We start from the raw sequence: 57,671 nt of genomic DNA, 5'->3' as shown, positions 1-57,671 counted from the left end.
AGGTCTTAAATGGCTAGAAAATCAGCTTCAGTACAAAATGTAGGAGGAGATTATGTCAGAAGAATTTTACTTGGCGGAAACCAAACCTATTGATCATGACAATGGGATTGATAAAGGGATCCAAGAGTGTCTTCGTATAGGTTCAGGGAAAAGTTTTATCACCTTTGCGGGAGCAGGATCGGGTAAAACTTATTCTCTAAAAGAAGCTCTAGATTTTCTGAAAAAAGAGCATTCTGGTAACTTTATTCGCCAAGGTAAGCAAATTGCTGTTGTAACCTTCACGAATAACGCAGCCGATGAAATCGTGGATCGGATTGAGCAAAATCCCATCTTTGCGGTTTCAACGATTCACAGCTTTTGTTGGTCTGCTATTGCTGGTTTTAATGAAGACATTCGCAAGTGGTATCTGGAGAAAATTCCTGCGAAGCTTGACGAAATAGAAAATTTGGAAAGTCGTGGTCGCGAAGGTAAAGCATCAGAAGATCGAAAGAGAGAAATCACCCGGCTAAAGGAAAAAATGGATTGGTTAGCTGAACCTCGCTCATTCATTTACGACCCAAATGGCGTCAACTCTGCAAAGAATGCGTTGTCGCATGCGGATGTTTTAAAGCTTTTCTCAAGTTTTTTGACTACTAAGCCGATGATGGCAGAAGTCATTGTAAATAAGTTCCCTTTCATATTTATCGACGAAAGTCAGGATACCAACAAAGATGTAATCCGAGCATTCTTTGAGCTGCAACATGCCAAATCAAATAAAGTTGTCATCGGCTTGTTTGGAGATACGATGCAACGTATCTTCGGTGGGGGAGAATCTGAGCTGGGTAACACCAAGCCAAGTGATTGGACTACCTTCAACAAAGAAATGAACCATCGCTCAGCGCGACGCATTGTTGCTTTGGGTAATCAAATCCGTAGTGAAGATGATAAACGAAAACAATTTGCTCGAGATGGAGCTGCAGACGGTTATATTCGATACTTCTTATTATCGAACAGTGTTTCAAACAAAGATGAAATTGAAGCCAAAATTCGTGAGATTATGGCAAAAGTTACAAGTGACACGAATTGGACAGATACTAAATCCAAAGATACAGCTATCTTGCTTCTGGAACATAAAATGGCTGGACGTCGTCTTGGCTTTAATGATCTTTGGAACAAGCTTGAAACATCAGACAAAATTAAAGATCAAATTTCTAGAGGTGAAAATTCCGAACTAAATTTTTTTTCCGAAATTGTTTTTCCTATGGCTGAAGCGAGTCTTAATGAAAGACGAGCTGAATTGATGTCTATCCTGAGAGAAAGAAATTCGCCGCTTTTGGAAGCCAGTGTACTGGATGCTAACAAAAAAGATCCGCTTGTACTTGCTCGAAATGCTGAACATGCTTTCAGGGATGTGATCTCAGATGAAAAGGTCAGTTTTCGTACAGCTTTGGAAGTTTTAGCTAAATATAATCTGGTGATAATTCCAGCGAAATTACAGGCGATTGTAGTTACCTCTAAAGAGAGTAAAGCTGAATCAGAACCAAAACAAATAGGAGCTATACTGAGGATTGAATCAGAAACTGGAGAGCAGGATGATAGCGAGATAACTGCTTGGACTGAAGCTTTAAAAACTAATTTCTTTCAAATTCGAAATTATAATGACTACATCAATGAGAATTCAATTTTTCGAACCCATCAAGGCGTGAAAGGTAACGAATTCGAGCGTGTGATGGTTGTTATGGATGATGATGAAGCAGGTGGGTTTCTATTTTCTTACGAGCAGTATTTTGGAGTAAAGGAACTTTCGAGTGCAAGCAAAAAAAAACAGGATGCAGGTGAAGAGACTGGGTTTGAACGAACTAGGCGATTGTTCTATGTCACATCCACACGGGCTAAAAATAGCCTTGCCCATGTGATTTATACATCCAATGTAGCTAGGGTAAAGGAAAATCTTATTGAAAAGAAATTTGCGCGAGAAAATGAAATTATTGAGTTGTACAATTAATGGAATTAAAGGCATTAGCTGCGACTTAACCTGACGTTATCCTACGGTGCCCGAATGCAGCTTAATGCGACAGAACCTCTTTATCATGGTATAACTGATTATATAATCCAAGAAGAAAAAATTAAAAGTTATGCGATATTAATATGAATCTTTTAAAGAGAGAAAAAATACAAGGTGTGAATTTTAACTATGTTAGAATGTCACATAAAGAATTAGTTGTAATTATGGGATGTTTACATGATATATTAATAAAATCTGCGGAGAAAGAAGATATTGAAAATCCAGATACGCTACGTTGGTATAGCGATACTTTATTTAAAATACTAAATCATGTAAATCGCGAAGATTATTTTAGTATTGAAACCACTTTCAAATCTTTTTTAAGGAGTTTCAGATGGAAATCTTGAAAAAAGAAAAAATAAATGATGAGATGTTTTATGATATTAAATTAACAAGTGGAGAGCTTATGGCAATAATAGATTGCACATTTCGATTATACTATGACATTGAAGATGTATATGCTAGTAAAAAATTATTTAAACGGTTATTGTGTAAAGATGCAGAGTTATTATTTAATCACGCTAGAGCCTTATGTGAATTATTCCATCCTAATGAGCATAAAGCTGAATAGGCTTCCCCTAATATGAACAAAATAGAGCTAATAAATTATCTTCATTCAGCTTATCCTGAATTAACTATTGATATTAATTATATTAGAGGTTACTCCGAAGATGACTTAATTAAATTAAAACGTGTTTACGATATTGAAATTCAAGGAGAGTTACTTGATTTTTTAATTCATATGGGGCGTTGTAATGGTGGGTTATTTGGGATCCAACCCCTACGTTTTTACCAAGAAGACAAGGTAGTTAGTCATGAAATATTGTTCCAATTTGGATTTAGAGAAGAGCTACAAGAAATTCAATGCGTTGATTTATTAGAACAAAAGCCTTTTTTTATTTCAATAGAAAATGAAGCTATATATTTTTATTTTCTATTAACCAATTCAAAAAATCCTGATTTAGTTTATTATCTTGATACTAATTATGATACAATTATCGATACTGGATTAACTTTTAATGAATATTTAAGGTATATTGTTGATACTAGTACTAGAAATTATAGCTTTAAAGTTCCTTTTGAACAATGGGGGGATTTGTTAGCTCTTTAACATGTTTTTATCCATTGGTTACGTTTAATAAATTAGAACAGGCCTTTCCTAATATGACTAAAGTGGAATTAATAAATTATTTTCATTCAGCTTATCCTGAATTATCCATTGACTTCAATTATATTAGAGGTTACTCCGAAGATGATTTAATTAAACTAAAACGTGTTTACGACATTGAAATACAAGGGGAATTCCTTGAATTTTTAACATATATGGGCTGTTGTAGTGGTGGGTTGTTTGGAGATCAACCTCTACGTTTTTACCAAGAACGAGAAACTATCACTAGTGAAGTGCTATTTCAAAGTAGATTTTGGAATGAGCTTCAACGAATTCAACGATTTGATTTATTAACTAAAAAACCTTTTTTTATTTCAAAAGAAAATGATAATTTTTATTTTTTGTTAACCAAGTCAAATAATCCAGATTTAGTTTATTTTTTTGATAAAAAACATGATGAAATCATCAATACTGGATTAACTTTTAATGAATATTTAAGGGGTCTTATTAATTATAATGGAATTGAAATCCCTCTTGATCAATCAGGAAATTTACTTATTATTTAAGAAGATATGTAAAACAATATATTCTTTTAAATTAGAGCTAATATAATTTTAAGAAAACGGAATCGCCAATTTATAGGACTTAGATCCTGATGTGCGTATGATTTATGAAAAAATAATTTCAAAAATCATATGCACTAAAACGCGATTAAACAAAATAGTAAGCAAGGTGTAACGTCCGCTATTGGCACAATAGCCGACAGTTTGATTAGGTTTCTCCCAGATCATCAATAGTGTCAGAGTGGGTCTTAGTTGATACAACTCATTGGTAATTACAGAAAAAGGCTGTTCTCAACTATCTGTTTAATCCTCCAATTTTATTTTTATAAGCACTGAGTGAGATACCATTTATTCATTTCTCTCAAACTATTACTTCAAAAACATCATGCAGTTTTTACAAAAAACACACCATCCATTCCATTTTCTTTATTGCGAATAAACAAGTAACCAATAGCGTCAGATAAACCTAATGCATCTTGAAACGGTTCAGGAAAATCTGCCAGAATATATCTGGCACACAAAGTGATAATCATTCCCAATGTCACCTATATCATCTAATCCATGTGGAATTTTTTTTGAAAAAAGCGAGACCATTGGGTAATCATCATCCTCTATTTCCATATCTAAAAAATTAACACTTCTTTCTGGTATAAATTTATCATTATTTTCCAAGTTATGATTAGTCAGAGAATATGAAACAAACGTAAATCCTGATTTAATGAGATTGAGTTATTGCTCATCACCAAAGTAAGTAACGCTATCAAAAAAATATTCATCATCAGAATAAGTTGAAAATACAGATAGGTATCCTGATGTTGGTAATATCCCCTCGGGTATTCTAGGTGATAATTTTTCGCAATCTATAGAAAAAAGATGAAGTAGTTTTTCTCCATCAGGGTTCACTGGCCACTGTGATACCTACCCTTTATTTCCCCCAAAATAAAACCAGAATTATCATTCAGAGTTTCTTCTATAACAATTAGTGTAAGACCATACATGCCATCTTTCTCCTATTTACAAGTACCAGCACTTTTGGCCATGCTTCTTGTAGGTCAGCAAATCGATGAAGTAAATGCTGAATAATTACAGGCAATCATTAAAAATAAGCGAATAAAATATAATTAACCAACATTGTTAATATAATAAGTTATTTATTTTATATTAGTAAAACATAAATTTCACTATCAGAATAATGAACTTAATTAAGAACACACTAACTCTCATTTCTACTCTTCCTATATCAGATAGTTTATCATCCAATTAACGCCATAAAAAAATAATTTTAATTTTATAATATAGATAGGTTTCAATTACTCATTCAGGATATTATTTTTATGTCAGATAAATTAATAGATACATGGATTGAATTGCATAATTCAACATCAGAAGAGCAAAAGGGAAAACTTTTTATTGAGTTTTTAAATTTATTTCATTCCTCAGATTTTTGGCTTATCAGCCCCATTTCTGAGGAGAAAGGCACCTACTCGTTTTCGATAAAGGAAGATCCTGAGTTTCATTTCAGACCTTATATTGTTGCTTACCTTTCGGAAGAAAATCCGGCTTCATGGCATAATGCAGAATCTATCGATAATAATCCTGAAAACCTTCATCAATTCGGTGCTGAACATTTGTACTATCTTATTGATGAGTTTCAATGTGATCTCGTTATCTACAATGGTGATAATTACATTATCTTTGATCAAAATACCCTGACACATATAAAAAATTCGGCTCAAACTACAGATGATCTACCAGAGGAAAGAAACGAGATATATCTCCCTCATAACCCACAGCCTTTTTTAACCTCTGATTGGGGCATGATACTGGGTGCTCCCTATGCCTACTTTAATGGATGGAGTTGTAATGATTATTCTCCAGAAGAGGATGACGCTGGTTTGTCATCTGCCTGGGGAATTGAAAATCGGCAAGATCTAGTTTTTCAGTTATTTAAACTAATGGTTAACGGGCATGCTGCTGATTATTACAAGATGCGAGATGAACTCAGTGAATTATCAAAACCGGAATTTAATGAAATTTTAGCGGACATTCAGCAAAGTGATATGAATGCATACGATAAGCAAGAAATCATCTGGCGTTATACCATGATGTATGACAATGAAAACGATATTCAAAATATCCAATATTTGGCATGGGACTATGTTCGTTTCAGTATGTTGTGCCTGAACGGATGCAAACTGCAATATATCACGGAACAGGAAGCTAAAAACTGGACGCTCATGCTCGCCCCACTGTTACGAATGGTTTATAGCGGATGGGACGACCTGTGGTACCACTTTGCGCTCACACGCTGGTTTTGGGCATCCACTGATGAAGGCTGGGCTGAATGCCAGTCCGAGTATATTGGTATTATTCGTGCACTGCTGAATGATCCGAATAGCCCAACAGTTGAGATCAATTGGAATAGCGAGTTACCACCAATCGAAACCCACTCATTTGCTCAGGCACTAACTGAAGTTTTAGCCGAACAAAATCCAGATGCTGAGGTTAATTTTAATGAAGTGCATGATGCCATTAGAGAACAAGTCAGGGCTGATGAGCCATAAGCCGTCAAAAACCAGTTGCTATCTGTGTTCACTGATTATGCAATCCACTTCGGCAACCATATAAGTATAAACGCCAGCACTATCTAGCTGGCGTAATTTCGCTCTAAATTATCGCATCTTATTACTATCCTGAATAAATATTTAATCCTGGTGAACGTATTATCTCTCAAATGTCACTATTGATATTTCATACAGATATTCTGAATTAGATGGGGTGAAAACAAGTTAAGTGGCGATAAATCAAGCAGTATATGCCGTTAGATGAGAAAATTATCGGTTATTAAATAAGGTTTATTTTTCAGCTTATATAATAGGCTGAATTAGATAATCTTCACCATCTCTTCATACAAAAATCCTAATTATATTAATATGCGCATTGTCAGATGACGAGATAGAAATCAGTGTCTTTTACTTACTTTCAGCCAATTTTATGAGGAAAGCTCTAAATAAACAGCTTTTCTAACAATTGAGTTTATAAAGTAAACACATGTAATTAAATAAAAAATATCCCACTTGCACTAATAAATTTAATTCATTGATTTTATTTGAAAAATTAAAAAATGGAATCGAATTATTGATAAAAAAACGAACTGTATCTGAAATGTTCAAAAGTGCGAGTAAACGGAAATTTTATGCGAAATAAAAGTCAATTTAGTGGAAAAGGTTTTTATAAGTAATATTTTCTAATTAAAATTTTTAATTTGGCAATAATCATCCAATGAAAGATTCAAATATATTTATTTAACCAAAATCTGTAAAATTTTATTAAAAAACAAAACATTTTATACCAAACTGTTTGGTTTGGATTTATAATCTACATTATCTATATGGTATAGAATTAAGTTCTGTATATGAAAGGATGATGTAATATTAATTCTGGTTAATTTGGGTGCTATTGAGTTATGATAATTAACAATTTATTATCATTAATACTATTTGAAAGAGATTAAATATGTGAATAACAAAAAAAATTCATATATTATAATAAATTAAGTGGAATGTTATTTGATATGTAATGAAATTTGACTTAAGTAATGTTATATAGGATTATGTTTACAGTTTGGTATATTTTGTTTAGTTTCTAACCTTAGAAAGCTTCTTTAAAATTCAAAAATATGCCAAATAATGGCGATTTGTTTATAAAAAATTATATTATTGGATTTTTATATATTAATTTAATTTAAATTCAATATGTTATGAATATAAAAATAACAAACTTAACGTTTTAAGGCCTGTTCATTATTCCTCATATGAGAAGAACGGAGTGCTGTTTTGCTCAATGACGAGGAAAAGCAGTTGCAAGAAGCAAGGTAATAACAAAATAGAGAAACGTGGTTTGCATCATGGAAGAGTATACCTTGCCTCAGTAAAGGTTCTGTTTTTTACAAGACGTTAATAAAAAAGGTTATTTCATCAAAAAAACAAGGCGCATGTCGGAAAACAAAACGGCGAATCAGGTGTAACAATAGGCATACCATGAACGATGGTAAATCCGTCAGGGTATTTCCTATGTCGTGCACAATGACGAAGGAAAACTGAGTCATTTTTAAGCTCCAGGGCAATTATCCTTGATAACGCCATAACTTACTGATTTAAAGATGAAAGGATAAGATATGGAAGAAGATGCAAACCTATTAGTCGGGCAAAGAATTCAACAGAAAAGGAAAGAGTTAGGGATCACGGCAACTGCCTTAGCGAAACAAATTGGTATCAGCCAGCAACAGCTTTCGCGTTATGAAAGAGGAACCAATCGAATCAATATTACTCATCTGGTTGCCATCTGTCTGGAATTGGAAACCCATATTTCCTGGTTCTTTGAAGACTGTTTTGAAGAAGAAAGCAAGGAAGGCATTGTTAATAAACTTGATACTCAATATATTCCCATTGCTGAAACAATTATAGGAAAAAATGGTTGTTAGATGGGGAATAACCCGCCGTCAGAAGCCTGCCAGCCCGCTCTAAACTGAAAAATATGTGGGCTTCTGACCCTACTGGGTACTTATTCCCTTTCTTAATCTTCACCTTCTTTTTTATGTGCACAAGCTATGTGCCAAACCGATGCAATGTTACGAGCCAATACATGCAGATTATCGGTACTGTCAGCTAAAGCATCAGCGAGAGTGCAAACTTCGGGGATAATAGAAAATACAGCGGTCAGCCCATGTTGATGGACAACATCATAATCTTTACTCATTCCTCCCACTAATGCGATAACAGGTATACCGAATTTGTTGGCTGTGCGTGCAACACCAATAGGTGTTTTTCCATATATAGTCTGGCTGTCCATATGCCCTTCGCCAGTAATAACCAAGTCTGCGCCCTGAATTGCGTTTTCCAACTTCAGAGTATCAAGCACAATTTCAACACCCGACTGTAATTTTGCGTTCAAACAGCCAAGTAAAGAGGCTCCCATGCCTCCGGCAGCACCAGCTCCGGCCGCATCAAGCACATCAATTCCTGTTACTGTTTTAATTTTCATCCCGTAATGGAGCAAAGCTGAATCCAGTATATTAATCATTTCTGGTGTTGCTCCTTTTTGTGGGCCAAATACCGCAGATGCGCCTGATTCACCACATAGAGGGTTAGTGACATCACAGGCAATTGTAATTTCTAACTGACTGAGACGAGGATCAAGGTTTGTGAGATTAATACTCTCCAAGCGTGTCAGCGCAACTCCGCCAAAGGGTAAAGGACGGTTATCGCCATCCGTTAAATTTGCCCCAAGTGCCTGCATCATTCCTGCACCACCGTCATTGGTTGCGCTACCACCAATACCTAAAATCAGCTTTTCGATACCATGCTCAAGGGCCGCCAGAATTAGCTCCCCCGTACCATAACTTGTTGTTATCAGAGGATTACGCTGTGCCAATGGCACCAGATGCAGGCCTGAAGCGGCAGCCATTTCAATCACTGCGGTTTTTCCATCACCCAGTAATCCCCAAAAAGCCTCAACAGGTTGCCCGAGAGGATCAGTGACTGTACATGTGAATCTTTTTCCTCCTGTCGCAGCCACCATTGATTCTACCGTGCCTTCTCCACCATCAGCCATTGGCAACTTGATGTAATCGGCCTGCGGAATGATTTCCCTAAACCCCTGTTCTATCGCTTCCGCTACCTGCATTGCACTTAAACTTTCCTTAAATGAATCAGGAGCAATGACAATTTTCATAATAATTTATCTCTCCTTCAATTTATCTAACCCGCAAAACCAAAGACGCCGAAGATTAAGGTTGAGATAAAGGCGATAGTTAAGCCCACCAGCGTTTCATATGGCAATAACTTTAGGCGTTCGTGTAATTGCATATATACACTGCCTCCTGTCGCATGGAAAAAACTGCCGTGTGGCAGCTGATCCAGTACGATAGCACCTGCATGTAACATCGCAGCTCCCGCTAATGCACTGATGCCTAAATCGAGTAGCGTAGGTGCAAAGACCGCCGAAGCAACGGCTGTACCCGCTGTCGTGGATGCCGTTGTCATTGACATTAAAGCCCCTGAAACCGGAGCCAGTAAATAGGCTGGCAGACCTGATGCTGTTATCCCGTGGATCAATATTTCTTTCAGTTCAGAATTAGCGATGATGCCTGCCAGTGTCCCCGTCCCTAATAGCATGATAGCTATAGGCGACATGCGGCTCAGCCCTGAGAGAATAAAGCGATTTGATTGACGCCAGTGCCCCATAATAATAGCACCAGCCAATCCTCCTACGGGTAATGCTATTAAAGGGTCTATAGTGATATCAGCAACTGGACGCAAAGCCAGCAAAAAGATGGCAATGGCAGGAGCCGAAATTGCAGCCATAAAAGAGGGAAGAGACTCTTGTGCGGTCATTGTCAGCTCTTCGCCTCTGACCTTATGCCCCCGAGTTATCACTCTTCCTGAAAGATAGTAAGCCATTACTAACCCGAATAGCCCGGGGAGAATACCTGCGACCATCAACGATGTTAAAGGTACATGAAAAGCTTCTGATGCAGCAATCGTATTTGGATTGGGAGACATGACGTTTCCGGCTTTACCTCCGCCAATCATGGCAAGTAAGATAGACATCTTTGATAAATCAGCCCGATGGGCGATTGCCAAAGCAATCGGTGCAACGGTAATGATCGCAACATCAATAAATATACCAACAGCTGTCAACAACATTGTTGCGATTGCTAAAGCCAATAAGACCCGTTTGCCGCCAGCCTTACGTACAATAGTTTCAGCTATGGTACTGGCTGCACCGGATTCAATCAGCACACCAGCCAGAACACCCGCTGCCAATATACGTAAGACAGCATTGGTCATCCCTTGTGCCCCTGTGACCATCAAATTGACGGTCTGTATCAGATCTGCACCCCCGATCAAACCGCCAACCAGCGCACCGGCCATCATGCCATAAACAGGAGAAACTTTTCTTAATATCAGAACGATAGAAACGAACAATGCAGCAATAGCACCAATAGCAGAAACAGTCGTCATCTTGTCATTATCCTCAATGACTTCATTATTAGCTGAAGCCGAAAGATTACTATACACTTCGTCTTTCAAGTTGCCTCTTTGTTGGCTGTACTCGCTCACCCCGGTTACATAGTTATCTATGCTCCCGGTGACTTTCTCCCTTGCCGCCGTGATGCATCTTGAAATCCATTGTGTATATACGCATAACTCATTTATATAAATAACGCGCATAAAAAAAGCGATAACTAAATTATCGCCTTTTAATCTGCTATTGCATGCGTTCAGCATAAATATATATCGTTCATGCTCAGCTAGCTGTGTGTAAATTACGCTTCAATCGCCATTCGTAACTTTTTCATGGCGTTTTTTTCCAGCTGACGAACCCGTTCAGCGGATACACCGTATTTATCTGCCAGTTCCTGCAAAGTCGATTTGTTGTCATCATCCAGCCAACGGGAACGGATAATATCCTGACTACGCTCATCCAGCTTTTCCATTGCTACAGTAAGTTTATCCGCAGCATGGTTTTCCCAATTGTCTTCTTCAATGCCATCTGCAAAATCAGACGCTTTATCCTGCAAATACAGTACCGGAGCTGGCGGGCTGTCACTGTCGTCATCAGATGGCATATCAAATGCCATATCCTGCGCCGACATACGAGACTCCATCTCCAGAACATCTTTGCTGGTTACCCCTAATTCTTTGGCAACCAAATCAACTTCATCCTGACTGAACCAGCCCAGACGCTGTTTAGCCTTGCGCAAATTGAAGAATAACTTACGCTGCGCTTTTGTCGTTGCAACTTTCACAATACGCCAGTTACGCAGTACGTATTCATGGATTTCTGCCTTAATCCAGTGAACAGCAAAAGACACCAGGCGTACGCCCACTTCCGGATTAAATCGACGAACCGCTTTCATCAGGCCAATATTGCCTTCCTGAATTAGATCCGCCTGCGGCAAACCATAACCAGCATAACTGCGAGCAACATGAACAACGAAGCGCAGGTGAGACAGAATCAGCTGTTTTGCTGCATCCAGATCTCCCTGGTAATGCAGCCTTTCTGCCAGTTCCTTCTCTTCTTCTGCAGAGAGCATAGGATAAGCATTGGAAGCACGGATGTACCCTTCCAAACTACCTTGCGGAACTAATGCCAAAGTTTGCATTTCTTTTGTCATTCAAATTCTCTCAAACTAAATTAGTGGTCTTTTAAACTTTCCTGAATCAACCTATTAGATTTTTTCAGGCCAAAGATGAGTCTATTTTACCATCGTGAGGATCACATTCAAATTATCTGCATTGTATGACCGCACAGACAAAGTATACAAAACAATAACAGTTTCTTCGACTATGATTAAGCCCAAAAGTTCACCATAAGTCCAACAAAAGTGTTCTATTCAGACCTGAAACGACGCAAATGCTGGACAGTCGCAAACCATGCTGCAATCCAACCAATCATACCTGAAATCAGTACCAGTAATAGTGATTCATCCCAACCCAGGCCGTATAACTTAAAAGTAGTGCCGAAAACGCTGGCAACTTCAGTGACAACGCTGGAAAGTTTCCAGACTAGCAGGTACGAAAGAAGCAGCGAAAGGATCGCTCCCAGAATTCCCAGTAATGCCCCTCCATTGAGAAAAGGCCGAAGGATAAACCCATCCGTTGCCCCTATCAGTTTCATGACATTAATCGTTTCACGACGGCTGAAAATACTTAAACGCACACTGTTACCAATCACCAGAAGCAGCGCAACGACCATCAGCCCCCCTATTACCGCAGCAATCCGGCCAATAAGGTCAGCCAGTGCCGTCAGCCGGGCAAACCAGCCATCATCCATTCTGACTTCTTCGATACCTTTTAGCTGTGCAACACGGTCACGTAATGTCGTCAGTGCCTGTGAATTCTGAAAATCCAGTTTAGGGGAGACAATCGCTACCGCAGGCAACGGATTTTCCTCCAGCATATCTAAGGCACTGGCAAACCCTGACCAGGCGCGAAATTCATTCACGGCCTCCTCACGGGACAGATAGTTCACTGACTTCACGCCATCCATTGCTTTTAGCTCTTCAATCAGCTGGTTAGAGCTGATGTCATTCAGTGATTTATCCAGATACACCGTGAGTTGTGGTACGGGATACCATTGTTCCACCGCCTGATTAACGTTTTTCCAGACGATGTAAAATACACTCGGTAATGTCAGAGAGATAGCTATCACCATGATGGTGAGCAAAGTTGCCAGTGGCTGGAATAACATATCAGACAGAGTGCTTTTCCATGCATAACGTGACTGTACGCGCCATCCCCCTTTCAGCGATTTGGAGCGGGATTTGGGAGAAATCGTTTTCTTCGTTGAATGACGGGCAGGCTTAGCCATGATGCTCTCCTTGCATACGTCCCTGATTCAGGGTCAGGATACGATAATTCCTGCGCTCAATAAGAGCGGTGTCATGCGTCGCCATAAGAACCGTCGTACCGACCCGGTTGAATTGTTCAAACAAGCGCATAATACCCTCAGATAGTTCACCATCCAGATTTCCCGTCGGCTCATCCGCCAGCAGGACGGTGGGTTTATTCACAACAGCGCGGGCAATACCAACACGCTGTTGTTCCCCCCCGGAGAGCTGAATCGGGAAATTTTTCGCTTTGTCCAGCAAGCCTACCTTATCCAGCGCCGCCGATACCCGTCGACGAATATCTTCAGTACTGGCACCTGAGATAATCAATGGCATTGCGACATTATCGTACACAGTGCGATCCAACAGCAGGTGGTGATCCTGAAAAATCATACCGATCTGACGGCGTAAGAATGGGATCTCACGGGTTTTCAATCGGCTGACATCATGCCCGCCAAACCAGATATAACCGGCACTCGGGCGCTCTATGCCACAAATAAGTTTCAGAAGCGTACTTTTCCCCGCTCCTGAATGACCGGTTAAAAATGCCATTTCTCCCGGACGAAGGTGGAAATCCACCCCTTGTAGTGCCTGCCGTCCTCCCAGATAGGCTTTACTGACCTGTTCAAAGCGAATCATTGATAGTTAATCCTCCCGGGTAAAAAGAGCCTCTATAAAATCGTCAGCCTTAAATGGACGGAGATCCTCAATACCTTCCCCCACACCAATATAGCGGATCGGAATTTCGAATTGGTCCGCAATAGCGAAGATCACGCCACCTTTTGCAGTTCCATCCAACTTGGTCAGTGAAATACCGGTCAAACCAACTGCTTCATGGAATAGTTTAGCCTGACTGACTGCATTTTGACCTGTGCTGGCATCCAAAGTCAGCATAATTTCATGCGGAGCTTCTTCATCCAGCTTTTTCATTACCCGCACGATTTTTTTCAGCTCTTCCATCAAATGCGCTTTATTCTGTAAACGTCCTGCGGTATCTGCAATCAGGACATCAACACCTTTTGCTTTAGCTGACTGAATAGCATCAAAAATGACGGAAGCAGGATCGGCACCGGTATGCTGTGCAACTACCGGGATTTTGTTACGCTCACCCCAAACCTGCAATTGTTCCACCGCTGCTGCGCGGAAAGTGTCACCCGCAGCCAGCATGACGGTTTTACCCTGTGACTGGTATTGGCGAGCCAATTTACCAATTGTCGTCGTTTTACCAACACCATTCACACCAACCATCAAAATGACATAAGGTGATTTACCCTCAACCTCCAGTGGCTTATCGACCTTAGCCAGAATACCTGACATTTCTTCTTTTAGTTTTATGTATAACGCTTCCGCATCTTTCAATTCTTTACGGCTGGCGTGAGTTGTCAAATTGTTAATGATCTTGCGAGTTGTTTCGACACCAACATCAGCAATCAGTAACTGTTCTTCCAGTTCTTCAAATAGATCATCATCAATTTTCTTACCACGGAATAATCCTAAAAATCCGGCACCCAAATTCTGGCGGGTTTTTACCAGACTTTTTTTCAGACGAGCAAAAAAACCTTCTTTAGTCGGACGTTCCTGCTCTTTAGGTAAGGAGGCCTGTTCTTCAGCCTGACGCGCCGCTTCTTCAGCCAAACGTTGCTGTTCTGCTTCTGCCGCCGCCTGACGCGCGGCTTCTTCCGCTAAACGCTGCTGTTCCGCTTCTGCTGCCGCCTGACGCGCGGCTTCTTCAGCCAAACGCTGCTGTTCCGCTTCTGCTGCTGTCTGACGCGCTGCTTCTTCGGCTAAACGCTGCTGTTCTGCTTCTGCCGCCGCCTGACGCGCCGCTTCTTCCGCTAAACGTTGTTGTTCCGCTTCTGCTGCTACCTGACGTGCCGCTTCTTCGGCTAAACGTTGTTGTTCCGCTTCTGCCGCCGCCTGACGCGCCGCTTCTTCCGCTAAACGCTGTTGTTCCGCTTCTGCTGCTACCTGACGTGCCGCTTCTTCCGCTAAACGCTGTTGTTCTGCTTCTGCTGCTGCCTGACGCGCCGCTTCTTCCACTAAACGCTGCTGTTCTGCTTCTACCGCCGCCTGACGCGCCGCTTCTTCCGCTAAACGCTGTTGCTCCGCTTCTGCCGCCGCCTGACGCGCTGCTTCTTCGGCCAAACGCTGCTGTTCCGCTTCTGCTGCCGCCTGACGCGTGGCTTCTTCGGCTAAACGCTGCTGTTCTGCTTCTGCCGCCGCCTGACGCGCCGCTTCTTCAGCCAAACGCTGTTGTTCCGCTTCTGCTGCCGCCTGACGCGCGGCTTCTTCCGCTAAACGCTGCTGTTCCGCTTCTGCCGCCGCCTGACGCGCCGCTTCTTCAGCCAAACGCTGTTGTTCCGCTTCTGCCGCCGCCTGACGCGCCGCTTCTTCCGCTAAACGTTGTTGCTCCGCTTCTGCTGCTGCCTGACGCGCCGCTTCTTCCGCTAAACGCTGCTGTTCTGCTTCTGCCGCCGCCTGACGCGCGACTTCTTCGGCTAAACGCTGTTGTTCCGCTTCTGCCGCCGCCAGCTTTTCTTGTTCAATTTGTTCTTCTTGTTGCTTCTTTTCCTGACGACCAAGTCCGAACCAAGAGAAGAAACCTCTTTTTTTTTCTTTTGCCATCGGCCACTACACTCCTCGCGGTTAATTATGGCGTTATAACAACCTACACCAGAAACTGACTGGAATTACCTTTATTTCAGGCCATCAGTTCTTATCGGGATAAGTCAAGAACTCAGACCAATAGACGCTATACTCTTCATATTTCAAGTTGCCTCTTTGTTGTCTGTGACATAAATTGAAATCTGTTAGGTCTCTATTTTAACAATTACGCCTACAGAGATAGGTTCTAATGGTGATAAAATCCAGTCTAACATTTTCATCTCACCACAACACATATTCTATTGAGGATTTCGTGGTAAATTAATCAATGGGTTTCCTGATCCTCGTCTTTTTATTCACCATCAAGGCCTGATAAGCAGTAGATAATATTACGGCGATGACAAATAATTAATTTATGTAACTATGACTAAAAAACCACAGCGCTCGTCTTTAGGGCAAATTCGTATTATTGGCGGAAAATGGCGCGGAAGAAAATTACCGGTTCCTGATAGTGAGGGGCTGCGTCCGACAACCGATCGTGTCCGAGAAACTCTGTTCAACTGGTTAATGCCCGTCATTCAGGGGGCTGATTGTCTGGATTGTTTTTCCGGCAGCGGAGCACTCGGATTTGAAGCGTTATCACGTTATGCAAACAGTGCCACTTTACTTGAGTACGATCGTAATGTAGCAAAACAGCTATCGAATAATTTAGCGCTACTGAAGGCAGACAACGGCAAGGTGATACAAAACAATACGCTACAACATCTCAATCAGGCCGGAACGCCCTTTGATATCATTTTCCTTGACCCACCATTTCGAAAAGGAATGCTGGAAGAGACCATCAACTTGCTGGAAACTAACGGATGGCTGGCTAAGGAAAGCTGGGTTTATGTCGAAGCAGAATCTGAATCTGCCGCGACAGCAGTCCCTGCAAACTGGCACTTACACCGGGAAAAAATTGCCGGTCAGGTTGCATACAGGTTATATATTCGCCGCCAGTAAATGGCGGTCTGGCTATTTAAATACAATTCTGGAGTCAATGATGTTTATCCAATTGGGAAGAGCAATTATGGTTTGTGTCTGGGGGATTATGATCCTAAATCTGGTTCAACCCTTCCCTAAGCCATTAAAGTATTTTATGGATATCGCTATGGTTTTTACCGTAGTCATGCATGCTTTCCAACTTTTGTTGTTAAAACACTCTCAGCCGAAAGACCAAAAACTTTCTGGCTGGTTGCAAACTAAGATCTTCTTTTTCGGGGTATTTGAATTATTGTCATGGCAGAAGAAAACCCGGCTGGAAAAAAAATAATACCTTCATATTCCCGATAAATAGCAAGTAGTACTGAACAGCAACTCCCCAGCCATATAAGCAACAATGTGACTGGGGCAGAAACCGCAAAAAATGTCCTTCCCGTTTATACGCCAAACTTACGCCACACGATTACTCATTGACGTACATTCCTTTTGATAATAAAACGTTACCTTCTCGTTAATATAAAATTAAAGTTGGTACTCTCGCTTTATCCCCATCATAAACAGCAATTCCTGATAAAACAGGCGCTGAACATTTAAGGAAAGGAAAAATATGAGTTGGCCATTTCTTGCTGTGTTCTTCTCTGGGTGGTTATATATTGATGCTGCCTATCGTGGTATCAAATGGCAGCAATGGGTGTTCTATCCGGTCACGATGCTGCTTCTGCTATTATGGGCATTTCAGGCTCCAAACCTTGAAGCTTCAGGTTACCTGATTATTGCAGGCCTTATCACCGCCCTGCTTTCTGACTCACTCCGAATGCTCCCCAGTAAGTATTTACTATTCTCATTCGTCGCGCTATTTCTGAGTTATTTGCTCTATACCATCAGCTTCGCCCTGCATATGAGTTTCCATTTATTCTTTCCACTGCCATTAATTCTATTGGTAGTAGGTATTGTGGTGATGCTGGTTATCTGGAGCCGTCTGGATCAATTACGCTGGCGGGTGCTGGATACCTGGGTTATGGTTCTCATCATGGTTTGGGTTGCCGGAGAACAATATTTTGCACTCGGTAATGAAAGCCGTCTCTCAGCTATGGTCGGAGCAATTCTGTTACTTCTTGCGCACAGCATCAGCATGATTAGCCAATACCGTTTTCCTTTTAAACTATCAAAAGCAATCGTAGCCTCCTGCCGTTTTATCGGGCATTTTTTGATTATCCGTTCACTGATTATTTAAATCATTGCTTTATTCTCATCCTAAGTGAGGCGTTGATATCAACCCCTCACTTCAATGCCCAGATATTCTTGCCATTTCTTACAATTACAACGCTGTCAGCTACTTTGTAAACCCCGTCGGTAATAGCACAATTCATCAAAATAATTGCTTTTTTCATTTGACTCTGGAGTGAACTCCAAAGTGTAGAGTTAATGGTAATCAACCTGAATAAACATCATTGAGAGGCCATTATGTTCTCTATTTCCAAAAAACATAAACAATCGCAGCGTGGCTCTATCTCGTCCCGAAAAAGGGCCTTGCAGGGTTCTTCCAGCATAAGAAATGAAAGTAAGCAATCACGTACACGTGATACAAAACATCAACATTCCCATGATCATGCCCACTCCCATAATAAAAGCCATTCGCATGATCATCATGGCGGAAATTGCTCGCATACTCACGCACGCCCTGTACAGGATACAGTCCCCGCTGAACTGACCGCCAGACAGCGTTTTAACTGGATGATTCAGGGTATGGATTGCCCAAGTTGTGCAGGCAAAATCGAAAATGCAGTGAAAAGACTGGATAAAGTTAAACAGGTCAAGGTGTTATTCGCAACCGAAAAGCTGGTTGTAGATGCAGATTCAGATATTCGGGCTGATGTCGTCAAGGCGGTAAAGCAAGCGGGTTTTGAAATCAAAGAAACCGATTCAACATCTAAACTGCCACCAGCAACCAGCCTCTGGAAAACATTCTCTCCGATCCTCCTTCTTGCGGTATTGATGGCCGCTAGTGGGGTCATCGCTAAAATGAGTGCTCCTGCCGGAAAAATTGCCTTCATCATAACGGTCCTAATTGGGTTATATCCTATCGCAGTCAAAGCCATCAGGTTGTTCCGTTCCGGCTCTTTCTTTGCCATTGAAACATTGATGACTGTAGCGGCTATCGGTGCATTGTTCATCAACGCTACTTCAGAAGCCGCAATGGTGATTTTACTGTTCAAGTTAGGCGAAATCTTAGAAGGTTATGCCGCAGGTCGTGCTCGAAGAGGTGTCAGCGCTCTGATGGCTCTGGTTCCGGAACAGGCACTACTTGTAAAAGATGGCATCAAGAAAAAAGTTCCTGCCGCTGATCTGCGTCCGGGAGACATTATTGAAATCGCTCCGGGTGCTCGTTTGCCTACAGATGCCGAACTTCTTAATCCGTTTGCCAGTTTCGATGAAAGTGCTCTGACGGGAGAATCTGTCCCTGTTGAACGCCAGCAAGGGGAAAAAGTCGCAGCCGGTTGCCTTTCGATTGATAGATCAGTTCAAATGCAGGTTGTTTCTGAACCGGGACACAACGCCATTGACCGTATCCTACAGTTAATTGAAGAAGCTGAAGAACGCCGTGCTCCGATTGAGCGCTTTATCGATAAATTCAGCCGTATCTATATGCCGCTGATTATCCTGCTCTCAGCACTTGTTATCGTGATACCTCCCCTGTTTTTCGCCGAACCGTGGGATATGTGGATTTATCGCGGCCTGACCCTGCTATTGATTGGCTGCCCTTGTGCTCTGGTTATTTCAACGCCTGCTGCGATTACTTCCGCACTCGCCGCTGCCACTCGCCGTGGTGCACTCATCAAAGGTGGAGCAGCCTTAGAGCAACTCGGCAGCATCACCACGATTGCGCTGGATAAAACCGGTACACTGACTGAAGGAAAGCCTCAGGTTACGAATGTTGAACCCGTGGAAAATATCAGTGTGGAAATGTTGCTGGCATTAGCAGGTTCGGTAGAAAGTGGATCTCATCATCCACTGGCAAAAGCCATTCTTAATGAAGCAGAAAATAAAGGAATAACGGTTGTCGAAGCTGAGAACCGTAAAGCTCTTGCCGGTATTGGGATTGAAGGTCAGTTATCTGGGCAGAAGATACTGGTTTCTGCTCCCGGGCGGCTTTCTGAAAATGTTTTATCACCACAATGGAAACAACGGGTTATTGAACTGGAAGACAGCGGTAAAACAACCGTTGCCATTGTTCAGGATGGGCAGTTTATTGGCCTGATTGCCATGCAGGATACTTTGCGTCAGGATGCTATTGAAGCTATCCAGTCCCTGAAGCGTCAAGGCGTCAATGCGGTGATGCTAACGGGCGATAATCCCCGGGCAGCGGCAGCTATTGCAGGCCAGCTGGATATTGATTATCGGGCAGGATTGCTACCGGAAGACAAAGTCACTGCGGTTATGCAACTTAATGAAAAACACAAAACGATGATGGTCGGTGATGGTATTAACGATGCACCGGCGATGAAAGCATCAAGTATTGGGGTCGCGATGGGAAGTGGTACGGATGTTGCGCTGGAAACAGCTGATGCCGCACTGACTCATAACCGGCTGACTGGTCTGGCGGAAATTATTACGCTGTCACGGGCAACACACTACAATATTCGTCAGAATATCACTATCGCATTAGGCTTGAAGGCTATCTTCCTTATCACCAGCTTACTGGGGATTACAGGATTGTGGATGGCAGTGTTAGCGGATTCAGGTGCTACAGCACTGGTGACAGCGAATGCTATCCGTCTGCTGCGCATCAAAAACAAGGGACAATAAATAACTTCTCTGCATGAATACGCCCTCACTCAAATATGAGTGGGGGATATATAATTAACTCAGAAATACTTTGAAAGTTCATGAAATAGTTTATAAGAAACTTTCTAATTATTTTTATTCTCCCCTCTTATTATTTCATTTTTAATCTACCTGGATTCACAACTTGTTTATTAAAAAGCACACTTCTTTTTTCGTCACGAAAATAAAGACAGCGAACCAATCAGGTATATTTCACGCCCTTTCATCCATACCCGCCCGGTGGTTGTGGCCAAACCACCGGACTATTAATGATTGAACAATACTCTCCAGATTACTGGCAAATATTTTGTGTATGTATCAAGATTTATTATAAAAAAAACGCCGGAATACAGATTATTCCTTTAATACTCTCATTTGATTGCAACTTAATGTAATCAAAAAATTATCAGCATCCTTTTCTAAAAGACATCCTTTACCCAAAGAGTATTATAATAGCCATGTAGGCTTTCAGACTGTTATTGATAAAATGTTTAACAGACCAATAATAGATAAAACAAATTGAAAAGGTGCTAAGGCGCACCTTTTCAAAATAAGACTACAGTTACTCAAGATTGCTATTAAGACAAAAGGAAATATGGCACTTAGTGAGGTGATAAGATTTCCAAGTCCCACATTGATAAGCTTAGCACGGGTTTATATTTCTACCAGTTTATTAAGCAATCTTTTAATTTTTTTTGATTAGATACCGATAAGGCGTTTCCGCTGTCTCATGAGCAAGCAGAGTATGTTCCATAAAACGACAAAAGCCGGGAATATCACGAGTCGTCGCCGGATCATCCGCAACGATCAATAAAGTCTGCCCGACATCCATGTGACGGACCGTTTTACGCACCATCATTACCGGCTCCGGGCAGCGTAATCCCTGTGTATCAAGTGTTTTATCAGGGTTGGCAAAAACATCAGACATAACAATCTCTGTAGGTTCAAACAATCTATAGCGGTGGATTATATTACATATTCACCTCAATCACCGCATTTTGAAACCCATTGAGTATATTACTCAACCCGCGTATGATGCTTTTCTCCTGATAATTCAGGGAAATTTGTTTCTGGGTTCCCTCACCCCATCCAGCAAAAAGGTACAATATGTTTCAACTTACTCAGCAGCAGAAAGCTTCGGCTTTAATCTGGCTTTCGCTGTTTCATATTCTGATCATTACTTCCAGTAACTATCTGGTGCAACTGCCCATTTCTATTTTTGGTTTTCACACCACCTGGGGAGCATTCACCTTTCCCTTTATCTTTCTGGCAACAGATTTGACCGTACGTATTTACGGTGCGCCATTAGCACGCCGGATAATTATGACAGTCATGCTTCCGGCTCTGATTATCTCTTACTTCATCTCTGCGCTATTTTTTCAGGGATCGTGGCAGGGTTTTTCGGCCTTAGGAACGTTTAATCTGTTTGTTGCCCGCATTGCAGCAGCAAGTTTTATGGCTTATGTTCTCGGTCAGATATTAGATGTCGGCGTGTTCAACCGTCTGCGTCAGAACCAGCATTGGTGGATGGCACCGGCAGCGGCCATGTTTTTCGGTAATATGCTTGATACACTTGCCTTTTTCTTTATCGCTTTTTATCGCAGCAGTGATGCCTTTATGGCAACCCACTGGGTAGAAATCGCGTTAGTGGATTATGCATTTAAGCTGTTTATTTGTATGCTTTTCTTCCTGCCAGCTTATGGCATTTTACTGAACCTTATCCTGAAATTCTTTTTCTCTCACTCATCAGATAAGGCACTGGCACAAACCCGCTAAAACGACATTGCGCCCTGAGCTAATCAGGGTGCAGATCGCCTTTCAGCTTTTCCTCACAAATCGCGCATTTCCTGCTTTTACAGATAACCTACGGGTATGTTTTGTCGTATAGTGTTGACGGACAGGCAAACACACACTTTTATTCGAAACGACTGATAACCTGTCACATACCGATGCTATTAACAGGTTATGTTGAGTTTCCAGTGAAGAAGGAATATTTCTTATGCTGAAAGTTATCCAGTCTCCATCCAAATATATCCAAGGGCCAGATGCGATATCCTGCATTGGCTACTATACGAAAATACTTGCTGACCATGTTTTTGTTATTGCTGATAATTTTGTATTCAATCTTATCGGGGATACAGTCAGTAAGAGCCTGAAACAAAATGAAGTCACCAGCCATTTTGAAGTCTTCAACGGCGAGTGCAGCCGTAAAGAAATAGAACGCCTGTCAGCCATCCTACTCACTAATCAATGTCAGGCCGTAATTGGAATTGGTGGAGGAAAAACGCTTGATACCGCAAAAGCTGTAGCACACGAATCAAAATTACCCATTCTTGTCTCTCCGACTCTGGCCTCGACTGATGCACCAACCAGTGCGCTTTCCGTTCTGTATACAGAATTGGGGGAATTTGATAGCTATCTGTTCTACCCTAAAAATCCCGATATTGTGTTAGTGGACACGAAAATTATTGCAAAATCACCTGTCCGGCTGTTTGTTGCTGGTATGGGAGATGCACTGGCTACCTACTTTGAGGCGAGGGCCAGCAGTACAGCTCATAATCCGACTATGGCAGGAGGAACAACTTCTCTGGCCGGGCTGGCACTGGCTAAATTGTGTTACGACACATTATTGTCAGAAGGCTATAAAGCAAAACTGGCGGTAGAAGCCGGAGTGACAACGCCTGCGGTTGAAAATATTGTTGAAGCAAATACCTATCTCAGCGGAATTGGTTTTGAAAGCGCGGGGCTTGCCGCTGCACATGCCATCCATAATGGGTTTACCATACTGGAAGAGTGTCACCACCTGTATCATGGTGAAAAAGTCGCATTTGGTACGCTGACACAACTCATGTTAGAAAATAGCCCCAGTGAAGAACTAGAAGCCGTACTCGACTTTTGTGTACAAGTTGGCCTTCCAATTACGCTGGAACAGCTTGGCCTGCGCGATAGTGAAAATTTGCATCAGAAAATTATGCAGGTCGCTAAAGTAAGTTGTGCGGAAGGGGAAACTATTCACAATATGCCATTTACCGTCACTCCAGAGCAGGTCTATGCCGCAATTCTGGCAGCAGATCAGATGGGAAAAGACTGGTTATACTAATTTAATATCAGCGTGATTTTTGCGGTTTCAGGGCGGGAACCCTCGCCCTAATTAGCCACGCCATTAACATGATGGATAACATAACGAGTGCTTCGCCCTCCCCACGCTCTATCATCAGTTGTTTATGCTATTCACAATGAGGCAAATAACAACACTATTCGCCTCATAAAATGAGGCAAATAATCGATCTAATTGCCTCATTAGCTGGAAAACAGGTTAATTCAGTCCAGTGAGCGCGCCAGTAAACTAATCGGATGTTCGCATTTTTTGCTGGTAGACATCTCTATCTGCCATTTACAGGTTTCGCAATCGGTGATCACCAAATCAACGCCACTTTCTTCGATTTGCCGGAAAAGGCCAGCTCCAATCCCCTGAGATACTTCATAATTTTCCTTTTTGAAACCATAAGTTCCGGCAATACCACAACACTGAGAGTCCAGAATAATTAATTCAATACCCGGAATACGCTTAATTAACTCAATCGAATAGGCTGCCCAGCCCATTTTTTCCATATGACATGGCGTATGGTAAGCCACTTTCAGGGGCATCGGTTTCAAAGGCAGATCACGCCCCTGATCCAGCAATCGATAAATATAGCGGGTTGCCAGCTCAATATGATCACGTACCGGACGGGTATCTACGCCCAAAATATGCGGATATTCATCACGTAAGGTAAAAGTACAGCTGGATGAAGTTGTTACAACGGGAATTTGTCGCTCAATTACACTTTCTGTTAGTGAATGCAGATTAGCTTTCGCCTGACGTTTCGCCCGATCCATAAAGCCATTGGCGATCAACGGCACGCCACAACATTTTTCCCGCGTCAGTAATTGGACACCAATCCCCATTCCATTAAAGACTTTCAATAAACCCTTACCCAGTTGCGGATGGTTATAATTGACGAAACAACCATGAAAATAGGCAACTTGCTCTGTAAATTGCTGTTGGGTGGATGCCTGTTTGTGATACCAGCGCCGAAACGTACCAAAAGAGTATTTTGGTAATTCACGCCGGTGATCAATCCCAAGCGTTTTATCCAGCAGATGGCGCACTGGTTTCAGGCTGGTCACTGAATTGACGATGGGAGCAAGCGGAGTGGAAAGAGTGCCCATCATATCGGTATGGCTGAGAATGACATCCCGCAATTTAGGGCGCTGTGAGTGATAATCTGCTTTTGCTCGCAGGATAATATCACCGATTTTTACATCAGACGGACATGCAACTTCACAGCGCTTGCAGTTAGTACAGTATTTCAGCGCTTCATCATATAAAGCAGGATCTTTTAAACGCAGGCGCTCTCCATCCGGGCCGGCCTGTTTTGGCCCGGGATAGCCCGGATTAGCTTTAACCACCGGACATTGGGTAGTACAGACAGTGCATTTAATACAGCTTTCAAAACTGTTATCCGCTATGTTCATTGTGCAATCTCCGGTATCCGCTGTTTTGTGACTCGTTGCCCGGTAATGATTTGTTCAGCAACAAATAAGGCACTCAATAAAGAAACCCCGGAACCACAGCCTTCAAACAATGGATCATATCCCCCCAGCACAGAACCGGCAGCATACAGGTTTTTCACTACCTGACCTGATTTTAATGGCCGCAAATATTCATCCGTGGTGACACCAAATTTAAGATAAGGCTGAGGAGCAAAAACATTTTGCCGCGTCCATTGTTCACGTGAGGAGTACGCCAGCAGATCTAAATCAAGTAAGGGTTCATAAACCCGGTTAAACTTGGCTTTCAGCCCATTACTGAAAAAACTACCGGTTGCCAGAATCACGTGAGAAGCCCTCAGCGGGATATCACCATGATTACGGGTATACAAACCAGTAATATGGCTCTCTGCCATTTCCACACCATTGACCCTATCGCCCGTCATTATCACGCCACCAAAATGGCGGAACCGAGCACGCAACATCTGATCCACTCGGATCCCCAACAAGGAAGGAGGTAATGTCGGTAACAAATAGACAGGCTTTTTCACCTGCATCTGCAATGCCTGCACAACTTGGTCAGTTTCCAGACCAATACAGGCAGGCAGGAACACAGCTTCATACCCCTGCGCCAGACGGCTGATTTCCTCCGCTATCAGAGTCAGATTTTCAGGCAGATCCAGTAAATGGGCGATATTAACGGAGCGAAATTCACTGGGGTTATCACGCAGTCTGTCGAGAAAAGGTAAGTGAATCTCCTGCACACTGGCTTTCACTCCCTGCCTCTGTAGTGCACTGGTGACGATGCCGGGCTGAAAATCCAGAAATCCCGCAATGCCGATCACAACAACACTTTCCCATTTAAATGGCCGTTCCAGCTCACGAACCGGTACTCGCGCCGGACTTAGCCAAGTCATGCGCTGACGACCAACGGGCGTAACACGATAATGGTTTTGTGAAGCAGAGCCTGTCATAACCAGTCCGCTGTCCCTGATTAATTTTTCAGCCTGATAAGCCAGCGATGCTACGTTTTTTTCTCCTATCCGACTGTAAGGGTGATGCGGAGCCTGTCTGGTCAGTTCAGATAAGGCATGTAAGGGATGGGTGACTTCATCTCCGTCAGGTAAACGGGAAAGAAAATCCATCGAACCAGAAGAGAAATAAAGAGAACTTTGGCCTGAACTGACTATCGCACAGGATTTACCTGCTTCTGCCAGCCGAATACCACTGGTCAGTCCCGCCAGCCCGCTTCCAATAATGACAGTATCAAATTTCATTGTCAGCCTCCGTGACTGGCTGGTTATCGGTGTCAGTATCATGGTCATCTAAACCGCACAGCCCCTGATAAACCCAGCTGGTGAACTCGCTTTCCCGTAACGCATCCCCCCAGACGACAGGGCGGATCCCTTTCCAGCGTTCATTCAGGAACTGTTTCAGTTGCTGCTCTGATTCCTGTTCTGTTATTACACCGAGACGATTAAGTAGCCCTGCCGCACGACAGGCACACAATTCTCCCTGACAGGTTCCCATGCCAACACGAGTGCGGCGGCGCAAGTCCAGTAGGTTAGTCACCGCCAAAGATTCCGTTGCATAACGTACTTCTCCCGCAGTTACCGCTTCACATTCACATACCAAACTTTTATCTGCTCGTTCGGTACTCAGTAACTGGCTGGCGCGATCTCCATGACGATAAATGGCCGACTCACGAATGGGAGCGGAGAGAGTTACGGTGCTACAATGCGGTTTTTTACTATGTGGGCTTTTACTGTGTGACGTGTGCTGGTGTGTTTGTTCGGCGGAATTCTCTGAGCCGGGCAATGGCTCCTGTGCAGTCGTACAATGCGCGGTAATATTAAGTTTCTCGCAAATCTTATCGGTTGCCCATTCAGCCATCAGGCGATATGTCATCAGTTTACCGCCAGTAATGGTTATGAATCCGTCCAGACCATCACGTTGGGCATGATCAAGCAGCACAATACCACGGCTGACGTTTCTGCCCGATGGATCATCATCACTCGCGACTAAAGGGCGGACCCCCGCATAAGCCCGTAAGATACGGGTTTGTGCAAGTCGGGGGGATAATTTTGCTCCCTCCCGGATTAAGATATCGACCTCTTCCTTAGTCACAGACATGTTATCAATCTGATCGTATTCAATGCGGGAAGAAGTCGTGCCTATCAGCGAGATAGTGTCACCGGGTACGAGAATATCGGCATCTGCGGGTTTACGACAGCGGTTGATCACCATATTGTTAATGCGATGTCCTAAGATCAGCAACGATCCTTTGGCCGGCAGCATATGGACTCTGAGATCCGCATACTCGGCAATTTTCTGCCCCCAAATTCCACCAGCATTCACCACTATCGGCGCATAAATGTCATACAGGCACTTAGTGCGATGATCATAAACATGAACGCCGGTAATTTTATCCCCTTGCCTGATTAACCCCATGACTTCATGATACGTCAGTATTTGGGCGCCATGCTCTCTGGCATCCAGCATATTGGCCGCTGTCAGACGGAAAGGATCAACTGTTCCATCAGGCACAATCACAGCGCCGATCAAATCCGGGTTAACTGCCGGTTCAAAACGTTTCGCTTCTTCAGGATCAATCGCCTGCGCATCAATTCCTGCCTTTTCACACGCAGCAATAAAAGTTTGCTGATATTCCAGTGAATCTTCCGGCAAGGTAATAAACAAACCGTGTGTTTTTTCAATGCAATGTCGGGCAATAGATTTGAGGATCCTGTTTTCTTTTATACACTCTTTTGCCGATTCGCTGTCTGTGACGGCATAGCGTGCACCGCTATGCAACAGACCATGATTGCGTCCGGTTGCACCGGTCGCAATATCATGCCGCTCTAATAAGATGCAGCGTAAGCGCCTGCGGGCGCAATCTCTTGCGATACCAGCACCTGTTGCGCCTCCACCAATAATAATGACATCAGTTTCTGTTACAGGAGAGCCATTCATCAAAGATGCTCCTTTCTTTCGCTTCTATGCCAGTCACATATCCGGTCAGTAAATCCGGTTGATGATAAAAATATATCCAAAATGGGTAGGAATTGTTTGATAAGGAACAAAAACGAACCTAAAACGCGTATTTTGGACGACAAAAAATTCAATATCGTGAGAAATATCACTATTTTTTGAGGGGTTTTAATGAGAAGTGGTTGATGTTTTGTGAAGAGAAACTGAGTGGCATGATGATTTGGTATTCTTGTTTTCGCTAAAAAACCGTTACTTTGAGAACACGATGCCGGGAACGATGTTACCTATCCCTTTGTGGAATAAATTATTTTTCTTTTTGTAATAAAATTATCGGCCCTGAACCTGTTTCGCCTAAAATATCATTGGGATTGCGTAATGGGCATTCTGTCAGTGAAAGGCAGCCACAACCAATACAACCATCCAAATTATCACGCAACCGGGTTAATTTTGTTATGCGCTGCTCCAGCGAATCCCGCCAGTGCAAGGAAATTATTCGCCATTGTTCAGCTGTAAGTTTACTATTGGGGGGAAACTGACTGAGTATTTCCTGTATTTCTTTCAAAGGAATGCCTGTACTCTGTGCTACTTTAATAATTGCGATATAACGCAGCACAACCGCAGGAAAACGGCGCTGATTTCCCTGATTGCGTGAGCTTTTGATTAATCCTTTAGATTCATAAAAATGTACTGTCGCTACCGTTACTCCACTACGTTTTGCTACTTCTCCCACCGTTAATGCTCTATTTAAATTAATAGATCTGTTTTTTTTCATTACTATGTAACCCGGGTTAACTTTCAGTTTTATGGAAAAAATCTAACGTTTCTGCCAATTGGCCAAATACCTCACCGTTTTTTCGTAAATTGGGCCAGAATTCCAATTTATTCATCGTGTCTCTAGTCATCGGTTAAGGCCATAATCTGTTAATGACCAATCGGCAGAAACTTAATTAAACACATCAACTCTTCTTTCTTATTGATGTCACTATTCCGCCTTATAAACCAAGGAGAAAACATTATTAGAGTTCAGATTTTTTCTCCATTCACTTGGTGTTATACCAAAATGTTTTTTAAATGATCGGGAAAAAGATTGTTGAGAATCAAACTGATACTGTAATGCCACATTGTAAAGTGTATTTTTTGATGAACAAATAGAAATAGCTGCATTAGACAAACGTCGTTTGATTATATAGCTACCTAGAGTAGTTCCTGTTATATTTTTAAAAATTCGCTGCAAATGCCATTTACTATAACCAGACTTTTTAGCTACAATTTCAATGTTTAATTCATTCTCAATGTTTTTTTCAATCCAATAAACAAGATCTTCAATAACCTTCTCATTAATAATATTTTTCATGCTCTCAACCCATCATCAATAAGTTGTTTATTTTAAAACATATTATTATTCAGAAAATCTGAATTACCCAGTTAACAGTTTATTACTCAAGTCTGAAAAAACCGGTTACTCACTACAACCAACACATTAAAATCTAAGTAACCGGGCTTGAATTTATATAGTGCTGAAAACAGCCATCTTTAAACAAAATTAAATCTAATAATTCAACACTCGAATATTTACCTATATGTAGGTTGTAATATCTATAGGTTATCATCAATATGTGATGAATAACTATTAGCTATCTATATATCTCAGCAGTTCCACTTAAATGATTCTGACCAGATGCAGAGATAATACGGAAATATTTTGCTCCCGCTTCGTCAGCCTTTTTGGATAATTGATCAGTGAGTGACTCTAAAGTTTCCGCCCCTGTTACTGAAACAATACCTATTTTCTCTCCTGTAGCGGACTTGACCTCAACTGCGGCCATTGAACCAAATGAAATCGTGCTTAGTGCCAATAACGCGATAATATACTTTGAGGTTTTCATCGTGTGATCCTATTTTATTTTTCAATTTACGAAAGTTCTGTGAAATATTTTATCAATTGGTAGCAGCATTGGATTCTTACTCTAGAACCTCAAGTTAACATGAGGTCAATAGGTATAGTAAAAAATAAATATATATTTTTATAATAGCCTGACTAATACGCATGATTTATCTGATATTATTCAATACCTTAACGATACCAACAGGAAGGAAAAAATAATCAATCTATTGATGTGATAAAGCTGAACTAAGAACAAAAAATAGGTGAATTACATCAATCAAAAGTGCTGACAGCATTGCCAATTACTGCATAAAAGTTACTTCGTGTTTTGTATCCAAGCTTAGATAACCATATCAAAATTAATAATTCCAATTTTTTGATATCTAATGTCAGATTCAAGTAACCACCAGTAAAATTAAAATTATTTTGTTTATCTTCATTATACCTATTGACATCATGTTAACTTGAGGTTCTAGAGTAAATATTTAATGAATAAACTACCAGGCCACATATAGGGGTTACTATGGTTGATCAAACACCGAATTCTAAACTACCACTATTCCTTTCCAAACTATCCAGTCATATTTATTTCACTGGAGATCACTAAATTTATAAATTCCATTAAAAAAATGAATAACCATTCGAAAAACCAAATTAAAAATTAAATTTCCTAAGGGATTTATATAAATCATGAAAAAGAAAATATCTGTTTGTCTGGGCGTTACTTTCTTGCTGGTGACCAGTATTGTAGTTTATCCCCTAAATACTTCTTCTAAGAATGAATCATTAAATACGGCTTATCCAGCTATAAAAGTGGCATTGGCAGAAGTAAAAGAGATTCATCTTCCGAGAACATTACATGGTGTCGGAGAACTTGAAGCTGATAAGCAAGTTTATTTGGCGGTGGAAACCAGTGGAAAAGTCACTGATATTACATTTGAGTCTGGTCAGCATGTCGAACAAGGCCAGTTGTTGGTGAAAATTAACGATAGCGTTGAGCGAGCGGAACTGACCCGCTTACAAGCCCAATGGAAAAATGCTGACAACCTCTATCAGCGCACCAATAAATTATTTACCAGCAAAGCAGTTGCCACATCCGAATTGGATAAAGCATTAGCAGAACGGGATATGGCATCTGCGGCCATTAAACAAATCGAAGCGCAGATAGCTCAGAAAACTATCCGGGCATCTTTTTCAGGCGTCCTCGGGATCCGACAAGTCCAGTTAGGGCAATACCTTCATGCAGGAGATGTGATTGCCAATCTAGTGGATGCCAAAAAACTCAAATTGAATTTTTCTCTGGATGAACAGACGGTTCCTGATCTGAGGGTTGGGCAATCAGTCAATATCGTGGTTGATGCCTATCCGGATCAGAATTTTACCGCCCAAATAAATGCGATTGACCCTCTGATAGGAAGATCGCGCACTGTTCAGCTACAGGCAACTCTGGATAATCCGGAAGGAAAACTAAAAGCAGGCATGTATGCCAGTATTCAGGTCATGCGTCAGGAAAATACCCCCGCGTTGGTGATACCCGAAACGGCTGTGACTTATACCGCTTACGGAGATACTGTATTTATAGCACAAGGCGCAGCGCAAGACCCCAGCCAGCCTATGACTGTAAAACGTATTTCTATTGATGTGGGACAGCGTTGGAATGGTTTAGTAGAAATCAAAAAAGGGTTAGTTAAGGGCGATAGGGTTGTGACATCCGGCCAATTGAAATTACATGATGACATACCTGTGGTCATGGTCGATGAAGATACCTTGAATATAGCAAAATTATCTATCACAGGTGCTTGATGGAGAAGGAAAATGATATTTACTGATATTTTTGTTCGCCGTCCGGTACTTGCTTTGGTAGTCAGTACATTGATCTTCTTACTGGGACTATTTTCCCTCAATAAACTTCCTATCCGGCAATATCCACAATTAGAAAGTTCAACAATCACTGTAGTGACAGAATATCCGGGGGCTTCATCTGATTTGATACAGGGATTTGTCACCCAGCCCATTTCACAGGCTATTTCTTCTATTGAGGGTATCGATTATCTATCATCTTCCTCAGTACAGGGCAGAAGTACCATTACGATTCGCATGGAGCTTAACCAAAATTCAACTCAGGCTCTGGCGCAAGTGATGGCAAAGATAAATCAGGTCAGATATAAGCTACCAAAACAAGCTTATGACCCAGTTATTGAACTTTCTTCAGGAGAATCAACTGCGGTTGCTTATGTTGCATTTTCCAGTGATTCGTTACCTGTATCGGCAGTAACAGATTACCTTTCAAGAGTCGTTGAACCCATGTACTCATCCATTGAAGGTGTTTCTACGGTTCAGGTTTTTGGAGGACAACAACTCTCTATACGTTTATGGCTGGATGCGGATCGTCTGGCGGGACGCGGATTAACTGCGGCAGATGTAGCAGCGGCAGTCAGGCAAAATAACTATCAGGCGACCCCCGGAAAAGTGAAAGGCGAATATGTGGTTTCAAATGTCCACGTCAACACAGATCTCACTAGTGTTGATGAGTTTCGTGATTTGGTCATTCGTAATGATGGTAATGGATTAATTCGTCTGAAAGATGTAGGCACGGTAGAACTGGGTTCCGCCTCCACTGAAACCAGTGCAATGTTAAATGGTAAGGCAGCGGTACATCTGGGATTATTTTCAACTCCAACGGGGAACCCGCTTATTATTGTCGAAGGTATCAAAAAATTGTTACCAGACATTGAAAAGACACTGCCACCGGGCGTTAAGGTTGAACTGGCATTCGAAACCTCCCGCTTTATTAAGGCTTCTATTGATGAAGTGACCAAAACCTTGTTAGAAGCTTTGGTTATCGTGATGATCGTAATTTATCTCTGTTTGGGTTCACTGCGTAGTGTATTAATCCCGATAGTTGCCATTCCACTGTCGATGTTAGGTGCCGCAGGGCTGATGCTGCTATTTGGTTTCAGTATCAATTTATTGACATTGTTGGCAATGGTGCTGTCAATCGGTTTAGTCGTCGATGATGCAATTGTGGTGGTTGAAAACGTACATCGCCATATTGAAGAAGGAAAATCGCCAATCACGGCAGCCTTTATTGGCGCAAGAGAAGTAGCAGGCCCTGTGATTGCTATGACAATTACACTTGCCGCAGTTTATGCCCCAATAGGGTTGATGTCTGGTCTGACTGGCGCACTATTTAAGGAATTTGCTCTGACGTTGGCGGGCGCAGTTATCGTATCCGGTATTGTTGCGCTTACGTTATCTCCGGTAATGAGTTCTTTTTTATTACAACCTAAACAGCAAGAAGGAAGAATGGCACGCTGGGCTGAGATCATTTTTGAGAAATTATCCCATCATTATTCTCTTCTGCTGAATGCCTCTTTACGTCATCGGTGGATAATGGGCGGATTTGCTGTGCTGGTTGTCATCAGCCTACCCTTACTTTATCAACAAGCCCAGCAAGAATTAGCTCCGGTTGAAGATCAGGCTGGGTTGTTAGCTGCAGTTAAGTCACCCCAACATGCTAGCCTCGATTATGTGGAAAAATTTTCCCATAAACTGGAGCGTGTATTTCGCGAAATTCCCGAGATGTCAGGTACATGGATTATTAATGGCGTTGACGGGGTTTCTTCGAGTTTTGGTGGTGTGGAATTATCAAAATGGAGTGAACGTCAGCGCTCCGCTTCAGAGATTCAGGCACAATTACAGGTTGCCGTAGGTGAAGTGGAAGGCAGCAATATTTTTATCTTCCAGCTTCCGCCACTACCCGGTTCAACCGGAGGGTTACCCATTCAGATGGTACTGCGTAGCTTACAGCCCTATCCTGTCCTGTACCAAACGATGGAGGAAATTAAGCAGCAAGCACGCTTAAGCGGGTTATTTGTTGTCGTAGATAGTGATCTGGACTATAACAATCCGGTAGTACAGATTCAGATTGACCGGGCTAAAGCTAATAGTCTGGGAATTAAAATGCAGGATATTGGTGAGTCATTAGCATTGCTGGTAGGAGAGAACTACATCAACAGATTTGGGATGCAAGGCCGTTCATATGATGTTATTCCACAAAGTATACGCGACCAGCGATTAACACCGGAAGCCTTATCCCGCCATTTTGTCAGGACTGAAAACCAAAATATGATCCCGCTTTCTACGATTGTCTCTGTTTCAACAAAAGTTGAGCCTAATAAACTAACCCAGTTCAATCAACAAAATGCAGCCATTTTTCAGACTATTCCTGCACCGGGAGTCACTATGGGGCAGGCGGTGACTTTCCTTGAGAGTGTGCTGAATAATTTACCTGTAGGATTCAGCTACGACTGGCAGTCTGACTCCCGCCAATATAAGCAGGAAGGGCATGCCTTGCTTTTCGCATTCGTAGCCGCATTAATCATCATTTATCTGGTACTAGCTGCTCAGTACGAAAGCCTCATTGATCCTTTGATAATACTGATCACCGTTCCCCTTTCGATTTGTGGGGCTCTGATCCCGTTAGCCATGGGATATATTACACTGAACATTTACACTCAAATTGGCTTGGTAACCTTGATAGGGCTTATCAGTAAGCATGGTATTTTAATGGTGGAATTTGCCAATAAACTACAGGAGCGCGAAGGACTGGATAAGCGTTTAGCTATCTTGCAGGCCGCAAAAATTCGTCTTCGGCCGGTGTTGATGACAACAGCTGCAATGGTTATTGGCCTGATCCCACTCTTGCTGGCCAGTGGTGCGGGGGCTAATAGTCGTTTTGGCCTCGGATTGGTGATTGTATCGGGTATGCTGGTAGGCACATTTTTCACCTTATTTGTCTTACCCACTATATATACCCTACTGGCAAGAAATCACTCTGCCTTTGCGGTAACACCAAGAAAACAGCAGGTTATAGAAGCTGATAAAATGGTATAACGGACTGTTTAAAAAAATGGGTATCGCCTTTGAAGCGATACCCATCATCAATAATCTGGTCTACTCATACACCTATTTAGTGCATATCAGTCTGCTTTTTAGTAGGCTCCGGCCATATACCCGCAATATACTCAAGACACTCGGCTTTGGGACCTTCTTTTCCTATCGCCATCCAGCCAATCGGGATCCGATATTCGTCAGGCCAGACTGAATACTGCTTTTTACTGTTAATGACAACTATCCACAGCGCTGCTTCATTTCCGGTTAACTGTTCCATGAAAACACCCCCTGTCTGTAGCTTGTCGGCAATACCTGAGGCAGGAACCCGGTACTGATCAGATAATTCAGTACCTGACAAACATATTCAGATGTAATAACCGGACACTGAATATCTGATCCTTCCAGTGCTGCCAACGTCTGTTTCAGCTCCAGTTCTGGCTGGATTTCATGGATATAGTCAGGATCCAGCGCACGGTAAGGTTTCTCGGTCATATCCCGAATCAGCGGAATCAATGGATACAGCGAATGAGAATCATCCAGAGCAAGAATTCTCTCTTTCCCTTCATTGAAAGGAACTGGATTAAGGATATAACCAAACTCCTGCACCCAATCGAAAAACTGACGGATAGAAACTTGCACCGGATTAAACAGATTAAAGAATTTCCCGTCCGATTCACGCTGCTTAGAAATATGCACCAGTGAAGCCGCTACATAATCAACCGGTACGATATCCAGCAGTAATCCATGAGCAGGATAGGATCCCATTTCCAGATAACCTTTCAGGGAAGCCACAAGATAATCATTCCCCTGAGCAGCTCCGGTACGGGTATGTCCGAGGATCAGGCCGGGGCGGTAAATACTCACTGGCATACCCCGTTTACGGGCAATATTGATAATCCCTTCTGATACCCACTTGCTGCCCGAATAACCGGAAGGATCACGTATTGTTTCGCTCATAGCGCGATCATCTTCCATAAATGGCCGTGGCGATTCAGTAGCAAACAAGGCATTCACAGAAGAAACATAATGGAAATGTTTCAGGCGTGAAGTAGAGGCAAACTCCAGTGCGGTTCTGGTGCCATCAACATTAATGCTTTTTAGTGAACTATAAGGATAGATAAAATTAACCAGCGCACCGTTGTGATAAATCACATCCACATCCTGCGCAAGTTTATCCCAGATTTCAGGCAATAAGCCGAAACGGGGTTGCCCCAGATCGCCTATCACAAAATCCACGCGATCAAGGCTATTACCTACATCAATCTGATAATGAGTAAAGCCATCCCGGATCCTCTCAAGCGCATGTGCTTTGTCGTCAGCACGGCACAGACAGATAACCTGAGCTGAAGTCTGTTTCAACAGTTGTTCCAGCAGATGCAGGCCAAGATATCCGGTCGCTCCTGTCAGCAGAACAGTATCAGGCTCATACCAGTTCGCATGCGGTAAACCATCAGGACGTATACTTTCTTTCAGGTAAACATCTTTTCTCAGCGTTTCTGCATGTTGCTGAATAAGCGCTTCACTACGGTAAACACTGTTGAAAGGAATCAGATTATTTTTGTGAACTTCACCCATCTCATCCAGAATAGCCGCAATTCGGGCAATTGTGGGTTCAACATAGATGCCGGAAATAGGGATCCTGAGTGAGAATACTTTTTCAATCCGTTCCACCATACGGGCGACCAGAATAGAGTTACCGCCAATCTGGAAAAAATCATCGGTAATGCCAAAAGTTTCCGCAGCCAATAAATCGCCCCAGATAGCATAAACCCGTTTTTCTGTTTCTGTTTCCGGCTGCACAGCATCATGACTGGTATTCAGACGTTCTGCCACTTCTTCCAGACGTTTCCTGTCCCGCTTGCCACTACTTGTCAGCGGAATATAAGGAATGTGGTAATATTCAGAGGGGATCCAGGCTTCGTGCAGGCTTTCTCGCAATGCGACCTGAGTTTCACGTACCCATTCCTCCGATACAGCCATATTAGGATCAAACAATACGAACGCCTGTATCTTGGCAAAATCACCACTTCCCGCGACACGGATAATGGCATCCTGAACCCCGTGTTGTTTTCTCAACGCGATTTCTATTTCACCCAGTTCAATTCGATAACCACGTACTTTGACTTGGTCATCCTGCCTTCCCATATAAATGAGAGAGCCATCTTCAGTCATACGGGCCATATCGCCTGTCAGATAGGCTCTTTTCCCCTTTCCGTTGACATCAGGGACATACCGTTTAGCTGTTTCAACCGGATTATTACGATATCCAGCTGTCACACCTAACCCACCGATCAGGATTTCACCTACCGTGCCTTTAGCGACAGGACGCAGATTCTTATCCACAATACTGATGCTGGTGCCGGGAATTGGCCCGCCCAACTGTACCTTATCTCCTTTTTTCATGCGGAATGCTGTTGACCAGATTGTCGTTTCTGTCGGGCCATAAAGGTTCCATAAAGTGCCACCAGATGCCGTTAATTGATCGGCCAAATCTTGTGACAGAGCCTCACCGCCGCAAAGCATGCTGATATCAGAACGCGGCGTCCAGCCTGCATTCAGTGCCATTGACCAGGTTACTGGAGTTGCCTGCGCCAGAGTAAATTGAGGATCAGAGAACACACGGGATAGCGCCATCGCATCACGCTGGGTCTCAGTGGGTGCGATGTAGATACTGCCCCCATGAACAACCGTCAGCAGTAGCTCAAGCACTGAAATATCAAAAGAGAAAGTAGTCAGCGCAAGCATACGATCATTCTGGTTAACTGATAATAACTTGCCCAGTGCGCACAGGAAGGCCGCCAGATTGTCATGCTGCACCTGCACAGCTTTTGGTAATCCGGTAGAACCCGAGGTAAACATGATATAGGCCGGATGATCGCCTAATTCAGGAATAACAACATCCTCCGTAATTTCCTCAACTGTATAGGCAAGGCGCTCCATCGGAATATGTGTTGATGCTTTCAACTCCGCTGATACTGTTTCATCAGAGACCAGAATACTGTCAGGTAAGCTGGCGAGAATATCATTCAGACGTTTTTCCGGCATCATGGTATTAAGGGGAATGTATACTGCACCGATCTGCCAGGTCGCCAGCATTGTAATAAACCATGGAATACCCCTCTCGGCTGCAATAGCAACATAACTTCCCATTGTTACGCCATGGCAACGTAAAACATGCGCTGCGCTGATAACCCGTTGCTGTAACTCACCAAATTCCAGAATCCCATGCGGATCTGAAACAGCAATATCATGCGGTGCTATTTTTGCCAGTTTTGCTAACCGGGATGGTACATTATCAAACCATGGCTGAAGTGTTTTTTCCATATAGCTGATATTAATGTCATTAATATCAGAAGGGTTAGAGAATGAGGATTGTTGCCCAATAAATGCTGTGTGTAATATTGCCTTGTGTGTGTAAGTATTCATAATGATGTTCTCATTCTGATCTCCATTTTGTTCCATCATTTTTTATGATGAATGGAGATATTTATGCTGTTAGTCAATAAATATCAGCTATTGTCCACATTTGGCTCCTACAATGACCTTATGTTGACCTTCACTGAATAAAAAAAGTAAACTTCAAGAAAATTATTTAAAATTAAAGAATTATTATTTAATATTTATTTGTAACTTTTAATTAATTACACAATCAACCCATAATTATATTTTTTTACTAGTGAATAGAGTGTATTACGCCTTATACACCACTTCATCACTTTGATATAACTTGTTTTTATTTTATAAAACAGCTATCCACCACTCATAAAAACCTGCTTCGTGAGCATGAATAACCATTTGTAGTAATATCTATTATTTCCGAATCAAAACTCAATCATTTTATTTATAACTGTGTTATAAAAAACGCAAAATATGTAAATAAATATAATCAAAATTATTAAATAAAAAATAACAGCAAAAAATAGTAAATATCAGTTAAGAAAACAGACAAGAAATATCACGTTTTCATTCATCACTATATGTTTAGATAATCTTATCTTTGTTTAAATAAGATTCGTATGATTAAAACGGCGAATATATTCCCACAATAATAATAGTCCTTTATGACAAAAAGAAAATAAACGAATGGAATACGCTCAGAAATAACCGCTAAATACTCTTAATTGTGACATAAATCACGATAATTAAAATAAAACTTATTTCAAAAGAGCCATAAATCGCTCAAAATTGTGGTCTTTACGAAATTATATCCATATGTTAGCGATACTTCACAGATATATAAGTCTGTTTTAGCTATTCTTTCTTTCGATATAGAAAAAAATAAATTGAAACTTTCGTTTACTGCTGGTCACTACTAAACAGTGGTGATTCGCTCATACTAAAAGTCATGTGGAGACAAACATGTTAAGTATATTCAGACCGGCGCCTCACAAAGCCCGGCTGCCTGCGCAAGAAATAGATCCACTCTATCGTCGCTTGCGCTGGCAAATTTTTATGGGGATTTTCTTTGGCTATGCTGCTTATTATCTGGTAAGGAAAAATTTTACGCTGGCAATGCCATACCTGGTAGAAGAAGGCTTTTCTAAAGGAGATCTGGGTTTTGCTCTTTCAGGGATCTCAATCGCATACGGCTTCTCAAAATTCATCATGGGTTCCGTTTCCGACCGTTCTAATCCCCGGGTTTTCTTGTCGGCTGGCCTGATACTTGCAGCAGCCGTAATGCTATTCATGGGCTTTGTACCGTGGGCGACTTCAAGCATTGCGGTCATGTTTGTCCTGTTGTTCCTGTGTGGCTGGTTCCAGGGCATGGGATGGCCTCCTTGCGGTCGTACCATGGTTCACTGGTGGTCACAAAAAGAGCGAGGCGGGATCGTTTCTATCTGGAACTGCGCTCATAACGTTGGCGGTGGTTTGCCACCATTACTGTTCCTCCTCGGTATGGCGTGGTTCAATGACTGGAAAGCGGCTCTCTATATGCCAGCATTCGCAGCCATTCTGGTTGCCTTAGTCATCTTGGCCCTGATGCGGGATACACCACAATCCTGTGGCTTACCACCAATCGAAGAATACAAAAACGACTATCCGCCTGACTATACAGAAAAAGATGAAAAAGAACTGACTGCAAAAGAAATTTTCATGCAGTACGTTCTACCTAACAAACTGCTGTGGATGATCGCCATTGCCAACGTATTCGTTTACTTACTCCGTTACGGTATCCTTGACTGGTCACCAACTTATCTGAGAGAAGTTAAACACTTTGCACTGGATAAATCTTCCTGGGCTTACTTCCTGTATGAATATGCGGGTATCCCCGGTACGCTGCTGTGTGGTTGGATGTCAGACAAAGTATTTAAAGGCAACCGTGGTGCTACCGGCGTGTTCTTTATGACGCTCGTTACTATCGCTACGATTGTCTTCTGGATGAACCCGGCTGGTAATCCGAATGTTGATATGATCTGTATGTTGGTGATCGGCTTCCTGATTTATGGCCCTGTTATGCTGATCGGCCTGCATGCTCTTGAGCTGGCACCGAAGAAAGCAGCGGGTACTGCGGCTGGCTTTACTGGTCTGTTTGGCTACCTCGGTGGCTCGGTAGCTGCCAGTGCAATTGTTGGCTATACCGTTGATTTCACCGGTTGGGATGGCGGCTTTATGGTCATGGTTGGCGGCAGCATTCTATCTGTTATTCTACTGTTGTTTGTTATGCTGCATGAAAACAAACATAAGCAGGAAATGGCACAAGCACATAACAGCTAATCAATAGGCTGTTTTTAATAGAGCCATTCCCGTGTCGCCACTGTTGAACGAAATGAAACAGTGGCGACAATAATACAGTAACACTGCGTTCCCTCTTATATTCAGTATTCTAAGTTCATATAAAACACCATTTAATTACCAAAATACACCTTCATTACCACAAGTGGAGAACCCCAATGCACACCCCTGTTAAAACAATTATGGCCGGTCTTCTGTTAGCTTCATCGATGTCAGGTATTGCGCATGCAGCGGATAAAATTGTTATCGCGCATCGAGGAGCAAGCGGCTACCTGCCTGAACATACCCTTCCTGCCAAAGCGATGGCTTTTGCTCAGGGCGCAGATTATCTTGAACAAGATCTGGTGATGACTAAGGATAATGAACTGGTCGTTCTGCATGACCATTATCTTGATCGCGTCACTGATGTCGCTGAGCGTTTTCCAAACCGAGCACGCGCTGATGGTCGTTACTATGCCATTGACTTTACCCTGCCAGAAATTAAGTCACTGAAATTTACTGAAGGGTTTGATATCAAGGATGGCAAAAAAGTACAAAGCTATCCCGGCCGTTTTCCAATGGGAAAATCAGATTTTCGCATCCACACTTTTCAGGAAGAGCTGGAATTTATTCAGGGTATGAACAAATCCACCGGAAAGAATGTCGGTATCTATCCTGAGATTAAAGCACCGTGGTTCCATCGTCAGGAAGGCAAAGACATCACCGCAAAAGTGTTGGAAGTACTGAAACAGTATGGTTACACCAAAAAGAGCGATAAAGTTTATCTGCAATGTTTTGATGCCAATGAGTTGAAACGTATTAAAAATGATCTGGAACCCAAATTGGGGATGGATCTGAAACTGGTGCAACTGATTGCTTACACCGACTGGAATGAAACCTACGAACAGAAAGCCGATGGAACATGGCATAACTACAGTTATGACTGGATGTTTAAACCGGGTGCCATGAAAGAAGTGGCAAAATATGCTGATGGTATTGGCCCGGATTACCACATGCTGGTCGCCAATGACTCTACCCCAAACAACATTAAATTAACCGGTATGGTGAAAGAAGCTCACGCCAGCCATATGGTAGTGCATCCGTATACTATCCGTATTGACCAGTTGCCAAAGTATGCCACCAGCGGAAATCAATTGTTTGATATCGTCTTCGATAAAGCCAATGTCGATGGTGCATTCACCGATTTCCCTGATTTAGCGGTGAAATTCCTCGAAGAACATCACGAACATAAGTAATCGACCTTTTATTCATTTAATACCCCGCCGCAAGTGGCGGGGTATTAAATCAGGAAATGCCTACCGGAAAGGCTATAACCTCACTGATTCGCTCCGCGCCCAGAGCCAGCATAATCAGGCGATCAACCCCCAATGCCACACCGGCACATTCCGGCATACCATGAGCCAGAGCTTCAAGCAGATACTCATCTATCGGCTGTACAGGTAGCCCCATTGATTCACGTTTACGATTATCCTGTTCGAAGCGCAGACGCTGCTCTTTGCTGTCTGTCAGTTCACGGAAACCATTCGCCAGTTCCATGCCCTTGAAATACACTTCAAAGCGCTGGGCAACACGATGATCTTCTTTACTGATCTCTGCCAGTGCGGCCTGAGAAGCAGGAAAATGATAAATAAATGTCGGCTTTTCAATACCAATATGTGTTTCAACACCCATGGTAAAAAGCAGTTGCAGTAAGGTATCCCTGTCTTCTTCACGATCAGCAATATTGCTGAGATCGAGTTTTGCCGCTACTTCACGCAGTTTTTCTTTGCTCGCCGTCAGGGGGTCAATATCCAGATAACGAATAAAAGCCTGCTGATAAGAAAGAGATTCGGCACTTTCGCAATCCAGAATTTGCTGTAACAGATCATCCACTTCATTCATCAAGCGGTACATATCATAATGTGGACGATACCATTCCAACATAGTGAATTCAGGATTATGATGGCGCCCTGCTTCTTCATTGCGGAAACTTTTTCCCATCTGATAAATGGAGCCACTGCCCGCAGCAAGTAGACGTTTCATGTGGTATTCGGGGCTGGTCATCAAGTACAGAGGAAGACCATCCGCTGCACCGGGGCCGACAAACCTTGTCTGAAAGGGAACCAGATGGACGTCTGTGACAGTCGCCTGACTCATGGCGGGTGTCTCAACCTCCAACACCCCACGATCTGCGAAAAAGCGCCGTATTTCTGCCAGAATTTCTGCCCTTTTCAATAAATTAGCGATAGGGGCTGTTGGCTGCCAATCCGCGATTTCGTTCATATTCCTGTGGCTCCAAAAGAAAACAAAACGCGCAGTTTACCCGCATCACGCTCGCCAGACAAATTATTACATTGAATCCCTTGTCGATGGTCTGCTATTTATCATTTATTTCTGAACAAGTTATAAAAATAACCCATCTATATAAAATTTCACCGAAGATAGATTAACTCTTTTCATAAACATTGTTATAAATAAACCTTAAACCTAAAGATAAATTTAAAAAACATTAATAATATAAAAAAGTGGCCTGCTTTTGCGGCCACTATATTTACACGCTGATTAGTTTCAGTCAGAAATGTAAATTACTCAATTAATGTCACGACGCGAAATTTACAATACACATCTAAATTAACTTTATCAGGTTTAATGTAATCAACACCGCCAACTGTTACCCGGCTGAGATATTTACCTGTATCAGCTTTCAGTGCAATCATATTACAACCAACATCTTCAATCATAAAAATTGAATAAATGTCTACCGTTGGTTTAATAGATTCAATAAAATCACCATTTGAACGGGTTACTCTACTAAGATAAAGTTTATTATCTCCGATAAGAGCAATTTTATTAAGGTTATTCGGATCAGTATAAACAACGGTAAACCGACAATATTCATCTATAGATGATTTTACAGCTTCAATATATTGAATTCCATTTCTATCAACTCTACTTAAATAAAGATTGTTATCCGCTTGTAATGCGATAGTTATTTTTCTAAGCGCCATGATAGGCTCCTAATTATAAAATTGGTTTGTCACAAAAATATATCGCTATATATTACAACTTAAAATCAGGAACGAAATACAATACATCCGCCAGAAAACATACATCATTTAACTAAAAAATAAAATAACAAAATATATAAACCACCAATTAATAACATAAAAAACAATTAATTATAGTTTTTTACAAACCCATACCTTCATTATAAATAGAGGGTATAAATTGCCAAAAGAATAGAAACGGCCTTCAAGTAAACATTAAAAAAATAAATAACTTACATTAAATAAAAATTCAAACTTCCTTATTTATTGATAAGAGACAGCGATATCGCGTTAATTTAATGAATTTAAGCCTCAAGATAAGACAAATAATATCGATTAACTTAACAACACATTAATAAAAAATGTCCGGATGAATAGGAAACTTGTTTTAGATCAATTTTTATTGATAACAATTCTGCCAAATCAGCGTTCATATCAAGTTTACTTCAGCCGCCATCCGTTATAATCATATCAGATAAAAAATAACAGACAGTGCTCCTAACTCGTTAAGGTACAAAAAATTTACTTACAACACTCAGTCGGACAAGAAAAAATACCTCTGCAAAGTAGCAAGGTCACAAATGACGAGTGATAACGCATTAGGCTTTCTGGCTGAATTTATTCATTTCACTTGAAACAATGGAGAAGCACAGTGCAAACCTTCAATGCTGATCTAGCAATTATCGGAGCCGGTGGCGCAGGTCTACGGGCCGCCATTGCTGCGGCTGAAGCCAATCCCCAACTCAAGATTGCCCTGATTTCGAAAGTGTACCCTATGCGCAGCCACACCGTCGCCGCAGAAGGTGGATCAGCCGCAGTCACTCAGTCTCATGATTCCTATGACTTTCATTTCAATGACACAGTATCCGGCGGAGACTGGCTGTGTGAGCAGGATGTGGTTGAGTATTTTGTCAAACACTGTCCGACTGAGATGACCCAGCTGGAGCAATGGGGTTGCCCGTGGAGCCGCAAAGAAGATGGCTCAGTGAATGTGCGTCGTTTCGGTGGCATGAAAATTGAGCGCACGTGGTTTGCCGCGGATAAGACCGGCTTCCATATGCTGCATACACTGTTTCAGACCTCACTCAAGTATCCGCAAATTCAGCGTTTCGATGAGCATTTTGTCCTCGATATTCTGGTTGATGAAGGCCGTGCCCGTGGCCTGGTTGCCCTGAATATGATGGAAGGCAGTAAAGTTCAGATTCGCGCAAATGCAGTCATTATGGCTACCGGTGGTGCAGGCCGTGTTTATCGTTACAACACAAATGGCGGCATTGTCACCGGTGATGGCATGGGTATGGCTTTCCGGCATGGTGTTCCACTGCGCGATATGGAGTTTGTGCAATATCACCCAACCGGCCTGCCGGGTTCCGGCATTCTGATGACTGAAGGCTGTCGGGGTGAAGGCGGGATTCTGGTGAATAAAGATGGCTATCGCTATCTACAGGATTATGGCTTAGGGCCTGAAACGCCACTCGGTCACCCTGAAAATAAATATATGGAACTGGGACCACGCGATAAAGTTTCGCAGGCATTCTGGCATGAATGGCGGGCAGGACGAACTATTGCAACGCCGCGCGGTGACGTTGTACATCTGGATCTGCGTCATCTGGGTGAGAAGAAATTACTGGAGCGTCTACCATTCATCTGTGAACTGGCGAAAGCCTACGTTGGCGTTGATCCGGTCAAGGAGCCTATCCCTGTTCGTCCGACAGCGCATTACACTATGGGCGGAATCGAAACCAACCAACAATGTGAAACTCGTATCAAAGGGCTGTTTGCTATTGGTGAATGTTCTTCTGTCGGCCTGCATGGCGCAAACCGTCTTGGCTCTAATTCACTGGCAGAACTTGTCGTCTTTGGTCGTCTGGCGGGTGAAGAAGCTGCCAAGTGTGCTCAGGAAGCTCCTCCCGCCAATGAAAATGCACTGGTTGCACAGGTTCACGATATTGAGGCTAAACTCAATAAATTGCTGAATCAGCAGGGCGGAGAAAGCTGGGCCAAAATTCGGGATGAGCTTGGAACGGCAATGGAAGAAGGTTGTGGTATTTATCGCACCCCTGAATTGATGCAAAAGACGATTGATAAGATCGCAGAGCTGAAAGAGCGCTTCAAGCATATCCAAATCAGTGACCGCTCCAGTGTATTCAATACTGACCTTCTCTATACCATAGAACTGGGATTCGGGCTGGATGTGGCGGAATGTATGGCTCACTCCGCGATGAACCGCAAAGAATCCCGCGGTGCCCACCAGCGCCTTGATGAAGGCTGTACCGAACGTGATGATGAGAACTTCCTGAAACATACACTGGCTTTCTACAACCCTGAAGGCGCGCCACATCTGGAATACAGTGATGTGAAGATCACTAAATCCCAGCCCGCAAAACGGGTTTATGGTGGGGAAGCCGCTGCACAAGAGAAAAAACAGAAGGAGCAGGCGAATGACTGAGATGAAAAACCTGAAAATGGAAGTCATGCGCTATAACCCGGAAACCGATGATGCGCCTTATTTCACAACATACGACGTCCCTTATGATGACCAGACTTCGCTGTTGGATGCATTAGGCTATATTAAGGATAATCTGGCTCCTGATCTGTCTTATCGCTGGTCCTGCCGCATGGCAATCTGCGGCTCCTGCGGCATGATGGTTAACCGCGTCCCCAAACTGGCCTGTAAGACTTTTCTGCGCGACTATCAGCACGGACTGAAAGTAGAAGCCTTAGGGAATTTCCCGATAGAGCGGGATTTGGTTGTGGATATGACTCACTTTATCGAAAGTCTGGAAGCCATCAAGCCCTACATTATCGGTAATGACCGTAAACCCTCCGATGGCCCGAATGTGCAAACTCCGGCACAGATGGCGAAGTATCATCAGTTCTCCGGTTGTATCAACTGTGGCCTATGCTACGCAGCCTGCCCTCAGTTCGGACTGAATCCTGAGTTTATCGGCCCTGCTGCCGTCACGCTGGCACACCGCTATAACCTTGATAACCGTGATCATGGTAAGAAAGAGCGTATGCCACAAATCAACAGCGATAATGGTGTCTGGTCCTGTACTTTTGTCGGTTATTGTTCTGAAGTTTGCCCGAAACATGTCGATCCGGCAGGAGCAATTCAGCAAAGCAAGGCAGAAAGTGCAAAAGATTTCATTATCTCCATGCTGAAACCACAATAAGGGAGGTGAAAGTCATGACAACAAAACGTAAACCTTATACCCGTGGCATGGAGCCTAACTGGTGGCAAAAATTAGGTTTTTATCGTTTCTATATGCTGCGTGAAGGAACTTCTGTTCCTACTGTCTGGTTCAGTATTTTGGTGCTTTATGGGCTATTTGCCCTGAAAGCTGGCCCTGAAAGCTGGGGTGGTTTTGTCTCTTTTCTGCAAAACCCGCTGGTATTGCTGATCAATATCATCACCTTGCTGGCAGCATTATTACATACCAAAACCTGGTTTGAACTGGCGCCCAAAGCACTCAATATCATTGTTAAAAATGAAAAAATGGCACCGGGACCCATTATCAAACTATTGTGGACTTTCACTATTATTGCGACTGCCGTGATCCTTGGCATAGCACTACTCTGACCCCAAGGAGGATCTGATGAATCAAGTACCAAAACGTTCCGATGAACCTATTTTCTGGGGGTTGTTTGGCGCTGGCGGTATGTGGAGTGCTATTGTCGGGCCAGTCATTATCCTGCTATTAGGCATTTTACTGCCATTAGGATTGGCTCCTGAGGCGCTCTCTTACGAACGTATTCTGACTTTCTGCCAGAGCTTTATTGGACGTGTTTTTTTATTGCTGATGATAAGTCTGCCACTCTGGTGCGGCTTACACCGCATTCATCATGCTATGCATGATCTGAAAATTCATGTTCCTGCTGGTAAATGGGTGTTTTATGGCGCTGCCGCAATTCTGACTGTTGTGGCTCTGATTGGTGTTTTTACGCTGTAGTTAACCCGAGCTTCGCTTAAAAGAAGTGAACCAAAGTGCCTGAGGCACGATTAAAGTTTTTGCTAAAGAAAACAAAATCATGGAAATCCTCAGGCATGTATAATTTAGAATAACTTTATTGCTCCGTCGATGACTTTTGCCGAAAATTTATCCCTCGCTGGCATCAACAACTCATTGAGCGATTAACGAATTGGCAATGGTGCGTTAACAGCAACCAAGCCTTGGCGCTGCATTTCTAACCAGAAATCAGTTGGGACTTTAGCGGTTAATGCTGCTAAATCTTCAGCCATACGACCTAGACGACTTGAACCAGGGATAACCGCTGCTACTGCTGGGTTAGCTAGTGAAAACTGTAATGCAGCTGCTTTAACATCAACATTAAATTGCTTAGCAATTTGATAAATCTTCGCGACTTGTTGATGAATAGCTGGGGAAGATTTTTGATATTCAAAATGCGCGCCCCCTACCAATACGCCTGAGCTGTATGGGCCGCCAACAACGATATCAACATTATGCTCTAACGCTTCTGGCATCAGTCGTTGTAGTGCACGGCTGTGATCTAATAAGCTATAACGGCCTGCCAATAAGAATGCATCTGGTTTTGGCTCATCTAAACCCAGTGTTAATTCACAAGGTTCAACGCGGTTAACACCTAGCCCCCAAGCTTTGATCACGCCTTCTTCACGCAGGCGGGTTAAGGCACGGAATGCACCAGTGCGTGCGGTGTTAAAATGCTCTAACCAACTATCTCCGTAAAAATCTTGTGAAGGATCGTGGATCCACACGATATCAATACGGTCTGTTTTCAAACGTTTCAGACTATCTTCAATAGAGCGCAGTGTCGCATCTTCAGAGTAGTCATTAAGAATTTTGTTTTTCAAACCGTGTTCAAAAAGACCGCCTTTTTCCCCGAAATCACGATTTGCAGGATCTTCCATCTCATCTAACATGATGCGACCCACTTTGGTACTCAACACATAATCATCACGTGAATACTGAGACAGGACTTCACCCATACGGATTTCAGATAAACCAGAACCGTACAGCGGCGCGGTATCAAAATAACGAATCCCTAGATTCCATACTTCGTGTACGATTGCAATCGCTTCGTCATCCGGAATTGCTCTAAACATGTTACCTAATGGCGCTCCGCCAAAACCAATTTGGCTAGGAAGTAATTTTTTAATACTCATATTGTAATTCCTTATAAATTAGCTTGTTATCAGCAAAATGATGATTCAGGAGAGTGAACCATCCTGTCATGGAGCATGATAGTAGGTTGATTTTTTATGACATGAAAGGACATAATTAGTCCAAGTTAAGACATTAAAGGCAATAACTATGATTGACCTGCGCCAACTCAGCTACTTCATTGTTGTAGCAGAAGAGGAACATGTCGGGCGTGCAGCAAAGCGCCTACATATTTCACAATCCCCATTAAGCCGGCAAATTTCTCAATTAGAAGACAGACTCGGATTAATGTTGTTCGAACGAAGCCAGCAACGAATTCGCTTAACGTCTGATGGACAAACGTTCTTGGCTGAAGCGCGCTCACTCCTTACTCACGCCAATCGCTTGGAGTCATTAGGCCGCCGTTTAGGTCGAGGAGAAGATGGTGGACTGTGTGTCGGCTACATTGAAAATGCAATGCACTCAGGCATACTGCCAAGTTCATTAAGTGTGTTAAGAGATTCACACCCAGATGTTCATATTGCGTTGTATAACCAAACGCCAGAACGCCAGTTAGAAGGGCTGCGCCAACGGAGCCTTGATTTTGCGATGGTTGATACTCCACCAGAAGGAAAAGAGAGTGAATTAGAATATCAACAAGTATTGAATGACCGCATGTTAGTGGCAGTTCCTCATCATCACCCTTTAGCAACAAAAGAGCACATTATCCCTAATGATTTAACGGCACAACAATGGATCTCAGTCTTACACAACAATGATAATTCGCACTCACGGGATGATTTTGTTGCCGCCTGTGTGAAAGCAGGGTTTCGACCAGATATTCGTTTAGAAGCAGAAGAACCGTTAACGGCGTTAGGCCTTGTTGCCGCAGGCCTTGGCGTGACATTGATACAAAATAGTTTGCGCTATAACTTGCCTAAAGGGGCTATTTTACGCGAGGTGCCTTGGATGAATATTACCACCCAGCTTTGGGCTGTATGGCACAAAGCAAATTTACGTCCATTAGTTGTCTATTTTAGAGAGCTTTTAAATCAAATTGAGAATGAAAAAATAACGAGCTAATCGTTGTATAGAGCGCATATTGCATCTAAAAGTTAATATATTACTCATTTCAGTACGGTAATAATAAATTATTACCGTACTGTTTTTACTAAAAGTTACAGCTCGTTTCTTAGAACTTATAAGAAACCGTCGCTTTATAAGCTCGGCCTTTCTCTTCCTGGCCTTTATAGGTATTCAGATAGTAAGACTGTTCGTTGTAACGCTTGTCGAAGATATTATCGATACCAAACAGGAATTCTGCGTTTTTAAATACGCCTGAGGTTGGTGCCCAGGAAATATGCATATCGCTGACGCCAAAGCCCGCTTTATGAATATTTACAACCTTGCCATCACCTGTCCCATTCGCATTTGTTGAGCGGACAAATCGGGAATTCCAGCCAAGTTCAATATCCGTTTTATCAAATAGATAGCTTCCACCAACAGTGAAAGAGTCACCAATGGACGGTGTAAACTCTAATCTTGAGTCAAACAACGCGCTACCCTGAACAATTTTGTTATTTGCTTTGGCGTAAGTCGCTCTTAAAGACCAGTTATCCAGTTTATATTTGGTCGCTAGTTCAAACCCTTCCAGTCTGGATTTAGGGATATTATTAAGCGAACTTTTTGCTAACGTGGTAGCCAGATTTTTGAAATTGGTCTGGAATACTTTACCAGTTACAGTAAATGAGTCATTTTCAGCAAAAACAGACGGATAAATACCACCAACACCTGTTTCCAGATTGTAACCCGTTGTCGCTTTTAAGTTAGCATTATGGTTACTCGGGCCCATGCCGATCTCTTTACCCAATGGGCCTCTGAAGAGTTCAGTATAATTAGCAAACAACGTTGTTGATGCGCCCAGTTCGTATTTCAGACCCAACGCTTTTGAGAAATGAGCATAGGTTCTTTCAAAGGGCTCACTCTTTTTATTGATAGTATTGTATTTATAATGATCCCATCTTACGCCAGGAATGAAGTGGAAATCAGCAAACTGAATATCATCCTCTAAATAAACAGATGATGATTTTCCTGTTTCTACCACTTTGTTATATGTATTTCTTGCTGCCTCGGTATACGCCATTCTGGTATCGAAATACTCATAACCATAAGTGAAAGCATGGGCTAGCTGATAAGTATCAAAACTAGAAACGTTACGCGCTCTGATACCCTGAGTTTCGGTAATCGTGTCAAAGCCTTTGCCCGGACCACCGACTTCCTTCATATGATTGAAATTTTGTTCTGTGTGATAAGCAGAGATTTTCAGATCAATGAGGTCATTGCCAACCGGTACATATCGGTAAGCGATATTATAAGTATCACGCTCTGAAGCGTATTTCCCTTTCTTCCCTTTATTCACATCCGGGCCGAAATTCAATCTGTAGTTGGTATCTGCATCATTCTGATAATGCTCTTTTGAGACATTGATATACTGCTCATCAGTCAGATTGAATTTAGCTTTTAATAAATAGTTGATCAGTTTCCCATCGGTAGGAATGGATTCTTGCCCCGCTTTATCTCTGCCTGTTTTAGCATCACTCATATTGCGATGGTTAAAGTAACCCAATAAATCTACAGCACCGACTCTTCCATAAGCTGCCAAAGACTGCTGGAATTCAGAGCCATTACTGACATAACTTAATTTTCCTTTTGCACCAAATAAACGACCCGGTGCTAATAAATCACCAGCATCAACAGTTTCAAATTTTAATGAACCAACTAATGCTCCGGTATCATAGGTAATACTGTTCGTACCCACATTGATATCAATTTGCTTGAGCATTTCAGGATCAATGCCATAGTTCCCTGCATGGTGGAAGTGATAGCCTTCCTGTCTTGCACCATCAACCGTCACGTTGACAAATTGATCATCCATGCCACGGATTTTAAAGCGCTGCCCTAAAGCGCTAGGATGCCCGGCTTGTACGCCCGGCACATTCTTTAATACTTCACCGACACTTTGTGCCTGTCTAACTTTAATTTCATTGCGGCTGACTTTTCCACTGTCCTGTTCTGCACTGTTACCCGCAATAACAACGAGTGTATCGCCTGTTGAGGCTGATTTTCTGGTTGATTCTTCGGTATGTGCCACTGCGTTAGTCGAAATAGCGATTGTCAACATAGATGCTGACATCAAAGGAACACACAAACCACTTTTAGCCATGCTTGCGTAAATTTTGGTAGTTTTAGACATTTATTTTTTAGTTAAAATATTATTGAGAAGCATTATTATTTACATTCACAAAAGAAATGTAAATAACATTAAGTGATTATCGTCAGATTTTACTATCTGGATTAGGTGGGGAGGTACTATCCAGCACCACAATACTAAGCAGAGGCTGATTCCACAAAAGCAGATTTACTAGAGGGGTATAAATTTAGAGTCAATTTATACCCATTTGATTTTTCAAATAACCAGACTATTCAATGTTCGCCAGAATACTTTCTGCATCCTGATAATCACCTTCCTGAGCACGGAATGTAATTTTCCCTGAGCGATGTGCATTTATCTGTACTTCCATTTTCATGGCTTCCATGATGGCAATCACCTCTCCTTCACTGACTTGCTCTCCTTCCCCTACTAGCCACGAATGCAGGATACCGGATATAGGTGCTTTTACCTGATGAGGATCTTCCGGTATTTGTTGGACTACCGGCGAAGAAGATTGTGGCTCACCAGCAGGCACTAAAGGCGTTAATCCTGCCAATAAATCCGCTGGCAATCCCATTTCATGCCGACGACCATCAATCTCAATAAATGTACGGATGATGCCTTTGCTTTCAGCCAAATCCTGACGGGGTAAAGCTACCAGTTGATTGGCAAATTCTGTCTCAATCCAACGGGTATGAACGTTGAAAGTATCCTCTGATACAAAATCAGGGTGTTCAATCACCGCCTGATGAAAAGGTAAAACTGATGCTACGCCACTGATTTTAAATTCTCGTAAAGCCCGACGTGCACGGGCAAGAGCCTGTTCACGCGTTGTTCCTGTGATAATCAGTTTTGCCATCAATGAATCAAAGGTTGTCGGAATGACAGAGCCATTGATTACGCCTGAATCTAAACGAATACCGGGACCAGAAGGTGGGATAAATTCGGTAAGAGCACCAGATGCAGGCAAAAAGCCTTTTCCGGCATTTTCCGCATTGATGCGAAACTCAAACGAATGCCCGCGAGAAATAGGGGTTTCCTGAATGCTTAATGGGTAGCCTTCTGCGATTCTCAGTTGCTCAATAACTAAATCTATTCCGGTTGTTTCTTCCGTCACAGGATGCTCAACCTGTAAACGGGTATTCACTTCCAGAAAGGAGAGTGTTCCATCAACACTCAGCAAAAATTCAACCGTTCCTGCTCCTACGTAATTAGCCTCTGCACAAATCGCTTTTGCCGACTGATGAATGCGCTCCCGTTGTTGCTGAGTCAAAAAAGGGGCCGGGGCTTCTTCTATCAGTTTCTGATTCCGACGCTGCAAGGAGCAGTCACGGGTTCCCAACACAACCACATTTCCGTGTTTATCTGCGATTATTTGTGCCTCGATATGGCGGGGCTTATCCAGAAACTGTTCAATAAAACATTCGCCACGGCCAAATGCAGCTGTCGCCTCACGTACCGCAGAGTGATACAATTCCTCAACTTCATCATGCCGCCATGCTACTTTTAACCCACGGCCCCCGCCGCCAAATGCAGCTTTAATTGCTATCGGTAAACCATGCTTTTCAGCAAAAGTGATAACTTCCTGCGCATTTTTAACCGGCTCTGTCGTTCCCATGACTAATGGTGCTCCAACTTTCTGAGCAATTTGGCGGGCTTTAACTTTATTCCCCAGTTCATCAATCGTATCGGGTTCCGGGCCAATCCAAATTAAACCGGCTTCAATAACAGCGCAGGCAAATTCAGCCCGTTCAGATAAAAAACCATAGCCGGGATGTACCATCGTAGCCTGCGCTTGCTTTGCAATATCCAACAAACGAGGAATATTAAGATAGGTTTCTGCCGGGCTATTCCCTGCCAGTGAATAGGCTTCATCCGCCAGTTGCACATGCAACGCGTTGACATCTGTATCAGCATAAACAGCAATAGTCCGTATACCATAATCACGACAGGCACGAATAATACGAACGGCAATCTCCCCACGATTCGCGATTAAGACTTTTTTTGTGGTTTTATTTTTCTTTGTGGTTTTATTAATGCGGTGCACAGTGGTATTCATTGCAGCTCTTCACTCCCCTGAATGTCATGAAACTGATTGATGGGATTAAATCTAATTTTGGCATTGATCGGGATCTGGCCAGCAAGATCAAGATGATAATCAGCCACCGAAGCAATAACGGGGTATCCACCTGTCACGGGATGATCCGCCAGAAAGAGAACGGGTTGTCCGCTGGCGGGAATTTGTATCGCACCAAAACAGGTTCCTTCGCTTGGCAGCTCTTCATCCTTAATTCGAGACAACGGGCAATCGCCCTTTAATCTCAAACCAATCCGGTTCGATTGTGGCGTAACCTGCCAGATTTGATTTCGTAATAACTCGATAGATTCCTGAGTGAACCAGTCAGTTCTGGGACCGAAAAATATATCCAGTACAACAATCTCATCTTTATTGGGCATCACAAATCCTGGGGACTCTAAAACAGACACCGCTGAGCAATGCGAAGTCTCACCTATCGCTAAATTATCACCCGCCTTTAACGGAGCAGGGCCAATATTAGACAAGGTGTCAAATGAACAGCTGGATAGTACCTCCGGAACAATAAAACCACCTCTGGCTGCCAAGTAAGAACGCATTCCTTCATGTGGGACACCCAATATAATTTCATCACCATCATTTAAATCAATGGGTTGATAAGTGCTTATATGAAGCCGCTTTCCTTGTGGGGTTTTGATTTGAATCGGGCATAAAGCACCGGTTACTGAAATGACTGTTTGCCCACGGGCAATGGCGTGAAGTCCTCCCTGCGTAATTTCCAGACCGGCTTTATCAGAAGGATTACCCACTATGCGATTTGCACTGCGTAAAGCGCTTTTATCCATCGCACCTGATGCAGATATTCCCAGTCCTGATTTACCCAAACGCCCTAAATCCTGAAATAGCGCCTGTAATCCTGCGGACTTAATTTCTAAAATACTGGCGCTATCAACCGGAACAAGCGAATTAACAACGGGAGTTGCAGGTAAACTGACTGTTACTGTGGAGTGTTCTACGTTACGGAATCGGATACGATAACCGGGCTGTAATAACGCAGGCTCAATCCGGGATAAATCCCATATTCGTTCAGATGTCGTACCAATAAGTTGCCATCCTCCGGGGCTTGCCTGTGGGTAAATACCACTAAATTCTCCCGCCAGAGCAACTGAACCTGCCGGAATACGGGTTCTGGGCGTTTTACGACGAGGAATATTCCAGGAGATGGTTTCAGATATCATGTAGGCAAATCCGGGCGCAAACCCGGTAAATGCAACGATATATTCATTATCCGTATGTTGTTGGATAACATCCTGTACCGAGATTCCGAGTATCTCCGCAACTTCCTCTAAATCTTCTCCATTGTAGCGCACCGGAATTTCAATCTGTTTTCCTTGTATATGCGAGGACTTTTGCAGATCCCGCCGTTGAATTTCTGTCACCAGTTGCTGGGCTGAAATCGTCAGAGGGTGAAAGCGAATCATCACCGTTCTAGCTGCTGGGATTATCTCTTTAATTCCTGAGATTGGTTCAGCATTCAGAGAATCAAATAACGCCAGAGTTTCAGGCAAGTCACTAAGCTCAACCATGATGGTATGAAAATTAACAGGTAAAAAACGCACAGTTATCTCCTGACAATATCGACCATTCTGATTAAGAATGAATAAATGAGCGGACAGTAATTCCTGCCTGCTGCAAAATGGCTTTTACCTGTTTAGCCATTTCCAGCGCACCGAAACTATCTCCATGCACACAAATAGAATCCGCCTGAATGGGGGTAAATTTGCCATCAGTGGATTCCACTCCACCTTCTGTCACTAGCTGCAACATACGTTGTGCAACAAGAGTGGCATCATGCAATACAGCTCCGGTTTCACGCCGCGAAACCAGTTCTCCTTTTGCTGTATAAGCACGATCAGCAAAAGCTTCCGCAATGGTTCTCAGACCTTTTTCCTGCGCTAGCCTCAGAATATTTGAGCCAGCCAGCCCCACTAAGGCGAGGCCGGAATCTACGGCCAAAATACCGTCAATGACTGCAAGTGCCTGACGTTCATCATTAGCTATCGTGTTATAGAGTGCGCCATGTGGCTTTACATAATTAACCGCCGTTCCTATAGAGGCAGCAAGCCCTTGCAGGGCACCGATCTGATAAATTACATCCGCGGTGAGTTCGTGACTGGCGAGATCCATATTACGTCGGCCAAAACCAACCAAATCTGGATAAGAGACATGAGCACCAATAACAACCTGATTTTCCTTAGCTAATTTCAGCGTTTTCAGGATCCCAGCCGGATCTCCGGCGTGAAAACCACAGGCAACATTGGCACTACTAACAATGCCCAATATGGCTTCATCATTACCCATCTTCCACTGACCAAAGCTCTCACCAAGATCGCTATTTAAATCTATTGTTTTCATCATAGTTGTTAAACCATAATTATAAAATTGTTGAACAATAGATAATTTCTGATGAGTAAATAATCAACTAAATTCGCTTATTATTGTGCAAAAATACAACAGCGATCACTCTATTCAAATTAATGGGAAAATTATCAGTTCAAAATAGAGCTGATTTTTATCTCAATATTGAAGAAGATAAGCAGAAAAATAGCCGCGGCTTGCTGGTTATCCGGGAATATGTGAAGATTAAGTTTTGAACACAGAAGACACTTTTCTCAGCTATAGCCCAACGGATGACTATGAAAATAGAGAGCTCTCCCCAAATTTTGAGTAAAAAAATTGCAGAAGTAATAAGAAATAAGCTGGTGATCGGAGAATTATTACCCGGACAACGCTTATCTGAAGCAGCTCTCAGTGAACAGCTCCAAATTTCCCGCAATACCTTACGGGAAGTGTTCCGTACTCTTACGCAAGAAGGTTTACTAAAACACCAGCCTAATCGGGGAGTGTTTGTAGCAATACCTGATATCGCATCCATTATTGATATTTATCGGGTTCGCAGGCTGATTGAATGTCAGGCTCTTGCACAAGCATATCCCATGCACCCTAGCGTAAATAAAATGCAAGAAGCCGTCATCAGTGCCAGTCAATACAGAAATAAGCAAGAGTGGGTTAGTGTAGGTACGGCCAATATGCGTTTTCACGCCGCGATTGTAGAATTGGCCGACAGTGAAAGGTTAATGACCTTCTACCGGAATATTTCAGCCGAGCTCCGTTTAGCATTTGGGCTTTTAAATGATCCAGAGCTGTTGTATGCGCCCTATGTCGATAAGAATAAACATATTCTGGAGCTATTAAATTCAGGCCAAACAGAATTAGCAGCACAAAAAATGGAAGATTATTTAAATCTATCAGAACGAACTGTATTAGCCGCTTACTCTCGTATAAATAACGAGCAATAAATAAAAAAACAAACGCAAAAAAGCCATCCGGTAAAGGATGGCTTCTCTGACAAAGTGATGTCTGGCAGTTCCCTACTCTCACATGGGGAGACCCCACACTACCATCGGCGCTACGGCGTTTCACTGCTGAGTTCGGCATGGGGTCAGGTGGGACCACCGCGCTATTGCCGCCAGACAAATTCTGTTTTCAATCCCGAACAAGCTGTGTAACCGGCTACTTTCTGTTTTCCGGTCATTCTTCTCTGAAACTTAGTCTTTACTCTCAATCCCACAAAACACCTTTGGTGTTGTCAGGTTAAGCCGCACGGTTCATTAGTACTGGTTAGCTCAACGTCTCGCAACGCTTACACACCCAGC

The 57,671-nt window shown here is 42.6% G+C and carries 48 protein-coding genes and 1 rRNA gene (1 of these 49 running past the window's edge); 24 read left to right on the top strand and 25 right to left on the bottom strand.

Features of this window, described 5'->3' with window-relative positions:
* The 6 genes from AACS90_RS11405 to AACS90_RS11380 all read left to right on the top strand — a co-directional run.
* Window positions 1–43 carry the final stretch of an ATP-dependent nuclease gene (locus AACS90_RS11405; protein WP_099122791.1) on the top strand. 2,102 nt of this gene lie to the left of the window's left edge, so the window shows 43 of its 2,145 coding nt (coding positions 2,103–2,145); the start codon falls outside the window, past its left edge; the stop codon is at window positions 41–43.
* A 9-nt stretch (window positions 44–52) separates the two neighbouring features.
* A complete protein-coding gene (locus AACS90_RS11400; protein WP_099122790.1) occupies window positions 53–1,984 on the top strand; it encodes an ATP-dependent helicase in 1,932 nt (643 codons plus the stop codon).
* Window positions 1,985–2,127: 143 nt separating this feature from the next.
* A complete protein-coding gene (locus tag AACS90_RS11395; RefSeq protein WP_099122789.1) occupies window positions 2,128–2,391 on the top strand; it encodes a hypothetical protein in 264 nt (87 codons plus the stop codon).
* A complete protein-coding gene (locus AACS90_RS11390) occupies window positions 2,379–2,615 on the top strand; it encodes a hypothetical protein (protein WP_099122788.1) in 237 nt (78 codons plus the stop codon). The genes AACS90_RS11395 and AACS90_RS11390 overlap by 13 nt, the downstream gene beginning before the upstream one ends.
* Before the next feature lie 12 nt (window positions 2,616–2,627).
* A complete protein-coding gene (locus AACS90_RS11385) occupies window positions 2,628–3,155 on the top strand; it encodes a hypothetical protein (RefSeq protein ID WP_099122787.1) in 528 nt (175 codons plus the stop codon).
* Window positions 3,156–3,208: 53 nt separating this feature from the next.
* The gene (locus AACS90_RS11380) at window positions 3,209–3,718 is read left to right on the top strand and encodes a hypothetical protein (protein WP_153043679.1); all 510 of its coding nucleotides are present in this window, start codon (window positions 3,209–3,211) and stop codon (window positions 3,716–3,718) included.
* A gap of 380 nt (window positions 3,719–4,098) precedes the next feature.
* On the opposite strand, the gene AACS90_RS11375 is transcribed toward AACS90_RS11380, so the two are convergent.
* Window positions 4,099–4,248, bottom strand: coding sequence for a hypothetical protein (locus AACS90_RS11375; RefSeq protein WP_228860873.1), 150 nt, complete (start codon window positions 4,246–4,248; stop codon window positions 4,099–4,101).
* Window positions 4,249–4,444: 196 nt separating this feature from the next.
* The gene (locus AACS90_RS11370) at window positions 4,445–4,618 is read right to left on the bottom strand and encodes a DUF1963 domain-containing protein (protein ID WP_228860872.1); all 174 of its coding nucleotides are present in this window, start codon (window positions 4,616–4,618) and stop codon (window positions 4,445–4,447) included.
* A gap of 431 nt (window positions 4,619–5,049) precedes the next feature.
* On the opposite strand from AACS90_RS11370, the gene AACS90_RS11365 reads away from it, so the two are divergent.
* Together AACS90_RS11365 and AACS90_RS11360 are read left to right on the top strand one after the other, a co-directional pair.
* Window positions 5,050–6,279, top strand: a complete 1,230-nt coding sequence (locus AACS90_RS11365; protein WP_099122785.1) for a DUF1266 domain-containing protein — start codon at window positions 5,050–5,052, stop codon at window positions 6,277–6,279.
* 1,613 nt (window positions 6,280–7,892) lie between these two features.
* Window positions 7,893–8,198, top strand: a complete 306-nt coding sequence (locus AACS90_RS11360) for a helix-turn-helix domain-containing protein (protein WP_099122784.1) — start codon at window positions 7,893–7,895, stop codon at window positions 8,196–8,198.
* A gap of 92 nt (window positions 8,199–8,290) precedes the next feature.
* On the opposite strand, the gene AACS90_RS11355 is transcribed toward AACS90_RS11360, so the two are convergent.
* From AACS90_RS11355 to ftsY, 6 genes are all read right to left on the bottom strand, one after another.
* Entirely contained in the window at window positions 8,291–9,448 is a 1,158-nt protein-coding gene (locus AACS90_RS11355; RefSeq protein WP_099122783.1) for a glycerate kinase, read from the bottom strand.
* 26 nt (window positions 9,449–9,474) lie between these two features.
* Window positions 9,475–10,740 (bottom strand): GntP family permease, encoded by a 1,266-nt coding sequence (locus AACS90_RS11350; protein ID WP_099122782.1) that lies wholly within the window; start codon window positions 10,738–10,740, stop codon window positions 9,475–9,477.
* A 305-nt stretch (window positions 10,741–11,045) separates the two neighbouring features.
* Window positions 11,046–11,897, bottom strand: a complete 852-nt coding sequence (gene rpoH, locus AACS90_RS11345) for an RNA polymerase sigma factor RpoH (protein ID WP_099122781.1) — start codon at window positions 11,895–11,897, stop codon at window positions 11,046–11,048.
* Between the two features lie 215 nt (window positions 11,898–12,112).
* Complete coding sequence (gene ftsX, locus AACS90_RS11340) at window positions 12,113–13,093, bottom strand: permease-like cell division protein FtsX (protein ID WP_099122780.1); 981 nt, start codon at window positions 13,091–13,093, stop codon at window positions 12,113–12,115.
* Window positions 13,086–13,751 carry a cell division ATP-binding protein FtsE gene (gene ftsE / locus AACS90_RS11335; protein ID WP_099109610.1) on the bottom strand — a complete coding sequence of 222 codons (666 nt, stop codon included), beginning with the start codon at window positions 13,749–13,751 and terminating at the stop codon, window positions 13,086–13,088. Before ftsE ends, ftsX begins: the two co-directional genes overlap by 8 nt.
* Before the next feature lie 6 nt (window positions 13,752–13,757).
* On the bottom strand, window positions 13,758–15,737 hold the full coding sequence (ftsY, locus tag AACS90_RS11330) for a signal recognition particle-docking protein FtsY (RefSeq protein ID WP_099122779.1): 1,980 nt from the start codon (window positions 15,735–15,737) through the stop codon (window positions 13,758–13,760).
* A 402-nt stretch (window positions 15,738–16,139) separates the two neighbouring features.
* On the opposite strand from ftsY, the gene rsmD reads away from it, so the two are divergent.
* From rsmD to AACS90_RS11310, 4 genes are all read left to right on the top strand, one after another.
* Window positions 16,140–16,718, top strand: a complete 579-nt coding sequence (gene rsmD, locus AACS90_RS11325; RefSeq protein ID WP_099122778.1) for a 16S rRNA (guanine(966)-N(2))-methyltransferase — start codon at window positions 16,140–16,142, stop codon at window positions 16,716–16,718.
* Between the two features lie 40 nt (window positions 16,719–16,758).
* Window positions 16,759–17,028, top strand: a complete 270-nt coding sequence (locus AACS90_RS11320) for a DUF1145 family protein (RefSeq protein ID WP_099122777.1) — start codon at window positions 16,759–16,761, stop codon at window positions 17,026–17,028.
* 276 nt (window positions 17,029–17,304) lie between these two features.
* Window positions 17,305–17,931 carry a lysoplasmalogenase gene (locus AACS90_RS11315; protein WP_099109606.1) on the top strand — a complete coding sequence of 209 codons (627 nt, stop codon included), beginning with the start codon at window positions 17,305–17,307 and terminating at the stop codon, window positions 17,929–17,931.
* Between the two features lie 230 nt (window positions 17,932–18,161).
* The gene (locus AACS90_RS11310) at window positions 18,162–20,504 is read left to right on the top strand and encodes a zinc/cadmium/mercury/lead-transporting ATPase (protein ID WP_099122776.1); all 2,343 of its coding nucleotides are present in this window, start codon (window positions 18,162–18,164) and stop codon (window positions 20,502–20,504) included.
* 703 nt (window positions 20,505–21,207) lie between these two features.
* Here the strand turns inward: AACS90_RS11310 and tusA are convergent.
* Window positions 21,208–21,450: a sulfurtransferase TusA gene (tusA, locus tag AACS90_RS11305; protein ID WP_099109604.1), complete on the bottom strand. Its 243-nt coding sequence runs from the start codon at window positions 21,448–21,450 to the stop codon at window positions 21,208–21,210.
* A gap of 179 nt (window positions 21,451–21,629) precedes the next feature.
* Here tusA and AACS90_RS11300 point away from each other — a divergent pair, with 179 nt between their 5' ends.
* Together AACS90_RS11300 and AACS90_RS11295 are read left to right on the top strand one after the other, a co-directional pair.
* Window positions 21,630–22,298 carry a 7-cyano-7-deazaguanine/7-aminomethyl-7-deazaguanine transporter gene (locus tag AACS90_RS11300; protein ID WP_099122775.1) on the top strand — a complete coding sequence of 223 codons (669 nt, stop codon included), beginning with the start codon at window positions 21,630–21,632 and terminating at the stop codon, window positions 22,296–22,298.
* Window positions 22,299–22,521: 223 nt separating this feature from the next.
* Window positions 22,522–23,622 carry a glycerol dehydrogenase gene (locus AACS90_RS11295; RefSeq protein WP_099122774.1) on the top strand — a complete coding sequence of 367 codons (1,101 nt, stop codon included), beginning with the start codon at window positions 22,522–22,524 and terminating at the stop codon, window positions 23,620–23,622.
* A 221-nt stretch (window positions 23,623–23,843) separates the two neighbouring features.
* Here AACS90_RS11295 and glpC read toward each other — a convergent pair whose 3' ends face one another.
* The 6 genes from glpC to bhsA all read right to left on the bottom strand — a co-directional run bounded on the left by glpC (window position 23,844) and on the right by bhsA (window position 29,932).
* Complete coding sequence (glpC, locus tag AACS90_RS11290; RefSeq protein WP_099122773.1) at window positions 23,844–25,040, bottom strand: anaerobic glycerol-3-phosphate dehydrogenase subunit GlpC; 1,197 nt, start codon at window positions 25,038–25,040, stop codon at window positions 23,844–23,846.
* Window positions 25,037–26,332 carry a glycerol-3-phosphate dehydrogenase subunit GlpB gene (gene glpB, locus AACS90_RS11285; protein WP_099122772.1) on the bottom strand — a complete coding sequence of 432 codons (1,296 nt, stop codon included), beginning with the start codon at window positions 26,330–26,332 and terminating at the stop codon, window positions 25,037–25,039. Before glpB ends, glpC begins: the two co-directional genes overlap by 4 nt.
* Window positions 26,322–28,031 carry an anaerobic glycerol-3-phosphate dehydrogenase subunit A gene (gene glpA, locus AACS90_RS11280; protein WP_099122771.1) on the bottom strand — a complete coding sequence of 570 codons (1,710 nt, stop codon included), beginning with the start codon at window positions 28,029–28,031 and terminating at the stop codon, window positions 26,322–26,324. The genes glpB and glpA overlap by 11 nt, the downstream gene beginning before the upstream one ends.
* Before the next feature lie 319 nt (window positions 28,032–28,350).
* The gene (gene soxR / locus AACS90_RS11275) at window positions 28,351–28,818 is read right to left on the bottom strand and encodes a redox-sensitive transcriptional activator SoxR (protein WP_099122770.1); all 468 of its coding nucleotides are present in this window, start codon (window positions 28,816–28,818) and stop codon (window positions 28,351–28,353) included.
* Between the two features lie 210 nt (window positions 28,819–29,028).
* Entirely contained in the window at window positions 29,029–29,400 is a 372-nt protein-coding gene (locus tag AACS90_RS11270) for a helix-turn-helix domain-containing protein (protein ID WP_099122769.1), read from the bottom strand.
* Between the two features lie 280 nt (window positions 29,401–29,680).
* The gene (gene bhsA, locus AACS90_RS11265) at window positions 29,681–29,932 is read right to left on the bottom strand and encodes a multiple stress resistance protein BhsA (protein ID WP_099122768.1); all 252 of its coding nucleotides are present in this window, start codon (window positions 29,930–29,932) and stop codon (window positions 29,681–29,683) included.
* 689 nt (window positions 29,933–30,621) lie between these two features.
* On the opposite strand from bhsA, the gene AACS90_RS11260 reads away from it, so the two are divergent.
* Window positions 30,622–31,734 carry an efflux RND transporter periplasmic adaptor subunit gene (locus tag AACS90_RS11260; protein WP_099122767.1) on the top strand — a complete coding sequence of 371 codons (1,113 nt, stop codon included), beginning with the start codon at window positions 30,622–30,624 and terminating at the stop codon, window positions 31,732–31,734.
* A gap of 12 nt (window positions 31,735–31,746) precedes the next feature.
* A complete protein-coding gene (locus AACS90_RS11255) occupies window positions 31,747–34,827 on the top strand; it encodes a MexW/MexI family multidrug efflux RND transporter permease subunit (RefSeq protein ID WP_099122766.1) in 3,081 nt (1,026 codons plus the stop codon).
* 76 nt (window positions 34,828–34,903) lie between these two features.
* Here the strand turns inward: AACS90_RS11255 and AACS90_RS11250 are convergent, their stop codons facing one another.
* Window positions 34,904–35,104: an MbtH family NRPS accessory protein gene (locus tag AACS90_RS11250; protein ID WP_099122765.1), complete on the bottom strand. Its 201-nt coding sequence runs from the start codon at window positions 35,102–35,104 to the stop codon at window positions 34,904–34,906.
* Complete coding sequence (locus tag AACS90_RS11245; protein WP_099122794.1) at window positions 35,092–38,253, bottom strand: amino acid adenylation domain-containing protein; 3,162 nt, start codon at window positions 38,251–38,253, stop codon at window positions 35,092–35,094. Before AACS90_RS11245 ends, AACS90_RS11250 begins: the two co-directional genes overlap by 13 nt.
* Window positions 38,254–39,186: 933 nt before the next feature.
* Between AACS90_RS11245 and glpT the strand changes: the two genes are divergently transcribed.
* Together glpT and glpQ are read left to right on the top strand one after the other, a co-directional pair.
* Window positions 39,187–40,542 carry a glycerol-3-phosphate transporter gene (gene glpT, locus AACS90_RS11240; RefSeq protein ID WP_099122764.1) on the top strand — a complete coding sequence of 452 codons (1,356 nt, stop codon included), beginning with the start codon at window positions 39,187–39,189 and terminating at the stop codon, window positions 40,540–40,542.
* Between the two features lie 176 nt (window positions 40,543–40,718).
* A complete protein-coding gene (gene glpQ, locus AACS90_RS11235) occupies window positions 40,719–41,795 on the top strand; it encodes a glycerophosphodiester phosphodiesterase (protein WP_099122763.1) in 1,077 nt (358 codons plus the stop codon).
* A 49-nt stretch (window positions 41,796–41,844) separates the two neighbouring features.
* On the opposite strand, the gene epmA is transcribed toward glpQ, so the two are convergent.
* Together epmA and AACS90_RS11225 are read right to left on the bottom strand one after the other, a co-directional pair.
* A complete protein-coding gene (gene epmA / locus AACS90_RS11230) occupies window positions 41,845–42,822 on the bottom strand; it encodes an elongation factor P--(R)-beta-lysine ligase (RefSeq protein WP_099122762.1) in 978 nt (325 codons plus the stop codon).
* 302 nt (window positions 42,823–43,124) lie between these two features.
* Complete coding sequence (locus AACS90_RS11225) at window positions 43,125–43,547, bottom strand: fascin domain-containing protein (RefSeq protein WP_099122761.1); 423 nt, start codon at window positions 43,545–43,547, stop codon at window positions 43,125–43,127.
* A gap of 691 nt (window positions 43,548–44,238) precedes the next feature.
* On the opposite strand from AACS90_RS11225, the gene frdA reads away from it, so the two are divergent.
* The 4 genes from frdA to frdD are packed head-to-tail and all read left to right on the top strand — an operon-like array spanning window position 44,239 to window position 47,539.
* On the top strand, window positions 44,239–46,035 hold the full coding sequence (gene frdA / locus AACS90_RS11220) for a fumarate reductase (quinol) flavoprotein subunit (protein WP_099122760.1): 1,797 nt from the start codon (window positions 44,239–44,241) through the stop codon (window positions 46,033–46,035).
* Window positions 46,028–46,762, top strand: coding sequence for a succinate dehydrogenase/fumarate reductase iron-sulfur subunit (locus tag AACS90_RS11215; protein ID WP_099122759.1), 735 nt, complete (start codon window positions 46,028–46,030; stop codon window positions 46,760–46,762). Before frdA ends, AACS90_RS11215 begins: the two co-directional genes overlap by 8 nt.
* Before the next feature lie 14 nt (window positions 46,763–46,776).
* Window positions 46,777–47,169, top strand: coding sequence for a fumarate reductase subunit FrdC (frdC, locus tag AACS90_RS11210; RefSeq protein ID WP_099122758.1), 393 nt, complete (start codon window positions 46,777–46,779; stop codon window positions 47,167–47,169).
* Between the two features lie 13 nt (window positions 47,170–47,182).
* A complete protein-coding gene (gene frdD, locus AACS90_RS11205; RefSeq protein ID WP_193757247.1) occupies window positions 47,183–47,539 on the top strand; it encodes a fumarate reductase subunit FrdD in 357 nt (118 codons plus the stop codon).
* A 182-nt stretch (window positions 47,540–47,721) separates the two neighbouring features.
* Here frdD and AACS90_RS11200 read toward each other — a convergent pair whose 3' ends face one another.
* On the bottom strand, window positions 47,722–48,732 hold the full coding sequence (locus AACS90_RS11200) for an aldo/keto reductase (protein ID WP_099122756.1): 1,011 nt from the start codon (window positions 48,730–48,732) through the stop codon (window positions 47,722–47,724).
* 148 nt (window positions 48,733–48,880) lie between these two features.
* On the opposite strand from AACS90_RS11200, the gene AACS90_RS11195 reads away from it, so the two are divergent.
* The gene (locus AACS90_RS11195) at window positions 48,881–49,792 is read left to right on the top strand and encodes a LysR substrate-binding domain-containing protein (protein ID WP_099122755.1); all 912 of its coding nucleotides are present in this window, start codon (window positions 48,881–48,883) and stop codon (window positions 49,790–49,792) included.
* Between the two features lie 109 nt (window positions 49,793–49,901).
* Here the strand turns inward: AACS90_RS11195 and AACS90_RS11190 are convergent, their stop codons facing one another.
* From AACS90_RS11190 to AACS90_RS11175, 4 genes are all read right to left on the bottom strand, one after another.
* Window positions 49,902–51,962: a TonB-dependent receptor domain-containing protein gene (locus AACS90_RS11190; RefSeq protein ID WP_099122754.1), complete on the bottom strand. Its 2,061-nt coding sequence runs from the start codon at window positions 51,960–51,962 to the stop codon at window positions 49,902–49,904.
* A gap of 226 nt (window positions 51,963–52,188) precedes the next feature.
* Complete coding sequence (locus AACS90_RS11185; protein ID WP_099122753.1) at window positions 52,189–53,979, bottom strand: ATP-binding protein; 1,791 nt, start codon at window positions 53,977–53,979, stop codon at window positions 52,189–52,191.
* Complete coding sequence (locus tag AACS90_RS11180; protein WP_099122752.1) at window positions 53,976–55,574, bottom strand: 5-oxoprolinase subunit B/C family protein; 1,599 nt, start codon at window positions 55,572–55,574, stop codon at window positions 53,976–53,978. Before AACS90_RS11180 ends, AACS90_RS11185 begins: the two co-directional genes overlap by 4 nt.
* A gap of 31 nt (window positions 55,575–55,605) precedes the next feature.
* On the bottom strand, window positions 55,606–56,373 hold the full coding sequence (locus AACS90_RS11175) for a LamB/YcsF family protein (protein WP_099122751.1): 768 nt from the start codon (window positions 56,371–56,373) through the stop codon (window positions 55,606–55,608).
* A gap of 278 nt (window positions 56,374–56,651) precedes the next feature.
* Between AACS90_RS11175 and AACS90_RS11170 the strand changes: the two genes are divergently transcribed.
* Window positions 56,652–57,314: a GntR family transcriptional regulator gene (locus tag AACS90_RS11170; RefSeq protein WP_099122750.1), complete on the top strand. Its 663-nt coding sequence runs from the start codon at window positions 56,652–56,654 to the stop codon at window positions 57,312–57,314.
* A gap of 59 nt (window positions 57,315–57,373) precedes the next feature.
* Here AACS90_RS11170 and rrf read toward each other — a convergent pair.
* Window positions 57,374–57,489, bottom strand: a 5S ribosomal RNA gene (gene rrf, locus AACS90_RS11165).
* Between the last annotated feature and the right edge of the window lie 182 nt (window positions 57,490–57,671).

It is taken from the genome of Xenorhabdus sp. KK7.4, assembly GCF_963876465.1.
GTDB lineage: Bacteria > Pseudomonadota > Gammaproteobacteria > Enterobacterales > Enterobacteriaceae > Xenorhabdus > Xenorhabdus stockiae.
This window is presented reverse-complemented; position numbering and strand designations above follow the sequence as displayed.

What these genes read in the sequence shown, in the direction of transcription:
- soxR (WP_099122770.1), bottom strand. Translation starts at nt 28,818, where the DNA reads ATGAAAAAAAACAGATCTATTAATTTAAATAGAGCATTAACGGTGGGA.
- AACS90_RS11320 (WP_099122777.1), top strand. Translation starts at nt 16,759, where the DNA reads ATGTTTATCCAATTGGGAAGAGCAATTATGGTTTGTGTCTGGGGGATT.
- AACS90_RS11360 (WP_099122784.1), top strand. Translation starts at nt 7,893, where the DNA reads ATGGAAGAAGATGCAAACCTATTAGTCGGGCAAAGAATTCAACAGAAA.
- AACS90_RS11215 (WP_099122759.1), top strand. Translation starts at nt 46,028, where the DNA reads ATGACTGAGATGAAAAACCTGAAAATGGAAGTCATGCGCTATAACCCG.
- ftsE (WP_099109610.1), bottom strand. Translation starts at nt 13,751, where the DNA reads ATGATTCGCTTTGAACAGGTCAGTAAAGCCTATCTGGGAGGACGGCAG.
- AACS90_RS11260 (WP_099122767.1), top strand. Translation starts at nt 30,622, where the DNA reads ATGAAAAAGAAAATATCTGTTTGTCTGGGCGTTACTTTCTTGCTGGTG.
- AACS90_RS11380 (WP_153043679.1), top strand. Translation starts at nt 3,209, where the DNA reads ATGACTAAAGTGGAATTAATAAATTATTTTCATTCAGCTTATCCTGAA.
- AACS90_RS11175 (WP_099122751.1), bottom strand. Translation starts at nt 56,373, where the DNA reads ATGATGAAAACAATAGATTTAAATAGCGATCTTGGTGAGAGCTTTGGT.
- AACS90_RS11295 (WP_099122774.1), top strand. Translation starts at nt 22,522, where the DNA reads ATGCTGAAAGTTATCCAGTCTCCATCCAAATATATCCAAGGGCCAGAT.
- AACS90_RS11395 (WP_099122789.1), top strand. Translation starts at nt 2,128, where the DNA reads ATGAATCTTTTAAAGAGAGAAAAAATACAAGGTGTGAATTTTAACTAT.
- frdC (WP_099122758.1), top strand. Translation starts at nt 46,777, where the DNA reads ATGACAACAAAACGTAAACCTTATACCCGTGGCATGGAGCCTAACTGG.
- glpQ (WP_099122763.1), top strand. Translation starts at nt 40,719, where the DNA reads ATGCACACCCCTGTTAAAACAATTATGGCCGGTCTTCTGTTAGCTTCA.
- AACS90_RS11315 (WP_099109606.1), top strand. Translation starts at nt 17,305, where the DNA reads ATGAGTTGGCCATTTCTTGCTGTGTTCTTCTCTGGGTGGTTATATATT.
- AACS90_RS11250 (WP_099122765.1), bottom strand. Translation starts at nt 35,104, where the DNA reads ATGGAACAGTTAACCGGAAATGAAGCAGCGCTGTGGATAGTTGTCATT.
- AACS90_RS11365 (WP_099122785.1), top strand. Translation starts at nt 5,050, where the DNA reads ATGTCAGATAAATTAATAGATACATGGATTGAATTGCATAATTCAACA.
- AACS90_RS11200 (WP_099122756.1), bottom strand. Translation starts at nt 48,732, where the DNA reads ATGAGTATTAAAAAATTACTTCCTAGCCAAATTGGTTTTGGCGGAGCG.
- AACS90_RS11375 (WP_228860873.1), bottom strand. Translation starts at nt 4,248, where the DNA reads ATGATTATCACTTTGTGTGCCAGATATATTCTGGCAGATTTTCCTGAA.
- AACS90_RS11385 (WP_099122787.1), top strand. Translation starts at nt 2,628, where the DNA reads ATGAACAAAATAGAGCTAATAAATTATCTTCATTCAGCTTATCCTGAA.
- bhsA (WP_099122768.1), bottom strand. Translation starts at nt 29,932, where the DNA reads ATGAAAACCTCAAAGTATATTATCGCGTTATTGGCACTAAGCACGATT.
- epmA (WP_099122762.1), bottom strand. Translation starts at nt 42,822, where the DNA reads ATGAACGAAATCGCGGATTGGCAGCCAACAGCCCCTATCGCTAATTTA.
- AACS90_RS11400 (WP_099122790.1), top strand. Translation starts at nt 53, where the DNA reads ATGTCAGAAGAATTTTACTTGGCGGAAACCAAACCTATTGATCATGAC.
- AACS90_RS11225 (WP_099122761.1), bottom strand. Translation starts at nt 43,547, where the DNA reads ATGGCGCTTAGAAAAATAACTATCGCATTACAAGCGGATAACAATCTT.
- AACS90_RS11300 (WP_099122775.1), top strand. Translation starts at nt 21,630, where the DNA reads ATGTTTCAACTTACTCAGCAGCAGAAAGCTTCGGCTTTAATCTGGCTT.
- AACS90_RS11190 (WP_099122754.1), bottom strand. Translation starts at nt 51,962, where the DNA reads ATGTCTAAAACTACCAAAATTTACGCAAGCATGGCTAAAAGTGGTTTG.
- AACS90_RS11270 (WP_099122769.1), bottom strand. Translation starts at nt 29,400, where the DNA reads ATGAAAAATATTATTAATGAGAAGGTTATTGAAGATCTTGTTTATTGG.
- AACS90_RS11170 (WP_099122750.1), top strand. Translation starts at nt 56,652, where the DNA reads ATGAAAATAGAGAGCTCTCCCCAAATTTTGAGTAAAAAAATTGCAGAA.
- AACS90_RS11255 (WP_099122766.1), top strand. Translation starts at nt 31,747, where the DNA reads ATGATATTTACTGATATTTTTGTTCGCCGTCCGGTACTTGCTTTGGTA.
- glpC (WP_099122773.1), bottom strand. Translation starts at nt 25,040, where the DNA reads ATGAACATAGCGGATAACAGTTTTGAAAGCTGTATTAAATGCACTGTC.
- ftsX (WP_099122780.1), bottom strand. Translation starts at nt 13,093, where the DNA reads ATGGCTAAGCCTGCCCGTCATTCAACGAAGAAAACGATTTCTCCCAAA.
- AACS90_RS11185 (WP_099122753.1), bottom strand. Translation starts at nt 53,979, where the DNA reads ATGAATACCACTGTGCACCGCATTAATAAAACCACAAAGAAAAATAAA.
- tusA (WP_099109604.1), bottom strand. Translation starts at nt 21,450, where the DNA reads ATGTCTGATGTTTTTGCCAACCCTGATAAAACACTTGATACACAGGGA.
- AACS90_RS11350 (WP_099122782.1), bottom strand. Translation starts at nt 10,740, where the DNA reads ATGACGACTGTTTCTGCTATTGGTGCTATTGCTGCATTGTTCGTTTCT.
- glpB (WP_099122772.1), bottom strand. Translation starts at nt 26,332, where the DNA reads ATGAAATTTGATACTGTCATTATTGGAAGCGGGCTGGCGGGACTGACC.
- AACS90_RS11355 (WP_099122783.1), bottom strand. Translation starts at nt 9,448, where the DNA reads ATGAAAATTGTCATTGCTCCTGATTCATTTAAGGAAAGTTTAAGTGCA.
- rsmD (WP_099122778.1), top strand. Translation starts at nt 16,140, where the DNA reads ATGACTAAAAAACCACAGCGCTCGTCTTTAGGGCAAATTCGTATTATT.
- AACS90_RS11195 (WP_099122755.1), top strand. Translation starts at nt 48,881, where the DNA reads ATGATTGACCTGCGCCAACTCAGCTACTTCATTGTTGTAGCAGAAGAG.
- rpoH (WP_099122781.1), bottom strand. Translation starts at nt 11,897, where the DNA reads ATGACAAAAGAAATGCAAACTTTGGCATTAGTTCCGCAAGGTAGTTTG.
- glpT (WP_099122764.1), top strand. Translation starts at nt 39,187, where the DNA reads ATGTTAAGTATATTCAGACCGGCGCCTCACAAAGCCCGGCTGCCTGCG.
- ftsY (WP_099122779.1), bottom strand. Translation starts at nt 15,737, where the DNA reads ATGGCAAAAGAAAAAAAAAGAGGTTTCTTCTCTTGGTTCGGACTTGGT.
- AACS90_RS11245 (WP_099122794.1), bottom strand. Translation starts at nt 38,253, where the DNA reads ATGAATACTTACACACACAAGGCAATATTACACACAGCATTTATTGGG.
- AACS90_RS11310 (WP_099122776.1), top strand. Translation starts at nt 18,162, where the DNA reads ATGTTCTCTATTTCCAAAAAACATAAACAATCGCAGCGTGGCTCTATC.
- AACS90_RS11390 (WP_099122788.1), top strand. Translation starts at nt 2,379, where the DNA reads ATGGAAATCTTGAAAAAAGAAAAAATAAATGATGAGATGTTTTATGAT.